The organism is Kitasatospora sp. NPDC101157, assembly GCF_044768255.1.
In the GTDB taxonomy this organism is placed as follows: domain Bacteria; phylum Actinomycetota; class Actinomycetes; order Streptomycetales; family Streptomycetaceae; genus Kitasatospora.
Map to the genome: position 1 here is coordinate 37405 of NZ_JBIWPL010000007.1, position 56439 is coordinate 93843.

The following is a 56439-nucleotide window of genomic DNA, read 5'->3' on the forward strand; positions in this document are numbered from 1 at the left end:
ACGCCGTTGGCACCGGCGGCGAACACCTCCAGACGGCCGTCCGCGGACCGGGCGGACACCACCCGGCCGGACTTCGCCGGATACACCAGCGGCGCCGGGCGGGGGCCGGATCCGGGCGTGCAGGGCATGGTGATGCCGCGGTCCGCGAGGTAGGGGATCGGGTCGGTGCGCACGGTCGCGTCGGCGTCGGCCCAGACCCGCAGGTGCAGGTGCGGGCCGCTGGACTCGCCCTCGCTGCCCATCAGGGCAATCTGCTGACCGGCCGTCACGTGGTCGCCGGCGGCCACGTCCCGCTCGCGCATGTGGCCGTACTCGGTGATGGTCCCGTCGGGGTGCAGGATGCGGATCCACTGGCCGTAGCCCTGCGCCGGTCCGGAGGCCACCACCTGGCCGTCGCCGACCGCGTAGATCGGGGTGCCGTAGTCGTTGGCGATGTCGATGCCGTTGTGCTCCGGGGTGTAGCCCTGGGAGATGTACCCGGCGGCGGGGCAGGAGGCCGCGAACCCGGTGACGGCGGCGGGGGCGGCTTCGGCGGCGGCGGTCGGTACGGTGACCGGCAGCAGCAGGGCGGCGGCGGCCAGGACCAGGCGCGGAGCGCGGCGGGTGAGGGAGCGGAACACCGGGGATCGGAACACCGGGGCGCCCCTCACGCCTTGCGCAGGCGGTCGGTGATGCCGTCGCTGTCCTGCCGCATCAGGTCGGGCCGGATGACGTGGCCGCCGGGCGCCGGCGCGGTGCCGAGCCCGCCGACGGACTTGAGGATGCCCCTGCGGGTGGGGTGGAGCGCGGTCAACCTGACCTCCTGGGAACGTGACGGCGGTCCCTCCGGACCGCCCGGTGTCGAGCGGTTGGGACGGTAGCCACGCTTCACTCGGCACAGAACCCGGAACCATACGGACTGACAGGAGCGGACCGGGCGTACTCGCGCCGCACCCACGAGCCGTGTGCGTTGATCGCGGCGCGGATCGGATGGATCCCGGACAAGGGCGGGGCCGCGCTGGGTGGGCTGGAAGCTGACCAAGGATCAGCTGGATTGAGGTCTCATCAGACACTTGGCCGGAACAGACAGTTCACTGTCGGGGTCGTGTCCGCAATGGCTCGCATCGGTGCCGAGTTCGCCCAGCAGGCCGGCGACCACGACCCGCAGGTGGTCCGGATCAAGCCCTGAACCCGCGGCTATAGTGCCTCCGCTGCCGGTGATCACCGGCAGCGGAGGCCTGCTTGCGTACCACGGGGGACGGCATGGAGTACCGGATCGAGCGGATCGGCCGGGAGGACTGGCAGCGGTTGCGCACCATCCGGCTGGCACAACTCCTCGACACCCCAATGGCGTTCGGGGAGCCCTACGAGTACGCCCGGATCCAGGGCGAGGGCAACTGGCGGGCCCGGACGGACTGGCTGAACGAGCCCGGCCGGATCGGCCTGGTCGCCGTGGACGCCACCGACCGGTGGGTCGCCACCATGCTCGCGACGCCCAGCATCAAGGCCGGGACCGTCGACCTGATCGGCGTCTGGGTCGACCCGGCGCACCGCGGCCGCGACCTCGGCGTCGCCGACGCCCTGCTGGACGCCGTCATCGCCTGGGCGCGGGAGGGCGGCGCCAGGTGGATGATGCTCGGTGTGCACGAGGCCAACCACCGCGCCGCCGCCTTCTACCGGCGGCGCGGCTTCACGTACACCGGCGGCGGGACGCCGTACGTGCTGGACGAGAGCGCCCGGATCCTGGAGATGCGCCTCCCGCTCGACTGACGAGGCCGGTCAGCCGGTCACGTACTCCGCCAGGTGCTCGCCGGTCAGTGTGGAGCGGGCCGCCACCAGCTCGGCCGGGGTGCCCTCGAACACCACCCGGCCGCCGTCGTGCCCTGCGCCCGGGCCGAGGTCGATGATCCAGTCGGCGTGCGCCATGACCGCCAGGTGGTGCTCGATCACGATCACCGACTTGCCGGAGTCCACCAGCCGGTCCAGCAGGCCGAGCAGCTGCTCGACGTCCGCGAGGTGCAGACCGGTGGTCGGTTCGTCCAGGACGTAGACCCCGCCCTTGTCGCCCATGTGGGTGGCCAGCTTAAGCCGCTGACGCTCACCACCGGACAGCGTGGTCAGCGGCTGCCCGAGGCTCAGGTAGCCGAGGCCGACGTCGGCGAGCCGCTGCAGGATCCGGTGCGCGGCGGGCAGCTTCGCCTCCCCGGCGCCGAAGAACTCCTCCGCCTCGGTCACCGACATCGCCAGCACCTCGCTGATGTCCCGGCCGCCCAGCCGGTACTCCAGCACCGAGGCCTGGTAGCGCCGGCCCTCGCAGTCCTCGCAGGTGCTGGCCACCCCGGCCATCATCGCCAGGTCGGTGTAGACCACGCCCGCGCCGTTGCAGGTCGGGCAGGCGCCCTCCGAGTTGGCGCTGAACAGGGCCGGCTTCACGTCGTTCGCCTTGGCGAAGGCCTTGCGGATCGGGTCGAGCAGCCCGGTGTACGTCGCCGGGTTGCTGCGCCGGGAGCCCTTGATCGGGCCCTGGTCCACGTACACCACGCCCTCGTCGGAGGCCCCCGACTGTCGACCCAGCGAGCCGTGGATCAGCGAACTCTTCCCGGAGCCCGCGACCCCGGTGACCACGGTGAGCACCCCGAGCGGGACGTCCACGTCCACGTCCCGCAGGTTGTGGGTGTTCGCGCCGCGGATCGCCAGCTTGCCGGTGGGTGTGCGGACCGCCTCCCGCAGCGGGGCCCGGTCCGCCAGGTGCCGTCCGGTCACCGTGCCGCTGCCGCGCAGCCCGGCCACACTGCCCTCGAAGCAGACCGTGCCGCCGGCCGCACCGGCCCCCGGGCCGAGGTCCACCACGTGGTCGGCGATCGCGATGGTCTGCGGCTTGTGCTCCACCACCAGCACCGTGTTGCCCTTGTCCCGCAGCCTCAGCAGCAGGTCGTTCATCCGGCTGATGTCGTGCGGGTGCAGTCCGGTGGTGGGCTCGTCGAAGACGTACGTGGTGTCGGTGAGCGAGGAGCCCAGGTGGCGGATCATCTTGACCCGCTGCGCCTCGCCGCCGGAGAGGGTGCCGGAGGGGCGGTCCAGCGAGAGGTAGCCGAGGCCGATCTCCACGAAGGAGTCCAGCACCTGCCGGAGCGCGGTGAGCAGCGGCGCCACCGAGGGCTCGTCCAGTGCGCGGGCCCAGTCGGCGAGGTCGCTGATCTGCATCGCGCAGGCGTCGGCGATGCTGAGTTCGCCGATCTTCGAGGAGCGGGCCGCCGCGCTCAGCCGGGTGCCCTCGCACTCCGGGCAGGCGGTGAAGGTGACGGCGCGCTCCACGAAGGCCCGGATGTGCGGCTGGAGGGCGTCCTTGTCCTTGGAAAGCATGGACTTCTGGAGCTTGGGGATCAGGCCCTCGTAGGTGAGGTTGACCCCGTTGACCTTGACCTTGGTCGGCTCCCGGTGCAGGAAGTCCTGGAGTTCCTTCTTGGTGTACCTGCGGATCGGCTTGTCCGGGTCGAGGAAGCCCGAGTTGGCGTAGACGCCGACCGTCCACCAGCTGTCCGGCTTCCAGCCCGGGATGAGGATCGCGCCCTCGGCGAGCGACTTGGTGTCGTCGTAGAGCTGGGTGAGGTCGATGTCGGAGACGCTGCCCCGGCCCTCGCAGCGCGGGCACATGCCGCCGGTGATGCTGAAGCTGCGCCGCTCCTTGACCGTCCGGCCGCCGCGCTCGACGGTCACCGCGCCGGCGCCGCTGATCGAGGGGACGTTGAAGGAGAAGGCCTTGGGGGAGCCGATGTGCGGCTTGCCGAGCCGGCTGAACAGGATGCGCAGCATCGCGTTGGCGTCGGTGGCGGTGCCGACGGTGGAGCGCGGGTCGGCGCCCATCCGCTGCTGGTCGACGATGATCGCGGTGGTCAGCCCCTCCAGGACGTCCACCTCGGGCCGGGCCAGGGTGGGCATGAAGCCCTGGACGAAGGCGCTGTAGGTCTCGTTGATCAGCCGCTGCGACTCGGCGGCCACGGTGTCGAAGACCAGCGAGCTCTTGCCGGAGCCGGACACTCCGGTGAACACCGTCAGCCGGCGCTTGGGGATGTCGACGCTGACGTCCTTGAGGTTGTTCTCGCGGGCGCCGTGCACCCTGATCAGGTCGTGGCTGTCGGCGACGTGCGGCTCGGCCATCGTTCTCTTCGCTCCCTGGCGGTCGGGCGGGCTCTGCGGGCTCTGCGGAGGCTGCGGGCTCTCCGGCGGGCTCCGGGGTCTCCCGGGATCTCCGGGGGCTCCGGGCGGACGGGTCGGGGCCCGCCCCCGGCCTTCGGCGGCCGGGGCGGGCCCGGGCGACTCAGCGCACTTCGTTGAAGCGGACCATGTTGCCCGCCGGGTCGCGGAAGGCGCAGTCGCGGATGCCGTACGGCTGCAGGGTCGGCTCCTGGACGAGCTCGGCGCCGCCGGACTTCAACCGGTCGAACACCCCGTCCAGGTCGGCGGTGGCGAGCACCAGCCGGGCGTACGTTCCCTTGGCCATCATCTCGGTGATGGTACGCCGCTCGTCCTCGGTGATGCCCGGGTCCGCGAACGGCGGCTCCAGCACCAGCGACACGCCGGGCTGGCCCTTGGGGCCGACGGTGATCCACCGCATCGGGCCGCCGCCGACGTCCTGGCGGACCTCGAAGCCGAGCAGGTCCCGGTAGAAGGCCAGGGAGGCCTCGGGGTCGGTGTGGGGGAGGAAGGTCCAGTGAATGGTGATGTCGTCCATGACTGCAACGCTAGGGGCGGCCAGCGGGAGGGCGCTTCTCGAATCCTGATCGGTTCGTTCCCGGCTCCGCGGGGCACCCGCCGGGGGCGCTCGCCCGACCCCCCGATCGGGCGAGCGCCTGCTCCTGCTCAGCCGCTCAGCCGCTCAGCTGCTGAGGCGCTCAGGCGCGGCAGCGCAGCAGCTCCAGCGGCGGGTGGGCGAGCGCATCCGCCCAGAAGTCCTCGCCGTACTCGCGCAGGCCCTCCTCGGAGATCCGCAGCGGCACCCACTCCAGGTCGGAGAACCCGGCCCCGCTCAGCGACTCCTCGTAGACCTCACGGCGCGGGACCGTGCCGAGGATGCTGATCGGCTGCGGGTCGAGCAGCGCGGTGACCTTCACCCGCGGGCCGGTCTCGACGTGGTCACCGGTCGGCTCGCAGCGGAACCCGTACTGCTCCAGGGACGCGCAGTCGAAGGCGTAGTCCGGCTTCTGGGCGAAGACGTAGAACTCCCGCCCGGCACCAGGCTGCGGTGGATGTTGCGACACATCCGGTCCAGTGACGCCCGGTCCTCCGCGTAGTTGAGGCACTGCACCGCCAGGGCCACGTCGAACTTCCGCTCCAGAGGCCGAAGTTCGGCCACATCGCCGACCTCGTAGCGCACCCCCAGCGGCTCGCGCCGCTCGAACGACTCCGCGGCGGCGATCATCTCGGTGGAGATGTCGACCCCGAGCACCTCGGCGGCACCGCGCCGGCGGAACTCCCGGCTGTAGAAACCGGTGCCGCAGGCCAGGTCGAGGACGGACTTGCCGCGCACGTCCCCGACCAGGGCCAGGACGCTCGGCACCTCCCCGTAGCGCACCAACGGCAGGGACTTGAAACCCTCGAACGCCTCGCCGATCCGGTCGTACTGCTGCACGCTCATCGCGCCGTCCTCCCCTGTGGTCGGCCGTGTTCGGCCGTCTGACGCGGCCACGGCCCGGAACGTGCCGTGGCCTCCGGCGGGAAGTCTTCCGCAGCCCGGCGGGGCCGGCGTACTGGCAGAAGCCACGAATCAGCGGCGGCGGGCGAGGTGCACGGTGATGTCGGCGTCCAGTTCGACGTGCTCCGGCAGCACGGCCAGGATCCGGCGGAGCACCTCCTCCCGGGCGTCCTCCGGCAGCACGAGGTAGGCCGAGACGGTCGACAGCAGGCCGGCGTACTCCCGCGCACTCCTGGTCGGGCGCGACGCGATGACGGTCTGTCGGACGTCGGTGAACTGCCCGGAGCGCTCCAGTTCGGTGCCCGGCCACCGCAGCGGCGCCTCCGGCGGCGTCCCGTCCGGGGCGGGGAGCTCGTCGCTGCCCAGGAACGGTGCGCGGGCCGTCCGGACTGCCTCCTCGACGGCCGGGTCGGCCGGCCGGACCGGGCCGCCGAAACAGGCGAACACACCGCCCGGCTCCAGCAGTCCGGCGATCCGCTCCCACCGGCCCTGCGGCCGCGTCCAGTGCAGCGAGGCCGCCGCGTAGACCAGGTCGTACCGCTCGCCGGGCGCCAGCGCCTCGAACGCCGAGCGCACCGTCCGGACGCCCGCCGGGCCGCCCGCCGGGACGTTGCGGCGCAGCTCGGCGAGCATGGCGGCGTCGGGCTCGGTCGCGGTCACGGCGACGCCGCGACCGGCGAACAGCCTGGTCGCCTTGCCCGTTCCGGCACCGATCTCCAGGGCCGTCCGCACCGGCCGGCCCGCGTACTCCGCGACCAGCTCGAAGAGCTCGGCGGGATACCCGGGCCGGTAGCGCTCGTAGGCCTGCGCGACCGTCCCGAAACTCAGGGCCCGCTCAGTCATCCCGGACACCCGGCAGCGCCAGCCACTCCTGCCAGGTGAGGTCGCGCCCGAGCAGGCGCGGCCGCCGGAACGGCCAGTCCGCGGCGATCCACCGGGGCACCAGGGCGTCCAGCGCCTGTTCGACCTCGCTGCCGACCAGCTCGTCCACCACCCACCAGGAGATCTCCCCGTCGGCACCGGCCCGCTCCGGCGGATCGATGTACACGCACCCGCGCACCGCCGTCTCGGCCCGGTCCAGCAGCACGTAGTTGAACGACTCGTGCGCGGCGATCTCCCGCTCGTGCCGCGCCAGGTCCACCCGGTTCGCCTCCGCCGTCATCGTCTCCGACGGCCACCCCCAGGCGGGTCCGAAGATGCCGAACAGCCGCTCCCGGGACCCCATCACGGCCGGATAGTCCATCGGCGCGTCCGCCTCCCGGATCGGCCGCAGGTGGTACGCCCCGTCGAGCAGCGGGACGCGGACGGGATGGACGAAGTCAGCGGGAAGCCAGGTCATGCGGCCGAGGGTATCCAGGCCCCGGCCGCGGGCGCACGGAATTCCGCCCCCGCACCACGGGCGCCCCGTCCGGGCCGCAGACACGAACACCCGCCGGCGCTATGTTGAGTCGGGCTCACAGCGACCGGCGACGGGAGAGGCACGTGCCAGAGCACCGACCTGACGGCAAGCCACCGACCGGCGACCGGGCCGTCCTCCTGATCCTGGTACTCCTGGCAGTGCCCTTCGCCCTGTTCCTGCTGTGGATCTGGCTCTCCTCCGGCACCGGCCCCTGGGGAAGCGGCGACACCCCTCCCGGCCCCGGCCACATCTGAGGCCACGGCTTCCGAGGTCACGACCCCGCCAACTGCCGCTGACGTCCGCCGAGCGGTGGCCGGGGTCGGCCAGGACGTCCCCCGATCGCGCACACGTCCTGGCCTCCCTCGGCCCCCCGTTCCCCCCGACCCGTCGGCACCGCCCCCGTCAAGGCGGACCGCCGCGGGCGATCAGCCGCAGTAGGCCGCGACCGGATGGGAAGAGCGTGGCAGCCCGGTCCCTGGCCTGACGTCAACTCCAGGGTCGAACGGCCGGGTAAACCCCTGCGGTAGCCGTTGCCGCTCCCGGGCCCGGAGCGATCAACCCCAGGGTTGACGACACCGGCCGCGGCCGTCCGTACCCTGCCGGGATGCGGGTGATCGGGCGGAGGCCGCGGGTGGATCCGGTGCAGGCGGACACCGCGCTCGCCGTCGTGCTCACGGTGGTGGCCGTCGTGTACGGGCTGCAGTCCTACCAGGCCCGGTACCGGGCGGAGGGCTGGCGGCCGTTCGATGTGGCCGCGGTCGGGCTGTGCGTCCTGGTGGCACTGCCGCTGGCGGTGCGCCGGCGGTACCCGTGGCCGGTGCTGATCGTGACCGTCACCGGTCTGCTGGTGTACACCGCCGCCGGGTACCAGCCCTCGGTGAACCTGTGGCCGCCGCTGCTCGCGGGCTACACCGTCATCGCCCGGCGGCCGCCGCGCGAGGCGGTCGTCGCCGGATCGCTGACCGGCGGGGCCTGGATCGCCAGCGGGCTGGAGGCGCGGCTGTCGGTGGAGCTCGCGATCGCGCAGTCCGTCCTCGCGCTCGGCATCGTGGGGATCTTCGCGACCGGCACCCGGCGCCTGGCCGAGCGGAACGCCCAGCTGGCAGAGGCGACCGAGCGGCTGCGGCGCGAGCAGGAACTGCGGGCGCGGCACGCCGTGGTGGAGGAGCGGGTGCGGATCGCCCGCGAGCTGCACGACGTGATCGCCCACCACCTGTCGGCCCTGGCGGTGCAGGCGGGCGTCGCCGAGTACGTCTTCGCCTCGGACCCGCCGGCCGCCCGGGCCGCCCTGGCCGCGATCGGCGCGACCAGCCGCGAGGCGCTGGAGGAGATGCGCGGGCTGCTCCAGGTCCTGCGGCTGTCCGGCGAGGTGCCGTGCGACCAGGAGCCGCTCTACCGTGCGGCGCCCGGTCTGGCCCAGCTCGGCGAACTCGTCGAGCGCACCCGGGCGGCCGGCGTGCCGGTCCGGGTCGTCGTGGCGGGCCCCGCGCGGACGCTCGCCCCCGGCGTGGACCTGTGCGCGTTCCGGGTCGTCCAGGAGGCCCTGACCAACGTGATCAAGCACGCCGGCCGACCCGCCACCGCGACCGTCGACCTGTGCCACCGGCCGGACCGCCTCGACGGCCGGATCACCGACGACGGGCCCGGCGACGGCCGGGCGGTGCCCGGCAGCGGACTCGGTTTGATCGGGATCCGTGAACGCGTCAGACTCTACGGGGGCTCCGTGCGCACCGGCCCGCGCCCGGAGGGTGGGTTCGAGGTCGCGTTCACGCTGCCGGTCGCCCCGACCGACCGGTGACGTCGCGCACCGGTCGAGGCACGGGGACGAGGGGGTGGCGACGGTGACGTCGGTGCTGATCGTGGACGACCAGGTACTCATCCGAGCGGGCATCGCCGCCCTGGTCCGGGCCACAGACGGCCTGGAGGTGGCCGGTGAGGCCGCCGGCGGCGAGGAGGCCGTCGACCTGGCCGCCGGCTGCGCCCCCGACGTCATCCTGATGGACATCCGGCTGCCCGGCATGAGCGGCATCGCCGCCCTGGAACGGATCCTCGCCGCGGCGTCACCACCGAAGCCCAAGGTCGTGATGCTGACCGTCTACGACCTGGACCAGTACGTCTACGCGGCGCTGCGCGCGGGTGCCAGCGGGTTCCTGCTCAAGGACACGCCGCCCGAGCGGCTGCTCGCCGCGATCAGGCAGATCGCGGACGGCGAGCTGCTGTTCGCCCCGACCGTCACCCGGCGCCTGGTGGAGGCGTTCGCCCGGCAGGGCGAGCCGCTCGCCGGCCGGCCGGACACGCTGGAGGGGCTGACCGCGCGCGAACGGGACGTCCTGCACCTCGTCGGCCGCGGCCTGACCAACGACCAGATCGCCGAACGCCTGGTGGTGAGCATCGCCACGGTCAAGACGCACGTGAACCGGGTGATGTCCAAGCTCGCGCTCAACAGCCGCGCCCAGGCCGTGGTCGTCGCCTACGAGAGCGGCCTGGTCTCGGTCGGCGGCGACCGGCGGCCCGCCACCGACTGACGCCGCGGCCCGCCGTTCCGGTCCCGCGGGACCGGGCGGGCGGTACCGGGCGCCGCGGGTCGGCGGCGCAGAACAAGCAGGCATGATTGCTTTTTTCTTCGGCCGGTGCCACGCTGCTGCGCGGTGGCATGCGTGCGGGGTGCCGTCAACCCACCGGCAGGGGAGGCGCTTTGGCGCGCACGAGCTCGGTACTGCGGATCGGCAACGCCTCGGGGTTCTACGGGGACCGCTTCGCGGCGGTGCGGGAGATGCTCACGGGTGGGCCGCTGGACGTGCTCACCGGTGACTACCTCGCCGAGCTGACCATGCTGATCCTGGCGCGGGACCGGCTGAGGGATTCCTCGCTCGGGTACGCGCGGACGTTCCTGCACCAGATGGAGGAGTGCCTCGGGCTGGCCCGGGAGCGGGGTGTGCGGATCGTGGTGAACGCGGGCGGCCTCAATCCGGCCAGGCTCGCCGATCAGCTGCGGGAGTTGGCGCAGCGCCTGGGGGTGCCGACCGCCGTCGCCCATGTCGAGGGCGACGACCTGCTGCCGCGCCGGGAGGAACTCGGCCTGCCGGAGCGGGCATTGGCCGCCAACGCCTACCTCGGCGGGTTCGGGATCGCCGAATGCCTGGCCGGGGGCGCGGACGTGGTGGTGACCGGACGGGTGACCGACGCCGCGCTGGTCACCGGGCCGGCGATCGCCCACTTCGGCTGGACGCCCGCCGACCTCGACGCCCTCGCCGGGGCGGTGGTGGCCGGGCACGTCCTGGAGTGCGGTGCCCAGGCCACCGGCGGCAACTACGCCTTCTTCGGCGAGCACGACGTGGACCACCCCGGCTTCCCGCTGGCCGAGCTGCACCCGGACGGCTCCAGTGTGATCACCAAGCACCCGGGCACCGGCGGAGCCGTCACGATCGGCACCGTCACGGCCCAACTCCTGTACGAGACCGGCGGACCGCACTACCTCGGCCCCGACGTCACGGCCCGGCTGGACACCGTCCGGCTCACCGGGGACGGCCCGGACCGGGTGCGGATCGACGGCGTGCGCGGCGAGGCCCCGCCGCCCACCCTGAAGGTCGGCTGCAACAGCCTGGGCGGCCACCGCAACGAGGTGGTGTTCGTGCTCACCGGCCTGGACATCGAGGCCAAGGCGGCCCTGGTGCAACGGCAGTTCGCCGCCGCGCTGCCGCCCGGGTCCCGTCCGGCCGAGCTGCGCTGGACGCTCGCCCGCACCGACCGCCCGGACGCCGCCACCGAGGAGTCCGCCTCCGCCCTGCTCCGGCTCACCGCCCGCGACCGTGACCCGGCCAAGGTGGGGCGCGAACTCGGCAGGGCCGCCGTCGAGCTGGGCCTCTCCGGGTACCCGGGCTTCCATCTCACCGCCCCGCCCGGCCCGGGCGCGCCGTACGGGGTCTTCAGTGTCGCGTACGTGGACGCCGAGCTGGTCGAGCACACCGCCGTACTGCCGGACGGCCGCCGGATCGCCGTCCCGCCCGCCCCGGTCACCGGGCAACCGGCCGACGCCGAGCAGGAATTGCCCGAGCCGCTGCCGCCGGGCCCGACCCGCCGCGCCCCGCTCGGGGTGCTGCTCGGCGCCCGCAGCGGCGACAAGGGCGGCGACGCCAACCTCGGCGTGTGGGCCCGCACCGAGGACGCCTGGCGCTGGCTCGCGCACACCCTCACCGTCGAGAAGCTGCGCGAACTCCTGCCCGAGACGGCGGAGTTGCCCGTCGCCCGGCACCTGCTGCCGAACCTCAGGGCGGTCAACTTCACCCTCACCGGCCTGCTCGGCGAGGGGGCCGCCGCCCAGCACCGCTTCGACCCCCAGGCCAAGGCCCTGGGCGAGTGGCTGCGCTCGCGCCACCTCGACGTTCCGGAGGTTCTGCTTTGACCGCCCTGCCCACCCGCGTCGACCCGGCCGGGCCCGAGTACGCCGAGCGCCGCGCCGCGATGATCGAGAAACTGGCCGCGCTGGACGGCGAGCACGCCAAGGCGCTGGCCGGCGGCGGCCCCAAGTACGTGGAGCGCCACCGCAAGCGGGGCAAGCTGCTGGCCCGGGAGCGGATCGAACTGCTGGTGGACGAGGACTCGCCCTTCCTGGAGCTGTCCCCGCTGGCGGCCTGGGGGAGCGACCACCCGGTGGGCGCGGCGCTGGTCACCGGCATCGGCGTGATCGAGGGCGTCGAGTGCGTGATCACCGCCAACGACCCGACGGTGCGCGGCGGAGCCAGCAATCCGTGGACCCTGCGCAAGGCGCTGCGGGCCAACGAGATCGCGCTGGACAACCGCCTGCCGCTGGTCAACCTGGTCGAGTCCGGCGGCGCCGACCTGCCCAGCCAGAAGGAGATCTTCATCCCCGGCGGCGCCCTGTTCCGGGACCTCACCCGGCTGTCCGCCGCCGGGATCCCCACCGTGGCCGTGGTGTTCGGCAACTCGACGGCCGGCGGCGCCTACGTGCCGGGGATGTCCGACCACACCGTGCTGGTCAAGGACCGCGCCAAGGTCTTCCTCGGCGGCCCGCCGCTGGTGCGGATGGCCACCGGCGAGGAGGCCGACGACGAGTCGCTGGGCGGCGCCGAGATGCACGCCCGCACCTCCGGCCTGGCCGACCACTTCGCGATGGACGAGCGGGACGCGCTGCGGATCGCCCGCCGGATCGTCGCCCGGCTCGACCACCGCAAGCCGGGCCCGGATCCGGACCGGTTCGCGGAGCCGCCGAAGTACGACGAGGAGGAGCTGCTCGGGATCGTCCCCGGGGACCTCAAGGTGCCCTTCGACCCGCGCGAGGTGATCGCCCGGATCGTCGACGGCTCGGACTTCGACGAGTTCAAGCCGCTCTACGGCACCAGCCTGGCCACCGGCTGGGCCCGGCTGCACGGCTACCCGGTCGGCATCCTGGCCAACGCCCAGGGCGTGCTGTTCAGCGCGGAGTCCCAGAAGGCCGCCCAGTTCATCCAGTTGGCGAACCAGCGCAGCATTCCGCTGCTGTTCCTGCACAACACCACCGGCTACATGGTCGGCAGGGACTACGAGCAGGGCGGCATCATCAAGCACGGCGCGACGATGATCAATGCCGTCGCCAACTCGAAGGTCCCGCACCTGTCCGTGCTGATGGGCGCTTCCTACGGGGCCGGCCACTACGGGATGTGCGGCCGGGCGTTCGAGCCGCGCTTCCTGTTCTCCTGGCCGAGCGCCAAGTCCGCCGTGATGGGCCCCCAGCAGCTCGCCGGGGTGCTGTCGATCGTGGCCCGCCAGTCGGCCGCCGCCAAGGGGCAGCCGTACGACGAGGACGCGGACGCCGCGATCCGGGCGATGGTCGAGCAGCAGATCGAGGCGGAGTCGCTGCCGGTCTTCCTGTCCGGCCGGCTCTACGACGACGGCGTGATCGACCCGCGCGACACCCGGACGGTGCTCGGCCTGTGCCTGTCCGCGATCCACAACGCGCCGGTCGAGGGCGCGCGCGGCTACGGCGTCTTCCGTCTGTGAGAGGGCAACCGACCATGAGCACCCAGATGTTGATCACCAACCTGCTGGTCGCCAACCGGGGCGAGATCGCCCGCCGGGTGTTCCGCACCTGCCGGGAGCTCGGCATCGCGACCACCGCCGTGCACTCCGATCCGGACGCCGGCGCCCCGCACGTGCGGGAGGCCGACGCCGCCGTCCGGCTGCCGGGTGCGACGCCCGCCGACACCTACCTTCGCGGCGAGCTGATCGTGCGGGCCGCGCTGGCGGCCGGGGCCGACGCCGTCCACCCGGGGTACGGATTCCTCTCCGAGAGCGCCGAGTTCGCGCGGGCCGTGCTGGCCGCGGGCCTGGTGTGGGTCGGGCCGCCGCCGGCCGCGATCGCCGCGATGGGCTCCAAGACCGCCGCCAAGCGGCTGATGGCCGCGGCCGGGGTGCCCGTGCTGGGCGCGCTCGACCGGCCCACCGAGGCCGACCTGCCGGTGCTGGTCAAGGCCGCGGCGGGCGGCGGCGGCCGCGGCATGCGCGTCGTGCGGGACCTCGCGGACCTGCCCGCCGAGATCGACGCCGCCCGGGCCGAGGCGGGCAGGGCCTTCGGCTCCGACGAGGTGTTCTGCGAGCGCTACCTGCCCGGCGGCCGGCACGTGGAGGTCCAGCTGCTGGCCGACGCCCACGGCACGGTCTGGGCGGTCGGGGACCGCGACTGCTCGTTGCAGCGGCGGCACCAGAAGGTGATCGAGGAGGCCCCGGCCCCCGGCCTGCCGGCGGACGTACGGGCCGGGCTGCACGCGGCGGCGGTGAACGCCGCCCGGGCGATCGGCTACGTCGGCGCCGGAACCGCCGAGTTCCTGCTCGCCCAGGACGGCCGGTTCTTCTTCCTGGAGATGAACACCCGACTCCAGGTCGAGCACCCGGTCACCGAGGCGGTCACCGGCCTGGACCTGGTCGCGCTCCAACTCGCCGTCGCCGAGGGCGAGAAGCTTCCCGGGCCGACCCCGCCCCCGACCGCCGGCCACGCGATCGAGGCCCGGCTGTACGCGGAGGACCCGGTCCGGGACTGGCAGCCCGCCACCGGCACCCTGTACGGCTTCGAACTCGCCGTCGAGCACACCGAGTTCGCCGACGGACCGGTACGGCTGGACTCCGGGGTCGAGTCCGGCAGCGAGATCACCCCGCACTACGACGCGATGCTCGCCAAGGTGATCGTCCGGGCCCCGACCCGGGCCGCCGCCGCCCGCCGACTGGCCGACGTGCTCGCCCGGGCCCGGATCCACGGCCCGGCCACCAACCGGGAGCTGCTGGTCCGCGCGCTGCGGCACCCGGCCTTCCGCGCCGAACGACTGCACACCGGCTTCCTCACCGAGCACGCGGCCGAGCTCACCGCCCCCGACACCGGGGGCGCCGGGCGCGCCGCCCTGGCCGCCGCCCTCGCCGAGGCCGAGGCCCGTCGGACCGCCCTGCCGTCCGGCTGGCGCAATCTGCCCTCCCAGCCCCGGTCCAAGCGCTACCGCGCCTCGGACGGGGAGGAGTTGGAGGTCCGCTACCGCCGGACCAGGGCCGGGCTGGAGGCCGACGACCACCCGGACGTCGAACTCGTCGACGCCACGCCCGACCTGGTCGTGCTGCGGCAGGGGGCGGTCCAACGCCCCTACTCCGTAGCCCGGTACGGCGACCGGGTGTACGTCGACACCCCGATCGGCAGCACCGCGCTGACCGCGCTGCCGCGCTTCCCCGACCCCACGGCCCGGACCGACCCGGGCGCCCTGCTCGCCCCGATGCCCGGCACCGTCCTGCGCACGACCGCCGCCGTCGGTGACACCGTCACCGCCGGGCAGCCGCTGCTGGTGCTGGAGGCGATGAAGATGGAGCACCGCGTCACCGCCCCCGCCGACGGCGTCCTGGCCGAACTCCGGGTCGCCCCCGGCGAACAGGTCGAGCCCGGCACTCTGCTCGCCGTCGTCAAGTCCACCGAACCAGCCTGACACTCCTTGTCCCGCCTGAGGAAGGACCCCCGCATGTCCGGCATCGGCAGTCAGCTCCTCGAAACCCCCGAACGCACCGCCCTGCGCAAGGCCGTCGGCGACCTCGGCCGCCGCTACGGCTCCGCCTACTACCTCGCCAAGGCCAGGGCCGGCGAGCCCGCCGACGAGCTGTGGGCGGAGGCCGGCAAGGCCGGCTACCTGGGCGTCAACCTGCCCGCCGAGTACGGCGGCGGGGGCGGCGGCATCAGCGACCTCGCCATCGTCCTGGAGGAACTCGGCACCGCGGGCTGCCCGTTGCTGCTGCTGATCGTCTCCCCGGCGATCTGCGGCACGGTGATCGCCCGCTACGGCACCGAGGAGCAGAAACGGCGCTGGCTGCCCGGCCTGGCCGACGGCACCCGCCGGATGGCCTTCGGCATCACCGAACCGGACGCGGGCAGCAACTCGCACCGGATCTCCACGGTCGCCCGCCGCGACGGCGAGGACTGGGTGCTGACCGGCCGCAAGGTGTTCGTCTCCGGCATCGACCACTCGGACGCCGTGCTGTTCGTGGCCCGTACCGAGACTTCGGACGCCGGAGGGAAGCGCACCGGCAGGCTCAAGCCCTGCCTGTTCGTCGTGCCGCGTGACACCCCCGGCTTCGAGTACCGGGCGATCCCGATGGAACTCGTCGCCCCCGAGAAGCAGTTCCAGGTCTTCCTGGACGACGTCCGGCTGCCCGCCGACGCCCTGGTCGGCGACGAGGACGCCGGCCTGCTCCAGCTGTTCGCCGGTCTCAACCCGGAGCGCGTCCTCACCGCCGCCTTCTCGCTCGGTCTGGCCCGCCAGGCGCTCGGCAAGGCGGTGGAGTACGCGAGGACCCGCACGGTCTGGTCCACCCCGATCGGCGCCCACCAGGGCTTGGCGCACCCGCTGGCCCAGTGCGCGGTGGAGATCGAACTGGCCCGGCTGATGACCCAGAAGGCCGGGCTGCTCTACGACGCGGGCGAGGACGCCGCGGCCGGGGAGGCGGCGAACATGGCCAAGTACGCCGCAGGGGAGGCCGCCGCCAGGACGGTCGACCAGGCGGTGCAGACCCTCGGCGGCAACGGCCTCACCCAGGAGTACGGCCTGGGCGCGCTGCTGGCCGCCACCCGGGTCGGCAGGGTCGCCCCGGTCAGCCGGGAGATGGTGCTCAACTACGTCGCCCAGCACACCCTCGGCCTGCCGAGGTCGTACTGATCCGGCGAAACGGCCTAGCGGGCTTCCGACAGGTGGGCGAACACCACGGTGTTGGAGTCGTACCCGGTCCTCCGGTCGAACTTCCCGCCGCAGGTGATCAGCCGGAGCTCGGCCCGTTCGGTGGGGCCGTACACCAGGGCGTCGGGGAAGTCCCGCTTCGGGATGACCCGGACCGAGTCGACGGTGAACACCGCGGCGCGGCGGTCCTTGCGGGTCACCTCGACGGTGTCGCCCACGCGCAGCAGTCCGAGCCGGTAGAACACGGCCGGTCCGCTGCGGGTGTCGGCGTGGCCGACCACGAGGGCGTTCCCGGCGGCGCCGGGCGCGGTGCCGTCCCGGTACCAGCCGGTCAGGTTGCGCTGGTCCGTCGGCGGGGTGTCCAGCTGCTGGGAGGGCGTCAGACCGAGGCCGGTCACCGGGGCGTCGACCTTGATCGCGGGGATCCGGATCCGGGTCGGCGCCGAGGCCGCCAGCGGCGGGAAGGCGGGTGCCGGGGCCGGCTTCACCGTCCCGGACGGCGCGGCGGCCGGGGCGGTGGGCGCCGGCGGCACCGGGGCGGGCAGTGGCGGGCCGCCGAGGCCGTCGGTGCCGTCATGGAGGAGCCAGCCGCCGCCGGCCGCCAGGGCCAGCGCGACGACCCCGGCCGCCATCGGGCCGGGGCCGCCGCGCCGGGCGCGCGTGGGGCGGTCAGGACGCGGCATTGCGTCCGGAGCGGCGGCGCATCGCGCGGATCCAGAGCCCGGCGGCACCGGCCAGCAGGGCGGAGCCACCGAGCACCTCGGTGGTGTCCGGTCCTGAGGTGCCGCCACCGCCGGTGCCCACTCCGCCGTGCGGTCCGCCGCCGGGCAGGTGCGGGGGTGGCGGCGCCGAGGTGGCGCAGGCGACGTCGAAGACCTTCTGCTTCGCCGCGCCGGTCTCACCCACGAACGTCCATTCGAGCTTGTAGTGCCCGTCCGGAAGGGTCAGGGCGCTGGTCACGCCGGTGCCGTTGGCGAGGGTGATCGACCCGGACTGGACCAGTGCGGTACCGGTCGGCGGGTTCTGCTCGATCGTCCAGTTGACCAGCTGGAGGGTGTCGAAGTTGAAGGCGTCCAGGTAGAACCGGCAGACCTTGGGCTGGTCGCGCTGGTCGGTCACCGCAGTGGTGGCCTCGTGCACCTTGATGTCGCCGTTGTCGCCCGGCGCGGCCAGCGCGACCGGCGCCGTACCGAGGGTGAGTGCGGCCGCGGCGGTGGCGGCGGCGAGCAGACGGCGGGAGGAGGGCAGATGGGCGGAGGGAGGTCTCACGGGGGTTGCTCCAGGGTCCGGGGCCGCACCTAGGGGGTTGGGCGGCCGTGCTGCAAACCGTCCGGTCGAGCGCCCTCCGGAGCAAACGCGCCACGCGTGCGCCGGTTCCGGTTCCTCACAATGGCCGAGCCTGCCCCCTGGCTGTCCGTATGCTCCTGAAGGCACCCCGGAACCACTTAGTTGTCGCGTCAACTTCCTTACTGGAGGCATGCCTTGGTCTTCCGAAGCGAGTTCCCGGACGTTCCCGACGTCGACCTGCCGATCCACGAAGCGGTGCTGTCACCGGCCGCCGGGTACGGCGACCGGACGGCCCTGATCGACGGCCTCACCGGGGAACGGGTCAGCTACGCCCGGCTCGCCGCCTCGGTCGAGCGGGTCGCCGCCGGGCTGGCCGAGGCGGGGGTGCGCAAGGGCGACGTGGTCGCGCTCCACAGCCCGAACTCGATCGTCTACCCCACGGCCTACTACGGCGCCACCCGGGCCGGCGCCACCGTGACCACGGTGTCCTCGCTGAGCACCCCCGGCGAACTGGCCGGCCAACTGGGCGACAGCGACGCCCGCTGGCTGATCACCGTCTCCCCGTTCCTGCCGACCGCCCGGGCCGCCGCCGACCTGCTCGCCGCCGCCGGCCGCCCGCTGACCGGCACGGTCGTCCTGGACGGCGCCGAGGGCCACCCCTCGCTCGCCGACCTGCTGGCCGCCACCGGCCCCGCCCCCGAGCCGGCCATCGACCCGGGCGAGGACGTCGCCGTCCTGCCGTACTCCAGCGGCACGACGGGGCTGCCCAAGGGCGTGATGCTCACCCACCGCTCGATCGCCACCAACCTCGCCCAGGCCGACGCCCTCTACCGCCCCGCCGTGGGCGAACGGGTGCTCGCCGTGCTGCCCTTCTTCCACATCTACGGCCTGACGGCGCTGCTCAACCAGCCGCTGCGGTGCGGCGCCACCGTGGTCGTGCTGCCCCGCTTCGACCTGGAGACCTTCTGCCGCGCGGTCGAGCAGCACCGGGTGCAGGGCCTGGTCGTCGCCCCGCCGATCGTCCTCGCGCTCGCCAAGCACCCGATCGTGGACCGCTTCGACCTCTCCTCGGTCGAGTACCTGCTCTGCGCCGCCGCCCCGCTGGACCAGGAGCTCGCCGAGGCCTGCGCCCGCCGGCTGAACCTGCCGCACCTGCTCCAGGGCTACGGGATGACCGAGCTGTCGCCCGTCACCCACGTGGTGTCGCCGACCGAGCCCGCGCCCTCGCCCGGCTCGGTCGGACGGCTCGTCCCCTCCACCGAACTGCGGGTGAGCGCCCTGGACGGCTCCGGCGACGACCTCGGCCCGGGGGAGCGGGGCGAGCTGCTGATCCGCGGCCCCCAGGTGATGAAGGGGTACTTCGGCCGGCCCTCCGAGACCGCCGCCGTGGTCGACGCCGAGGGCTGGCTGCACACCGGCGACATCGGCTACGTGGACGAGCGCGGGTACCTGTTCGTCGTCGACCGGGTCAAGGAGCTGATCAAGTACAAGGGCTACCAGGTCGCCCCCGCCGAACTGGAGGCCGTGCTGCTGGGCCACCCCCAGATCGCCGACGCCGCCGTGATCGGCGTCCCCGACGCCGACGGCACCGAGTGCCCCAAGGCCTTCGTGGTCCGCGCGCCGGGCAGCGAGCTCACCGAGGAGGACGTCACCGGCTACGTCGCCGGGCGGGTCGCCCCGTACAAGAAGGTGCGCGCGGTGGAGTTCGTGGACGCCGTCCCCAAGTCCGCGGCCGGGAAGATCCTGCGCCGCGAACTGCGCGCCCGCGAGGCCGCCCGCGCCGGAGCCGCCTCCTGAAGGCCAGGGCCCCCGGCGGACGAAGACCGCGGCCCGTCTGTGAGGATCGACCCGCCGCGCCCCCGCCGGAACAGACCCCGTCGACACAGGAACCGCCACCCGCCATGACCAGCCACCCCGCCCTCCGCACACCCCAGCAGGAGCGCAGCCGCGCCACCCGGGCCCGGCTGCTCGCGGCCGCCGTGGACTGCCTGGCCGAGCTCGGCTGGCAGGGTTCCACCGTCACCGTCGTCGCCGAACGGGCCGGCGTCTCCCGGGGCGCCGCCCAGCACCACTTCCCGACCCGGGAGGACCTCTTCACCGCGGCCGTCGAGCACGTGACCGCCGAGCGGCTGGCGGCCGTCCGCGCCCACGCGGACGAACTGCCGGCCGCCGGCCCCGACCGCACCCGGGCCGTGGTCGACATGATCGTCCGCCTCTACACCGGACCGCTGTTCCGCGCCGCCCTGCACCTGTGGACCGCCGCCGCCACCGAGGAGGGCCTGCGCGAGCGGATCATCGCCCTGGAGGGCCACGTCGGCCGGGAGGCCCACCGGGCCGCCGTGGAGTTCCTGGACGCCGACGAGACCCGCCCCGGCGTGCGCGAATCGGTGCAGGCCACCCTCGACCTCGCCCGCGGACTCGGCCTGGCCAACCTGCTCACCGACGACGGCCTTCGGCGTTCCGGGGTGATCCGGCAGTGGGCGGGCGTTCTGGAGAGTACGCTGCGGCCGGTACGCCCATGACGCCCGTACAACCGAGCGACCGGACGCCCCTTGACCAAGGGGTCGCCGGGCGGCCGATGTCCGTGCAGTCTGGAGAAGAAACCCGGCCGGCACGGACCGCGAGGCCCATCCGGCCGGGCCCGAGCCGAACCGGGGTGCTGCCTGAATGCACGGACACGAGTGGGACGCGAACGCCGCCGTCGGCCCCGCGCCGGACGGCGGTACCGTGCGCCCGGAAGGCCACCGCCTCGTCCCGCTCGCCACGGCGCTGCTCCAGGCCGACGGACTGATCCTGCACTGGAGCGAGGATGCCGAGGCCCTGCTCGGCTACTCCGCCGAGGAGGCCGTCGGCAGCTACGCCGCCCAGCTGCTCACCGACGAGTCCGACCGGCCCGCCGTGCTCGCCCTGTTCCAGCGGATCATGGCCGGCAGCGGCGCCTCCTCCTTCGTCTTCCCGGTCCGCCACCGCGACGGCCACCGGGTCGAGCTGGAGTTCCGCACCTACCCGATCGCCGGACCGGCCGGCACCCTGCTGCTGCTCGCCACCGCCTCCGACACCCGGGCCATCCACGCGATCGAGGCCGACCTCGCCGTGCTGGGCGGCATCTTCGGCCGCTCCCCGATCGGCATGGCCGTCTACGACACCGACCTGCGCTTCGTCCGGATCAACGAGGCACTCGCCCGGATGAACGGCGTGCCGGTCGCCGCCCACCTCGGACGGCGGATATCCGCCGTCCTGCCCGGCATCAACACCGCCGAGATCGAACAGATCATGAGACAGGTGCTCAAGAGCGGCAAGCCCGTGGTCGACGCCCGCTCGCACGGCCGCGTCCCCGGCGACCCCCGAAGGGACCGCGCCTGGTCCGCCTCCTACTTCCGGCTGGAGGACTCCACCGGCAAGGTCTTCGGCGTCTGCTCCTCGATCATCGACGTCACCGAGCGCTTCCAGGCCGAGGCCCGCGCCGCCCGCGCCCAGGAGCGGCTGGCCACCATCGCCGAGGCCACCGCCCGGATCGGCACCACCCTCGACCTCCAGCGCACCGCCGAGGAGCTGATCGAGGCGGTCGTCCCCCGGTTCGCCGACTTCGCCACCGTCGACCTGCTGGAGCCGGTGCTGCGCGGCGCCGAACCCACCCCGATCCCCTCCGACCGCTCCGTGACCCTGCGCGCCGTCGCCGTCGGGGAGAACTACGAGACCGGCCTGGCGCACGCCGTGGACGTCGTCGGCGAGACCTCCGAGTACGCCCCGGACCGCAGCTACACCCAGTGCCTGCGCAGCGGACGGCCGCTGCTGCGCGCCCACGTGGACGAGGAGGTGCTGCGCGGCCTGGTGTCCAGCGAGGACCGGGTCGCCCCCGGTATAGCCGCCGGCATCCACTCGTACCTGATGGTCCCGATCACCGCCCGGGGCATGGTGCTCGGCGGCTCCGAGTTCATCCGGATGCGCAACCCCGAGCCCTTCAACGAGGCCGACGTCGCGCTCGCCGAGGAACTCGTCGCCCGCACCGCCCTCGCCCTCGACAACGCCCGGCTCTACCGCCGCGAGCGGGAGACCGCCCTCACCCTCCAGCGCAGCCTGCTGCCGCAGGAGATCCACCGCACCCTCGGCCTGGAGATCGCCTACCGCTACCTGCCCAGCAGCGTGGTCAGCGAGGTCGGCGGCGACTGGTTCGACGTGGTGCCGCTGTCCTGCGGGCGGGTCGCCCTGGTGGTCGGCGACGTGATGGGCCACGGCATCCGGGCCGCGGCCACCATGGGCCAGCTGCGCACCGTCGCCCGCACCCTCGCCACCCTGGACATGCCGCCCGAGCAGGTCCTCACCCGACTGGACGAGACCGCCTCGGGCATCGGCGAGGGCCAGTTCGCCACCTGCATCTGCGCCGTCTACGACCCGCTGGAGCGCACCGTCCAGGTCGCCTCGGCCGGGCACCTGCCGCCGGTCTGGGTCGGCACCGACGGCGTCGCCCGCCGGGTCGAGGTGCCGCCCGGCGTCCCGCTGGGCGTCGGCGGGGTCGCCTTCGAGTCGATCGGGTTCACGCTCCCCGAGGGCGGCGTGCTCGCCCTCTACACCGACGGCCTGGTCGAACGGCGCGGCCAGGACCTGGACCACGGCATCGACCTGCTGGCCCGCACCCTGGCCGGGCCCGGCCGCACGCTGGAGGAGACCTGCGACGCCGTGATCGGCGCCCTGGTCACCGACGGTACCGAGGACGACATCGCGATGATCATGGCCAGGGCGCTGCCGGTGCCCGCCGACCGGATCGCCACCCTCCCGCTCACCGGCGGCGGCAGGCTCCCCGGCCGGGCCCGCCGCTTCACCCGCGCCACCCTGGACTCCTGGGGCCTGAGCGCGCTCTCCGACTACGCCGAGCTGCTGGTCAGCGAACTGGTCACCAACGCCCTGCTGCACGCCGAGGCGCCGCGCCGCCTGCGGCTGTTCCGCGACCGGGTGCTGACCGTCGAGGTCTCCGACGCCGGCGGCGCGGCCCCGCAGCTGCGCACCTTCGCCGAGCAGGACGAGGGCGGGCGCGGGATGTTCCTGGTCAGCGAGCTCGCCCAGCGCTGGGGAAGCCGGCTGACCAGGGACGGCAAGGTGGTCTGGGCCGAGCTGGAACTGCCCTTCGGGGCGTAGCACCAGGCCCCTGGTAGCCGACGCCGCACGTGCGAGAACGGCCGTTCCCGAATCCGGAACGGCCGTTCCCGGTCCTTCCTAGGCGGGCACCCGCTGGGGCCGCTCGGGCCGGGCGGCCTCGACCGGCCCGGCCGGGCCGGCCGGCTCGACCGGCGTCGGGGCGGACCGGTCGCGCAGCAGCCACCAGGCCAGCGCCGCCGCGGCGGTCAGCAGCACCCCGGCCAGCAGCCCGGCGCCGTTCATGCCGTGGACGAAGGACTCCTTCGCGCTCGCCAGCAGCGGCTGCCCCAGCTCCGGCGACAGCCCCTGCGCCGTCTCCACGGCCGTGCCCAGCGACTCCCCGGCCCGGGCGGCGGCCTCGGGGGAGACCCCGGCCGGGGCGGACAGCCCGTTCGCGTAGATCGAGCCGACCACCGAGCCGACCAGCGCGATGCCGAGCGCGGTGCCCAGCTCGTACGCCGTCTCCGAAACCGCCGAGGCGGCCCCGGCCTTGTCGGCCGGTGCGGCGGACAGCACCAGGTCGGCGCCGAGGGTGTAGACCACGCCCTCGGCCGTGCCGGTCATCAGGAAGGCGGCGCCCAGCAGCAGGTAGGTGGTGTCCTGCTCCATCCAGCCCAGCGCGCCCGTGGCCAGGCCCATCGCCAGCAGGCTGACGGCCAGCGCCCGGCGGGCGCCGAAGCGCCGGGCGATCCGGGCGGTCAGCAGGCCGCCGACCACCGAGCCGGCGAAGGCCGGCAGTTCCGCCAGGCCGGCCCGGAGCGGCTCGTAGCCGCGCACCAGCTGGAGGTACTGGGAGAGCACGAAGATCACGCCGGACAGGCCGACCAGGGAGATCAGCGAGGCCGTGACGGCGGCGGTGAACCGACGGTCGCGGAACAGCCGGACGTCCAGCAGCGGGGTCTCCAGCCGCAGCTGGCGGCGGACGAAGACGGCCAGCGCGGCGGCACCCAGCAGGAAGGTGACCGGCACCTCCCAGCGGGCCGGGCCGTGCGCGGCGCCCTCCTTGATCGCGTACACCACGCCGATCACCCCCGCCATCGACAGCACGACGCTCAGCACGTCCCAGCGCCCCGGCTTCGGGTCCCGGGACTCCGGCAGCAGCCAGACACCGGACACCAGCAGCAGGACCAGCACCGGGATGTTCAGCAGGAACACCGAACCCCACCAGAAGTGCTCCAGCAGCAGCCCGCCGACCACCGGCCCGAGCGCGGCCCCGGCGGTGGCGGCCGCGCCCCAGACGCCGATCGCGGTGGCCCGCTCCCGGTCGTCCGGGAAGAGGCTGCGGATCAGCGAGAGGGTGGAGGGCATGATCGTCGCGCCGGCGACGCCGAGCAGCGCCCGGGCCAGGATCAGCCAGCCGGGGCTCGGGGCGTACGCGGCCAGCAGCGAGGCGGCGCCGAAGGCGGTGGCGCCGGTCAGCAGCAGCTTCTTGCGGCCGATCCGGTCGCTCAGGGCACCCATGCTGACCAGCAGGCCGGCCAGCACGAAGGAGTAGGAGTCGCCGATCCAGAGCAGCTGGGTGCCGCTGGGGCGCAGGGTCTCGCTGATGGAGGGGAGGGCGAGGGAGAGCACGGTCGCGTCCAGCGCGACCACGGTGACGGCCAGCACCAGGACGGCGAGGCCGGTCCAGCGCTGGCGGGCGGTCAGGGCGGGGGTACTGCTCATGGGGTATCGGTTTCCGGTTTCCGGTCCGAGGTGCTGTGGGTGGGGGCGCTGTGGGTGGGGGGAGCGGGGTCCCGGCGCAGGGCGCCGCCGAGGAAGAGCTCGGCGAGGGAGAAGGCGGCGTCGCGCGGGGCGAGCCGGCCGTCCTGGATGGCCCAGCCGATCCCGGCCACCAGGTCGAAGAAGGCCTCGCTCAGCCAGGCGGCGCTCAGCTCGATCCGGAAGACGCCCTGGCGCTGCCCGCGCAGGAAGAGCGCGTGCAGCCGGTCGATCTGGACCTCCCAGAGGTCGTTGATCTCGCCGTCCTCGTAGAGCTGGTTCTCGCCCGCCAGGAAGGCGCAGAGCATGGCGTCCGGGACGGCGGCGTCCACCAGGCGGCGCAGGGCCGTCCGGGCGTCGCCCTCCTCGACGGCCGCGGTGTCCAGGGCGGCGGCGAAGCGCTGCAGTCCGAGCCGGCCGACGTCGCGGATCAGGGCGTCGCGGCCCGGGAAGAGCCGGTGCAGGGTGGCCCGGCTGATGCCCGCGGCGCGGGCGATCTCGTCCAGGTGGGCGGTGGGACGGCGGGACAGCACGCCGACGGCGGCTTCCAGAACGGTGTCACGGTCGGTGGCCATGAATCGAGTGTAGAGCAGATGAGACATTCATGACTCATTTTTGCTTTGGGAGTCTCACCTGTCTCATGTATGAATCAATTCCGGACAGCAAAAACCGGGGACGGCTGGTGTGCCGCCCCCGGTGGGGTGCTGTGGGCCCCGGCGCCCGTGCCCGTCCGGTCAGCTCTGGTTGTAGAACCCGGTCTCGTCGAGCGGGCGGTCGATCACCATCACCTCGACGTCCGCCGGGGTGAGCAGGAAGACCCGGCGGGCGATCCGCTCGATGCCGCCCCGGGTCCCGAAGATCAGCCCGGAGGCGAAGTCGACCATGCGCTTGGCCTCGGCCTCGTCCATCTCGGTGAGGTCCATGACCACCGGGGTGCTCGCCCGGATGTGCTCACCGACCGTGCGGGCCGCCTCGAAGCCCGTCGGCCGCAGGGAGACGATCTTCGCGGGCGCGGGGACGGCGGACACCGTCTCCTGATCCACCCACTCGTCGTCGTACACCGCGGCCGGGTAGTTCCCGGAGGGCATCAGCCACCCGTTGTGGTGCTCGTCGCGAAGTGCTCCCATGCCGCGCCTCCCTGCCTCGTCCCGTCTGGTCCCCCCGGGGGTTGCGTGTCCTTTTTGACACGTCATCCACTCGTCGGAACTGTCCGAGTATCGCACTGTTCACCGGTCCCGTGCCCGCTCGTGGCCTCCGTACGAGTCGCGCCGCGCCGGAAACCCGGTCGGACCCGGGCAAGGACAGCGACGCCGCGCAGCTCCGTACGGTTGCGCGCGTAGACCATATCGGTAGCGGTCACTGCGTAATTGACCTTCTGTCAACAACGCGGAAACGATTTCACTCGCCGGTCGAACCGTCCACCAGTTCACGCAACAGATCCGCGTGCCCGTTGTGTCGCGCGTACTCCTCGATCATGTGGACCAGGATCCAGCGGAGCGTCACCTCCTCGTCCTGCCGCAGCCGCTTGCCGACGGTGTCCAGCGGCAGTCCGGCCGAAGCGCGGCGGGCGGCCTCGATCTCGGCGTGCCAGGTGGCGAAGTCGGCGGCGACGTCCGCGGTGTCGACGTGGTCGAAGTCGCCGTCCGGATCCGCCTCGGTCCAGTAGTGGCCGGTGGCGACCTCCTGGCCGAGCAGGATGCCCTGGAACCAGTGCCGCTCGACCTCGGCCATGTGCCGGACCAGGCCGAGCAGGGAGAGCGTGGACGGCGGGACCGAGCGCAGCCGCAGCTGGTCGTCGGTCAGGCCCTCGCACTTCAGGGCGAGGGTGCTGCGGTGGTAGTCGAGCCAGGAGGTGAGCATGGCGGCCTCGTCGGCGGCCATCGGCGGGTCCACCCGCGGGGTGAGATCGGTCATGCCGGCCATCGTGGCCCCGACGGCGCGGGGACGCGAACGAATTGTCAGCCGGCCTGCGCCCGGCGGCGGGCCGCGGCCGCCCGCCAGAGCCCGACCAGGCTGCCCAGCACCAGCAGGCCGATCACTCCGGCGGAGACCAGGAACGCGGCCGAGCCCGGCTGGTCCGCACTGGCCGCCGCGACGACGTACACGGCGGTGGTCGGTACCACGCCGATCGCGGTGGCGAACAGGAAGGGGAGGAAGCGGACCCCGGAGAAGGCCGCGCCGTAGTTGCCCGCCTGGAACGGCAGGCCGGGCAGCAGCCGCAGCACCAGGACGCTGCGGAAGCCCTGGTCGGTGAAGCGCCGGTCGAGGGCGCCGAGCACCTTGCCGCGCAGGTACGGCCGCAGCGCCTCCCGGCCCAGCCCCCGGCCGAGCGCGAAGGCCATGACCGCGCCCAGGGTGGTGCCGAGCACCGCGAGCAGCACGCCCTGCTGGATGCCCAGCAGCAGTCCGGCCACGGCGTTCAGCGCGGGGCGCGGCACGAAGGCGAGCGTCCCGACCGCGTAGACGAGCGTGAACAGCGGGGCGAACCAGTAGCCGGGCATCCGGTCCGCCAGCCCGCCCGAGAGCAGGTCGGTGGGGCTCCACAGCAGCAGCGAGCCGGCGCAGGCCCCCAGCAGCAGCACCAGCAGGCCGAACCGCCACCGGGCCGCGCGGGCCGGGTGCCGCCCGTCGTGGGCGGCGGGCTCGGCGGGGTCTTCGGCGGGGTCTTCGGCGGTCGGTGCGGCGGAGGTCGTCAGGGCTGCGGACACGGCGAGAGCCTAACCGGTCCCCGGCCGGGGACGGCCGGGGGTGAGGGTCGACGCCGGTGATCACGGTCGGCATGATGGCGGACGGGGCCCCGCCGCGGGCGTCGGGGGGCTGGGCGCACACCTGGGTGGGCCTGGCCACACTCCTGGCCCGGAACGGCGCGGACGGGGGTTCCGTGCGGTGCACAGTGGGTGCACCGCACGGAAGGCGAGGGAAGGTCATGGAGAAGCCGGGTGAGTGGGCGGCGGGGGCCGCGACGGGGTTCCTGCGGGCGTGCGCGGTCGCGGCCGTGACCCTGCCGGTCCCGGCGGTGTGGGCGGGCGCGGTGCTGCTGGGCCGGTCCTGGGGGCCGGCCAACCCGTGGTCGTGGCTGCTGCCGCTGGTGCTGGTGTGCGTCGGCACCCTCGGGCTGAGCCGCCCGGTGTGCCGGGCCGTTCGCGCCCTGGTGGCGCGCTGGGGCGGCCCGTCCCTGCCCGCCGGGTACCGGCAGGCTCCGCCGGTGAGCCGGATGTCCACCGGGTTCTGGTGGAACGGTTTCACGTACGAGAAGACCCGCCGCGACGCCCTGATGGACCAGCACTGGCGGGTCCGGTGGCGCGACCCGGCCAACCTGCGGGACCTGCGGTTCGTCGCGGTCGCGGCGGTCACCGCGGGCCCGGTCGCCGCGCTGCCGCCGGCGGCTCTGGCCGCGGCCGTGCTCGGGATCGTCCGGCCGGAGACGCCCGCCCGGCTGCTCGGGGTGCTCGGGGTGCTGCTGGCCGTCGGCGGCGCCCCGTACGCCTGGCGGGTGCTGACGCCGGTGGCCGAGCGCTTCCTGCGGCCCTCGCGGGCGATGGCGCTGGCCCAGCGGGTGGCGGAGCTGACCGCCCAGCGGGCGGACGCCACCGTCGCCCAGGCCGCCGAGATCCGCCGGATCGAACGGGACCTGCACGACGGGGCGCAGGCCCGGCTGGTCTCGCTCGGGCTCTCGTTGGCCACCGCCCAACTGCTGGTGGAGCGCGATCCGGAGCGGGCCAAGGCGCTGATGCGGGACGCCCAGGACGGCGCGAAGGCCTCGCTGGCCGAACTGCGCGACCTGATCCAGGGCATCAGCCCGCCGGTGCTGACCGAGCGCGGACTGGTGGACGCCGTCCGCGCCCTCGCCCTGGACCTGCGGCTCAAGGTGACCGTCGAGGCTGCGGACCCGGTGCGGGTGGACGCGCCGATCGAGGCCGCGGTGTACTTCGGCGTCGCCGAGCTGCTCACCAACGCCGTCAGGCACGGCGGGGCGACCCGGGCCGGTGTCACCTTCCGCCAGGACGGGCACGGGCTCGTCGTCGAGGTCGAGGACGACGGCTCGGGCGGCGTCCGGGAACGGCCCGGTGGCGGGATCGCGGGCCTGCGCCGCCGCCTCGACGCCTTCGACGGCTCCCTCGACATCACCAGTCCGCCCGGCGGACCGACCCACGTCAGGATGACGGTGCCATGCGAATCCTCGTAGCCGAAGACCTCTACCTCCTGCGCGACGGGATGGTCCACCTGATCGAGGCCTGCGGGCACGAGGTGGTGGCCACCGCCTCCACCGGACCGGAGACGCTCGACGCGCTGCTGGCGCACCGCCCGGACGTGTCCGTGATCGACGTCCGGATGCCGCCGACGCAGTCGGACGAGGGCCTGCGGGCGGCGCTCGCGGCCCGCCGCGAGCTGCCCGGGCTGCCGGTCCTGATCCTGTCCCAGCACGTCGAGCAGCTCTACGCACGGGAGCTGCTGGCGGACGGCTCCGGCGGGGTCGGCTACCTGTTGAAGGAGAGCGTCTTCGACGCCGAGCAGTTCCTCGGCTCGCTGGAGCGGGTCGCGGCCGGCGGCACGGCGATGGACCCGGCGGTGATCGCCAGGCTGCTGTCCGCGAGCGCGCCGGAGCGGGGGCTCAGCCGGCTCACCGCGCGCGAGTACGAGGTGCTGGGGCTGATGGCCGAGGGGCTGTCCAACCAGGCCATCGGGCGGCGGCTGTTCCTCAGTGACAGCGCGATCAGCAAGTACACCACCTCGATGTTCGGCAAGCTCCGCATCGCCGATGACGACGACACCAACCGCCGCGTCCGCGCCGTGCTCACCTACCTCAACCAGCCCTGAGGCTCTGTCCGGCGCGGGGGGCGGTCCGCCGGTGGATGGGCCCGCCGGGGGCGTACCAGCCGGCCTTCTTGCGGACGGCCGGGCTCGGGTCGTCGGCCTGGCAGGCCCGCAGGGCGGCGACGGCGCGGGCGTCGGTGTGGGCGAACTTGCCGACGAGTTCGGCGGCCCTGGCCCGGACCCGGGGGTCCGGGTCGTCGGAGAGGTGGCGCAGCGCGGGTTCGAGGACCAGGCCCGCGCCGGGGGCGCAGGCGTCGTCCTTGCACCGGTCGCAGGCCAGGGCGTGGAAGGCGGCGATCCTGACCCCGGCGTCGGGGTCGTCGGCCATGGCGACGAGCAGGTCCATGGAGTCGGTGTCGACCAGGTGGTCCAGGAGGCGGCAGCAGCCCTCACGGACGGCCGGGTGGTCGTGGGAGAGCCCGGCGCGGATGGCGCCCAGGGCGTCCGCCCCGCGCCGGAGCAGTTCGTGGTGGGCCGCCACGGTGCGCTGAGGGTCGCCCAGGCAGGAGACCAGGGCTTCGTCGTCGGTCTTGAGGAATCCGAGCACGGCCCCAGTGTCGGACCGCAACCCGCGGCGGGGCAAAGGGTTTTGGGGACCTCGGCTGGCCGCGGTGCGGGCCGCGTCGACGGGGGCGACGGCGGCGGGCGCGGATCGCGGAAACCGCCGGGCGCTGGAGGGCGCCCGGCGGTCGACGACATGAGAGGGAATTCCCGGAAAATCGTCGATCATATTGCCGAGAGGTCTTTTCCGGAGGTGGTGTTTCCCGGCGACAGTGCGGTCACATCGTCGTCGGTGGAGTTCGGTTCGGCCCGGCGCAGTGCCCCGGCGCCCAGCAGCAGGGCGGAGGCGAGCAGGGTGACCAGTCCGAAGGAGACGGTGAGCGAGGTGGCCTGGGCGAGGGTGCCGATCACGGCGGGGGCGATCAGGCCGGAGGTGTAGGTGACGGTGGCGACGCCCGCGATGGCCTGGCTGGCGTTGCTGCCGATCCGTCCGGCGGCCGCGAAGGCGAGCGGCACGATCACCGCGATGCCCACGCCGATCAGCGCGAAGCCCGGGATGGCCAGCGCCGGGTGGTCGGCGGCCACCACCAGGACGCCGCCGAGGGTGGCGACCGCCCCGCCCAGCCGGGTGGCGCGGACGGCGCCGAGGCGGCGGATCACCGTGTCCCCGGCCAGGCGGCTGACCGCCATGGTGAGCGAGAAGGCGGTGTACGAGGCGGCCGCGAGGGTGGCGGAGGCGCCGGTGACGTCCTTGAGGTAGACGCCGCTCCAGTCCATCGAGGCGCCCTCGGCGAACACCGCGCAGAAGCCGACCAGCCCGATCACCAGCGAACTGCGCGGCGGCAGGGCGAAGCGCGGCGGCTCCTCCGCCGCCTCGGGCGCCCGAAGGTCCGGCAGGCCCCGGCAGACCGGCTGGGCGAGGGCGAGCAGTACGACCGCCGTGACGGCCAGTTGGAGCCGGGCGTCGAGGTCCAGGTGGGCGGCCAGGATGCCGAAGCCGGAGGCCAGCAGGCCGCCCGCGCTCCACATCCCGTGCAGCCCGGACATGATCGAGCGGCCGAGGCGCTCCTCGATCTCCACGCCCTGGGCGTTCATGGCGACGTCGGCCATGCCCGCCGTGGCGCCGTAGACCAGCAGCACCGCGCACAGCGCCGGGAGCGAGGGGGCGAGGGCGGGCAGGGTGAGGGCCAGGCACCAGAGCGAGATCAGTCCGCGCACCGCGGCCCGGCCGCCGTAGCGGTGGACGAAGCGGCCGGCGAGCGGCATCGCGAGGGAGGAGCCGATGGCCGGCATCACCAGGGCCAGGCCGAGCTGGCCGGGGGAGAGGCCCAGCCGGTCCTGGATCCACGGGATGCGGGTGACGAAGGTGCCGCCGACGGCGCCGTGCACGCCGAAGACCAGCGCGATGCTCAGCCGGGAGCGGCGTGGCTCGGCGAGCGGTTCGTGGGTCGTGACTGTCATGCGGCGTTCCCTCCCGGTCGCGCGGGTCGCGGCGCGACGGTGCCCTGTGGGTGGTCTGCGTGCAGGCCGACGGGTCCGCGCGGCGGGGTCGTCCGTCCGGCGGCGGTGCGGTCGGTTCGATAAACTATCAGGAAGGGACCCTGATAGAAACACTCTGGAAGGATGACCGGCCATGACCACCGCGCGTACGGCCACGCCGAGCACCGCCCGGGCGATCAACGACCGGCTGGCGCTCAACCTCCTGCTCGAACAGGGTCCGCTCACCGCGACCGAGCTGCGCGACCTCACCGGCCTGTCCCGGCCGACCGTCGCCGACCTGCTCGACCGCCTCCAGCGCACCGGCCTGGTCGCCGTCGTCGGCGAACGCGGCGAACAACGGCGCGGCCCCAACGCCCGGCTCTACGCGCTGGTCGCCTCCCGCGCCCACATCGCCGCCTTCGACGTCCGCGAGGAGGGCGTCAGCCTGGTCGTCGCCGACCTCGCCGGGCGCAGTCTCGCCACCGCCGAGGTGCCGGTCGAGACCTCCGCCTCAGGGGCTGCCGGTGCCGTCCCAGGGGCTGACGGTGCCGCCGAGACGATCGTGCGCACCCTGCTGGAGACCGCGCGGGGCGCCGGCGTCGAGCGGCTGCACACCGTCGCGGTCGGCGCCCCCGGCCTGGTCGACCCCGCCACCGGCCGACTGCACAGCACCGGCAAGCTCCCCGGCTGGCACGCCGAGCTCCTCACCGCCCTGCGGGAGCTGCCCGGCACCGACGTCATCCTGGAGAACGAGGTCAACCTGGCGGGCCGGGCCGAGTACCGGGTCGGCGCCGCGCGCGACCGCGACACCTTCGTGCTGATGTGGCTCGGCCACAGCGTCGGCGCCGCCGTCATCCTGGACGGGCAGCTGCGCCGGGGCTTCTCCGGCGGCACCGGCGAGATCTGCTTCCTGCCCGTCCCCGGCACCGTCGGGCTGCCCAGCGCCGACAGCTGCGAGGGCGGCTTCCACGGCCTGGTCGGCAGCGCCGCCATCTGCGCACTCGCCCGTACCCACGGGCTGCCCGCCGACCGGGCCGGGGACGCGTCCGCCGCCGAGGCCGCCGTGCGCGCCGCGCTGGCCGCCGGTGCGGCGGGCGAGGCGTTCCTGGACGAGCTGGCCGAGCGGATCGCGCTCGGCGCGGCCGCGCTCTGCGTGGTGCTCGACCCCGGCTGCGTGGTGCTCGGCGGCGAGATCGGCCGGGCCGGCGGCGCCGAGCTGGCCGGCCGGGTCGAACGGCGGCTGGCCGGGTTCTCCCCGCTGCGCACCGAGGTGCGGGCCGGTACGGCGGGCGGCGGGGCGGTGCTCGCCGGGGCGGTGCTCACGGCCGGGGACGCCGTGCGGCGGGATCTGTTCGGCGAGCCGTAGCCGTGCCGCCGGACCCCGCCCACCGGCTGCTCCGGGGCCGTTTCCCGTCGGCGTCCCCGGTACGGCAGGATGGCGGACGGGGGGCGTGCACCCCGTACCTCGAACCACCGTCAGGAGTCGCACATGGGCCAGCCCGAGGTGCCGGTCAACCCGTACCGCATCGGTGAGGCGGCGGCGCTGCTCGGCGTCAGCGCGGACACCATGCGGCGCTGGGTGGACGCCGGGCGGCTCGCCGCCGTGCGGGACGAGCACGGGCACCGGATCATCCCCGGCGCCGAGCTCGCCGCCTTCGCCCGCGAGCTGGCCCGGCCGGAGAACGCCGAGGCCGAGGGCCGGCCGTCCTCGGCGCGCAACCGCTTCCCCGGGATCATCACCCAGGTGGTGCTCGGCGACGTGGCCGCGCAGGTGGAGGTGCAGGCCGGGCCGTTCCGGGTGGTGTCGCTGATCAGCCGGGAGTCGGCGGAGGAGCTGAACCTCGTGCCGGGTGCACCCGCCACGGCGGTCATCAAGTCGACCAATGTGATGATCGAGCGGCGTTAGCCGCCTCCCTTCCGATTCCCTTCCGACTCCCTTCCGATTTCCCGCCGAGCCACACCGAAGAACCGAAGACAAGTCCCGACCGAGAGGCCCGGATGCCGCCCCCGCACCTGCCGACCACCCAGAGCGCCGTGCTGGCGATCGAGGCCGTCGCCGCCCGGCACGGCCGCGCCGTGCGGGCCCGGCACGACATCGGGAGCGACCGGACCTTCGCCGGGCTGGTCGGCCACGACTACGGACCGGACGCCATCCCGCACGAGGCCCTGCTGGAGTTCGACCGCAGCCCGCGGACCGCCGTCCGGCTGTTCACCCACGACGAGGTGACCGTGACCGTCGAGGGCATCCCCTTCGACGTCCCGCGCGACAGCGTCCCGGCCTTCCTGAACTCCGTCTGGTCCGGCCTGGTGCACGTGAGGGCGCGGACCTTCCCGCCGTCCACCACCCTGATCGTCACCGTCCCGGGGGAGGCCGGCTACCGCGAGTCCCTCGGCCTCCACGACCTCACCCCCTGGCTGTCCGGAAGGATCCGATGAGCCCCGCCGCCCCCGCCGCCCCCGCCGACCGTCGACCGGTGCTCGCCGTCGCCCACCGCGGCGACCCGTACCGCCACCGCGAGAACACCCTGCCCTCGATCGAGTCCGCGCTCGCCGCCGGGGCCGACGCCGTCGAGGTGGACGTCCAGCTCACCCGCGACAAGGTGCCGGTGCTGCTGCACGACCCCACCCTGGAACGGCTCTGGGGCGACCCGCGCTCGATCGGCCGGGTCACCACCGAGCAGCTGGACGAGCTGCGCCACGGCGCACTGGCCGTGCCCACCCTCGCCGAGGCGATCAAGGCCGTGGCGGACGCGAACGGCCCGCGGCTGCTGATCGACCTGGACGACCCCGGTCCGGCCGCCGCCACCTGGTCCGTCGTCACCGGGCTCGGTGCCGAGGGGCTGGTCGCCTTCTGCGGCCACACCACCGCCATGCTGGCGGTGCGCGAGCTCAGCCCGGACGCCGAGATCGCGCTCACCTGGAAGCAGCCCCGGATGCCCGCCCCCGCCCTGCTGCGCGACCTGCGCCCGCGCTACCTCAACCCGCCGTTCGGCCTGGTCACCCCCGGGTTCGTGGAGGCCGCGGCGGACGAGGGACTCGCCGTCTCCACCTGGACCGCCGACCTGCGCCGCACCATGCGCCGACTGCGCGACACCGGTGCCGCCTCCATCACCACCAACCGGATCTCCGTGCTGCGCTCCGTCGTGGACGGCCGCCGGTGACGGTGCTCGGCACCCGCGCCCTGGGCCGAGCCCTGCTGGCCCGTCAGCACCTGCTCGCCCGCACCGACCGGACGCCGCTGGAGGTCGTCCACCACCTCGGCGGGCTGCAGGCCCAGGCCGTCCCCCAGCCGCCGTACCTCGGGCTGCTCTCCCGGCTGGACGGCTTCGCCCCGGAGCAGCTCACCGGGCTGATCGAACGGCGGGAGGCGGTCCGGATCGCGCTCCAGCGCGGCACCATCCACCTGGTCACCGCCGAGGACTGCCTGACCCTGCGTCCGCTGCTCCAGCCCGTCCTGGACCAGGCGCTGCGGACCACCTACGGCAAGCGGCTGGCCGGACTAGACCTGACCGCGCTGGCCGCCGAGGCCCGCGCCCTCGTCGAGGAGGAGCCGCGCACCTTCCAGCGGCTCGGCGCACTGCTGGCGGCGACCCGGCCGGACCGCGACCCGGCGGCACTGGCCCAGGCCGCGCGCTGCCTGCTGCCGCTGGTCCAGGTGCCGCCGCGCGGGCTGTGGGGGCGCGGCGGCCCGGCCGCCCACACCACCGCCGAGGCCTGGCTCGGCCGCCCGCTCGACCCCGCGCCCCCGCCGGACGCCCTGGTGCTGCGCTATCTCGCCGCCTTCGGCCCGGCCGGTGCGGCGGACCTGCGGAAGTGGTCCGGCCTCAGCGGGCTCGGCCCCGTGCTGCGGCGACTCGCCCCGCAGCTGCTGACCTTCCGGGACGAGCAGGGCCGGCCGCTGTACGACCTGCCGGACGCGCCCCGGCCGGAGCCGGACACCCCCGCGCCGGTGCGGCTGCTCGCGCCGTTCGACAACCTGCTGCTCTCGCACGCCGACCGGAGCCGGGTGCTGCCGGAGGAGTACAAGGGGCGGGTGATGACCCAGAACGGGCTGGTGCACGGCACCCTGCTGGTGGACGGGCTGGTCGCCGGGACGTGGCGGCTGACCGGCGAGCAGGAGGTGGCCGTCCGGCCGTTCGTCCGCCTGGCGCGGGCGGACCGCGAGGCGGCGGAGGCGGAGGCGCACCGGGTGCTGGCCTTCGCAGGCGGGGGCGGGGGCGGGGGCGGTGCGGTGCGGATCGAGGCGGCTGCCGCGTCCTGAACGGGCAGTCCGTCAGGTTCTCTGTTGAGATGGGTCGGTTCGGACTCAACGACGACCCCCGCCGGAGGCTGCCGTGTCCGTGGAGCGCCCGCCCGGTGGGCGGCCCGACCACCGCAGGCCGTACCTGATGCTGCCGCCCGCCGTGCGGTGGGCGGCAGCCTGGTCGGTGGCGGTGATCCTGCTGATCACCGTCGGTTCGCTGGTCGTGTTCGCGCTGGTCGAACTGAGGGCCGCCACCGTGCCGTTCATCCTGGCGCTGCTGGGGGCCTCGCTGCTCCAACCGGTGGTGCCCTGGCTGGTCCGGCGGGGGGTGAGCCGGAGCCTGGCGGCCGGACTGACCTGCCTGGTGCTGGTGGTCGCGGTGGTCGGGGTGATCGTCCTGCTGGTCAACTCCCTGGTGCACAGCGCCCCGCAGATCGCCGCCTCGCTCCCGTCCGCCGGGCGGCGGCTGGCCGAGTGGCTGGGGCCGTTCGGGGCGAAGGTCAAGCACGCGCTGGAGAACGCCAAGGGCGAGACCAACTCGCTGGTCTCGACGCTGACCAACGGCGTGCTCTCGGGGCTCGGCCTGCTCATCCAGCTGATCACCGGTGGGGTGCTGGCGCTGGCCCTGGTCTTCTTCTTCCTGCGCGACGGCCACCGCACCGGCGACGCCATCCGCGCCGCCCTGCCCGGACGCGGCGCGGACACCGTGGTCGCCTGCGCCGAACGCGCCTTCGAGGCGATGGCCGGCTTCATGCGCGGAACCACGCTGATCGCCCTGATCGACGCGGCCTTCATCACCGTCGGCCTGCTCGCCCTCGGCGTCCCCGGTGCCCCGGGCCTGGGCGCGCTGGTCTTCATGGGGGCGTACATCCCGTTCGTCGGCGCGTTCCTGTCCGGCGCGGTGGCGGTGCTGGTCGCGCTGGCGGACGGCGGGCTCGGCACGGCGCTGTGGGCGCTCGGCGTGGTGCTGGCGGTCCAGATGGTCGAGGGCAACGTCCTCCAGCCGGTCATCCAGAGCCGCACGGTGGAGCTGCACCCGGCGACCATCATGGTCGCCGTCGTGGCCGGCTCCGGCATCGCGGGCATCATCGGCGCGCTCCTGGCGGTACCGGTGTGCGCGGCGGGCATGGGCGTGATCTCGGTTCTCCGGGGGATGCCGAGCGGGCGCGGGTAAGGCGGTTGCCCCGGACGGACGGGTGTGCGAGCATCACTAATGCGACTGCAGTCGCGATAGGGATGGAGGGGAACGAGTGGAACTGTTCGAGGTGGCCGGGGCGGGGGACGGGCCGTACGGGGTGGCCGTCGGTCCGGACGGGGGCGTGTGGTTCACCCTGGTGCACGCCGGGGAGATCGGGCGGCTGGCGCCGGACGGTTCGGTGCGGCGGTTCGGGCTCGGCGCGCCGCGCTGCGGGCCCTCGGTGATCACCACCGGGCCGGACGGGGCACTCTGGTTCGCGCAGATGAACGCCGGGCGGATCGGGCGGATCACGGTGGACGGCGAGGCGTCCTCGTTCGCGCTGTCGGCGGTGGACGCCGGACCGGGCGGGATCGTCGCCGGGCCGGACGGCGCGCTGTGGTTCACCGAGGTGAACGCCGACCGGGTCGGGCGGATCACCGTGGACGGCGAGCTGACGGAGTACCCGCTGCCGGTGCCGGGCGCCTTCCCCGCGCACATCACCGCCGGGCCGGACGGCGCGCTGTGGTGCGCGCTCAACCAGGCCGACGCGATCGCCCGGGTGAGCACCGACGGCGAGATCACCGTCCACCGGCTGCCCACCGGGGGCACCGCGCCGGTCGGAATCACCGCCGGGCCCGACGGGGCGCTCTGGTACGTCGGGATCGGCGGCGGACTGGTCGGGCGGATCACCGTCGACGGGCAGGTCACCGAGTACCCGCTGGGCGACCGGGCCGCCAGGCCGCACGCGATCACCGCCGGGCCGGACGGGCGGCTCTGGTTCACCGAGTGGGGCGCCGGCCGGATCGGCGTGCTCACCCCGGACGGGCGGCTGGACGGCCACCCGATCCCCGGCCCCGGAGCCGAACCGCACGGGATCGCCGTCGGCCCGGACGGGGCGGTGTACGCGGCCCTGGAGCGCGGCCAGATCGCCCGGCTGGCGGGCTGAGCGCCGGGGCTCCAGCAGCCCACCTGGTACCGGGTGCGGATGCGCCGCCTGCGCAGTGGCGCCGGTAGCTGACGCTCCGTCAAGGTCTTGGGCAGAAGGAGTGTTGTGCGGTCCGGCCCGACCGGTCCCGGTCGGGAGGTCCCGGGTGCGGTCCGGGAACTCGGGCCCAGCGGCCCCGGCCGGGCGGGCCCAAGGGCCCTGGGGCGCGCGGGGAGTGGGTTCGGATCATGGATCGCCACCCATTCGCACGACGTTCCGAAGGAGCGCGTCCTTGAGCGCCACCCAGGCACAGGGCGACCCCACCCCGCCGTCAACGTCCCTGCCGCCGCGCCCGGTTCGGGCCAGGCGGCCGGGTTCGGCCCTGGTCGGACTGCTGACCACCACCGACCACAAGACGATCGGCACCATGTACCTGGTGTCCTCGTTCGCGTTCTTCCTGATCGGCGGCGTCCTCGCGCTGGTCATGCGCGCCGAACTCGCCCGGCCCGGAACGCAGATCCTCTCCAACGAGCAGTTCAACCAGGCGTTCACCATGCACGGCTCGGTGATGCTGCTGCTCTTCGCGATGCCGCTGTTCACCGGCTTCGCCAACTGGATCATGCCGCTGCAGATCGGCGCGCCCGACGTGGCGTTCCCGCGGCTGAACATGCTGTCCTACTGGCTGTTCGTGTTCGGCTCGCTGATCGCCGCCGCCGGCTTCGCCACCCCGCAGGGCGCCGCCGACTTCGGCTGGTTCCTCTACGCGCCGCTGTCCGACGCCGTCCACTCGCCGGGCGTCGGCTCCGACATGTGGATCATGGGCGTCACGCTGTCCGGCTTCGGCAGCATCTTCGGCGCGGTCAACTTCATCACCACCATCATCTGCATGCGCGCCCCCGGACTGACCATGTTCCGGATGTCCATCTTCTGCTGGAACGTGCTGCTCACCTCGGTGCTGGTGCTGCTGGTCTTCCCGGTGCTGGCCGCCGCGCTGCTCGCGCTCGAATGCGACCGCAAGTTCGGCTCGCACGTCTTCGACCCGGCCAACGGCGGGGCGATGCTCTGGCAGCACCTGTTCTGGTTCTTCGGGCATCCCGAGGTGTACATCCTGGCGCTGCCGTTCTTCGGCATCGTCTCCGAGGTCATCCCGGTGTTCAGCCGCAAGCCGATGTTCGGCTACGCGGGCCTGATCGCCGCCACGGTGGCCATCGCCGGGCTGTCGGTGACGGTGTGGGCGCACCACATGTACGTCACCGGGCAGGTGCTGCTGCCGTTCTTCTCCTTCATGACCTTCCTGATCGCCGTGCCGACCGGGGTCAAGTTCTTCAACTGGGTCGGCACCATGTGGCGGGGCTCGCTGAGCTTCGAGACCCCGATGCTGTGGACGGTCGGCTTCCTGGTCACCTTCCTGTTCGGCGGTCTGACGGGCGTGCTGCTCGCCGCCCCGCCGATCGACTTCCACGTCTCCGACTCGTACTTCGTCGTCGCCCACTTCCACTACACGCTCTTCGGCACGGTGGTGTACGCGATGTTCGCCGGCTTCCACTTCTGGTGGCCCAAGATAACCGGCAAGCAGCTCGACGAGCGGCTCGGCCGGATCACCTTCTGGACGCTCACCGTCGGCTTCCACGCGACCTTCCTGGTGCAGCACTGGCTGGGTGCCGAGGGCATGCCCCGCCGGTACGCCGACTACCTGGCCTCGGACGGCTTCACCACGCTCAACACCGTGTCCACCATCGGCTCCTTCCTGCTCGGACTGTCGATCCTGCCGTTCCTCTACAACGTCTGGAAGACCGCCAAGTACGGCGAGCGCGTCACCTCGGACGACCCCTGGGGCTGGGGCCGCTCCCTGGAGTGGGCCACCTCCTGCCCGCCGCCCCGGCACAACTTCGTCGAGCTGCCCCGGATCCGCTCCGAGTCCCCGGCCTTCGACCTCCACCACCCGGACGTCGCGGCCCGGGACGTGCTGGAGAACACCGGGAAGCCCGCCCGGCACCTGGGCGGGGTGGAACCGGTGAAGTACGACCGGCCGCTGACCCGGGCGCAGCGGGCCCGGGCGTCGTCCTCCTCGCCCGCGTCCTCCTCGTCCGCATCCTCCGACGGCTGAGGCCGTCTCCCCCCGAACGGCCGTCCCCGCCCGTGCCGCTGCCCCCGGGCGGGCGGGGACGGCCCCGCCACCCGCCGTGATCCGTGCACTCTAGGAAGGCCGGCCCATGACCCACACCGTGCTCGCCATCGGCACCGCCGCGCTCACCGCGAGCGGCTGCGTCTGGTACCTGCCCGCCATCGCCGACCTCCAGGCCGGCGCCGACCGGCCCCGCTCCACCCGTACCGCCGCGGCAGCCTGCGTGCTCTGGTGGGCGGCGCTCGCGCTGGCCGGCGGACTGCTGCTCGCCGTGCCCGACTGGCACCCGGCCGCCCAGGTGGCCCTCGCCGGGCTGGTCGGCGGTACGGCCCTGCGGCTGCGGGCGGCGTGGGACCGGCGCGGGGAGCAGCGGGAGGGCGCGGCGCGCTGGGCCGCACTGGAGGCCGGACCGGTGCCGGCGAGCGGCCGCCCGGCGGCCCTCGCCCTGGCCGGGTGGCTGGTGGTCGGCGCCGCCGTGGCCTCGCTGGGGGCGGTGGCGATCCTGCTGTCCGACGGCGGCGGCCTGGCCTCGAAGGTGACGCTGGCGGCGGTCCTCGGGGCCGGCGTCGCGCTCGCCTTCCTGCTGGTGGGGCTGGGCAACGCCCGCCGGCAGGGGCGCTGAACGGCGTCCGGCCCGCGCCGACGGGGGTGACGGTGCGGGCCGGGGACCGGGGTTCCGGGGGATCAGAGGCAGGTCGGGATGCAGCTGTAGCAGGGCTCGGCGAGTCGGGCGCCAGCCCGACAGCGTGGGGGCCGTCCCCACAGGACGGGGCGTCCCGGGACGGCGGAGGGAAGATGACGGGGCCGGGCGAATGGGGTCGTTCGGCCCTGGGCGCCTGCCCTGACGCGGGGGATGATGCGCTGGGCCCCGCTGATCGTGTGCGGGGGTGACGAGGGCGGAGCCGCGTGATGGCGACCATGGCGGAGGGGGCCGAGGCTTCGGCGCCGGTCCGGGTGTTCCTGCTGGACGACCACGAGGTGGTGCGCCGCGGGGTGCACGACCTGCTGGACGGCGAGCCGGACCTCGTGGTGGTCGGCGAGGCCGCGACGGCCGAGCAGGCGCTGGTCCGGGTGCCGGCGCTGCGGCCCGACGTGGCGGTGCTGGACGTGCGGCTGGGCGACGGGGACGGAGTGTCGGTCTGCCGTGAACTGCGCTCGCGGATGCCCGACCTGGCCTGCCTGATGCTGACCTCCTTCGACGACGAGGAGGCGCTGCTGGATGCCGTGATGGCGGGCGCCGCCGGGTACGTGCTGAAGCAGATCAGCGGCACCGACCTGGTCGCCGCCGTCCGGACCGTCGCCTCCGGCCGTTCGATGCTCGACCCGGGCGCGGCCACCCGGCTGCTGAACCGGCTGCGCAGCGACGCCGAGCCGGCCCGGCCGGTGACCGCGGGTCCGGCCCTGACGGCGCGCGAGCAGGAGGTGCTGGCGCTGATCGGGGAGGGGCTGACCAACCGGCAGATCGGCGAGCGGCTCTACCTCGCCGAGAAGACGGTGAAGAACCACGTCTCCCGGCTGCTCGCCAAGCTCGGTGTGGAGCGCCGGGTGCAGGCGGCGCTGATCGCCACCGAACTGCGGCAGTCCGCGGCCGCCCGGTCGTCCCCGCTGCGCCGCGGCTGACCGGCACCGCTGCCCCGCTCCGCACCGGACGCGGGGTTCGACGCCGTCGGCGCGCTCGCCGCGGGCGTGAGGGGGTGCGGCCCGGGCCCGGGCCCGGGCAGGTCGGGTCAGCCGCGGCCGAGGACCTCGGCGACCACCCGTTGGCCGGAGCGGACCGCAGGTTTCGCGCCGGGCGGGCGGGCATCGCAGCGCGCGTGCCGGCGTCATGAATCGGTGAACGGCCCGGTGGTGACGAAGCGGTGGAGCTGGCGGGCGAAGCTCCGCGCCTCCTCGGGTGACCAGGAGGCGAGGGATTCTTCGATGGCCGCGGCGAGGCGCTGTCGGGTGGTCTCCACCGCCTGCTGTCCGGCTTCGCTCAGGACGAGCAGGGTGGCGCGGCGGTCGTCGGGGTCGGGTTCACGACACAGCAGGCCGGCTTCCTCCAGGCGGGTGGCGCGGCGGGTGACGCCGGAGCGGTCGAGGCCGATCTCGCCCGCGAGGTCGGCGGCGCTGCACGGGCCGGTCCGGGCGAGCCCGCTGAGGACGGGGTAGGTGGTTTCGTCCACCGCCTCGCCCAGGCCGCCCGTCAGTCGGGCGTACAACTGTGCCCGGGTGCCCCGCCGGAGCAGGGTTCCAAGGGCGTCGGCGATCTCGTGTCCCACGTCGTCAGGCATGGCCCAAGGGTAGCGTGCGCGCCGCACGCAATCTGTAGTACGGTGCAGATGCGTGCTCGACGCACGCACTTTCCGTCGCACCATGGACTCCAAGGGGACCGTCATGACCACCGTCAGCAACCACACCGACGCCCGCGCCGCCCTCACCGACCTGCTCCTCACCCCGGGCCTCGACCTCGACGAGGCCGCCGACCGGCACTTCGCCCCCGACTACCGCCAGCGCACCGACGGGAGCTGGGCGGACCGCACCGAGTTCCTCGCCCACATCGCCCACCTGCGCACGGTCGTCGCCGGCGGCTCGGTCGAGGTGCACGACGAACTCGTCTCCGGCGACCGCTACGCCGACCGCCACACGATGGAGGTCCTCAAGACCGACGGCTCCACCGTCCTCATGGAGGTCTACCTCTTCGCCGAGTTCGCCCCGGACGGCCGCTTCCGCCGCATCGAGGAGACCACGCTCATGCTCAAGGGCGCCGACGCCGACCGGAACCTCGGCAGCGCCCGCTGACCCGCAGGGCCGCCTGACGTCCCGGGGTCGCCCCCGCCCCCGGGTGTCACGACCCGAGCGGAGCCTCCCACACCAGCCGGGTGCCGCCGCCCTCGCCGTCCGCCGGGCCGAGGGTGAAGGACCCGCCGACCCGTTCGGCGCGCTCGGCGAGGTTGCGCAGCCCGCTGCGCCGCCCGCCCTCGGGAATGCCGACCCCGTCGTCCGCGACGCTGAGCACCACCCGTCCGGCCAGGGCGCGCAGGTTCACCTCGACCCGGGTGGCGCGGGCGTGCCGGGCGGCGTTGCTGAGGGCCTCCGCCAGGACGGCGACCACGTGTTCGGCGAGTTCCTGGGGGACGTCGGTGTCGAGCAGGCCCTCCATGCTCAGCCGGGGCGCGAGGCCGAGCGGGCCCTGCGCCTCGGTGACGACCCGGGTGGCGCGGGCGCGCAGCCCGCGGTCGGGTTCGCTGTGGGCGCGCAGGCCGAAGATGGTCGAGCGGATGATCTTGATGGTCTCGTCCAGGTCCGCCACCGCCCGGGCGACCCGGTCGGCGGCGGCCGGGCTCTCGATCAGCCGGCCCGCGCTCTGCAGGGTCATCCCGGTGGCGAACAGTCGCTGGATGGCCAGGTCGTGGAGGTCCCGGGCGATCCGGTCGCGGTCCTCCAGCAGGTTCAACTGCTCGGCGTCGCGGCGCCGTTCGGCCAGCTCCAGGGCGAGCGCAGCCTGGTCGGCGAAGCCCAGCAGCGGCCCGGTCTCCTCCGGTCCGAACGCGGCCTCGCCCCGCGCCCGGGCGAGCAGCAGCACGCCGCGCCCGTACCCGGGGCCGGTGCCCAGCGGTACCGCGACGGCCGGCCCCAGCCCGTCGAAGCGGCCCGCCGGACCGGCCGCGAAGCGCGCGTCGCAGGCCAGTTCGTCGCTGGTCACCGGCGAGCCCGAGGCGTACGCGGCACCGGAGAGCGTGCCGTCCACCGGTACCGTCACCCCGAGCCGGGCCGAGGGCTCGGCGCCGAGCGCCACCTCCACGGCCAGTTCCTCGGCCCGCTCCTCCGGGCCGGCCAGCGCCACCGAGACGTCCGCCAGTTCGGCGCCGGCGATCTCCCGGGCCCGGCGGGCGATCAGCTCGACCACGTCCAGGCGCGGCGCGCCCGACAGCAGGCTGCGGGTGATCTCGGTGCTCGCCCGCAGCCAGCGCTGGCGCAGCTGCGCCTCCTCGTACAGCCGGGCGTTGTCGATCGCGACCCCGGCGGCGACGGCCAGGGTGGCGATCACCGCCTCGTCGTCCTCGTCGAAGTCCAGTCCGCCGCGCTTGTCGGTCAGGTAGAGGTTGCCGAACACCTCGCCGTGCACCCGCACCGGCACCCCGAGGAAGGTGTGCATCGGCGGGTGGTTGGGCGGGAAGCCGACCGAGGACGGGTGGTCGGAGAGCACCGGGCAGCGCAGCGGCCGGGGGTGGCGGATCAGCTCGCCCAGGATGCCCCGGCCGGCGGGCGGCGCGCCGATCCCCGCCATCTCCTCGTCGGACAGACCGACCGTCAGGAACTGCGACAGGCTGTGCCCGTCCGGACCGATCACGCCGAGCGCGCCGTAGCGGGCGTCCACCAGGTCGACGGCGGCCTCGACGATCCGGTGCAGCGCCTGGGCGAGGTCCAGCTCACGGCCGACCGCGAGCACCGCCTCCAGGAGGTTGTGCACCCGGTTCTGGGCGCCGCGCGCCGCGTCGATCCGCCACTGGAGCTCCTCCAGCAGTTCGTCCAGGCGCAGCCGGGGCATCCGCGCGACGCCGCCCGCCGCGCTGCCGTCCGCTTCGCCCACCGCTGTCCTCCTCGTTGTCGCCCGCACGCGTTCCCGCCCGGACCGGCTTCCCGCCCGGACCGGTTTCCCGCCCGGACCGTCCTCGTCCCGACCGTCTGCGCAGGCCGGGCGGCCCGCCGGTCGGCCGGAGCGGCTCGGGCGCCGTCCGACCAGCGGGAACGTCGTGTCCACACGGTAGTGCCCGGGTGTCGCCGGGGTGGAGGCCGGGGTCGCCCGTAGTGTTCCGGCCGTCGGGTCCTTCGTCCCGCGGGCCGGGGGCTTGCGGCCTCTGGTGGCGGGCCGTCGGCGGACGACAGGGTGGGAGCAGAGCGGACGGGGCGTCAGCGCGACGTTCCCGGGCACCGAGGCAGTAGGAGGAACTCTGATGACGTCAACCGTGGTGGCCGGGATCGACGGCTCGCCGGCGAGCACCGCCGCCGCCCAGTGGGCCGCGGAGGAGGCGCGACGCCGCGGGGCGGCGCTGCGGCTGGTGCACGCCTGGCCCTGGCTGACCGACGGGGTGTCCTCCTTCACCGAACCGGACGACCTGCCGACCGCCGCCCAGCGCATCCTGGCCGAGGCTGCCGACGCGGTCCGCGGACCCCACCCGGAGCTGACCGTCCGCGCCGACGCGGTGCTGGACGCCCCGGTGGACGGGCTGGTGGCGGCCGCCGCCGAGGCGGACCTGCTGGTGCTCGGTTCGCGCGGGCGCGGCGGCTTCACCGGGCTGCTGCTCGGCTCGGTCAGCATGGCGGTGGCCGGACGCAGCGACACACCCGTGGTCGTGGTGCGGGACACCGGACAGGGGCACGAGCCCTCAGGCGAGGTGGTGGTCGGGGTGGACGCCCACAACCCGGAGGAGGCGGTGCTCTCCTTCGCCTTCCGCGCGGCGGCCCTGCGCGGCGCCCGGGTCCGGGCGGTGCACGGCTGGGACCTGCCGCCGCTGTTCGGCTACGCGGGCGGGGCCGTACCGCCGGCGGAGGTCGAGCAGCTGGAGGCGCTGGAGGCGAAGCTGCTGACGCTCGCCCTGGCCGGGCAGCGCGAGCGGCATCCGGCGGTCGAGGTGGTCGAGGACGTCCGGCTGGGCGCCGCCCGGGGGCTGGTGGAGACCTCCGCCGGGGCCGCCCTGGTGGTGGTCGGCCGGCGCCACCGCTCGGTCGAGCTCGGCCCGCGCCTGGGCCGGGTCGCGCACGCGGCGCTGCACCACGCCGAGGCACCGGTCGCGGTGGTTCCGCACGACTGACGCGCACGGCCCGGCGGGGCGGGGGAACGTGTCCCCGCCCGCCGGGCCGGCGGTCTCAGCGCGGGCGCTCGCCCGGTGGCAGGACCGTGGCGGTCAGCCGCAGCGGCGGGCTGTGCCGGAAGGAGAGGGTGAAGCCCACCCGCCGACCGGGCTCCAGCGGGGGCGGGGCGGCAATCATCAGATCGGCGTCCTCGGGGGACATCGCCAGTTCGCCCCGGCCGGGGACGGGCAGGGCGGGGACCGGCTCCCAGCGGCCCGCGGCGCCCTGGTGAAGATGTCGCTTCAGGGTGATCGGGCCGCCGAACTCCCACTCGGCGCCGGTCAGTTCGTCGGGTACGTCGCCCGGGTTGCGGATCGTGAAGAAGGCCGCGGTGGCCGAGGCGGCACCCGCCGTCGGCAGCAGCATCCAGCCGTCGTCGGCCTCCACCGGGCGCGGAGCCCCGGCGCCGCCGACGGCCGTCCAGCCGGTGAGCAGCGCCAGCGCCAGGGCCGCCGCCGCGACCGGCGGGCCCGCCACCTTGATGCGCTCGGCCGCCTTGAACGGACCCGCGACCTTGAACCGACCCGCCACCTTGAGTCGCTGCGCCGCCGTGATGCGCTCTCCCGCCCTCACCGCCGGCCCCCCTTCCGCTGCTGCCCGCGCCCCGGTTCCCAGGTGCGCAGCCGCAGGCTGTTGCCCACCACCAGCAGCGAGCTGAGCGACATCGCGACCGCCGCCAGCATCGGGTTCAGCAGCCCGACGGCCGCCAGCGGGATCAGCACCAGGTTGTAGCCGAAGGCCCAGAGCAGGTTGGCCCGGATGGTGGCCAGGGTCTGCCGGGCGAGGCGCACCGCGTCCACCACCGCCTCGATCTCGCCGCGCACCAGGGTCAGTCCGGCCGCGCCGATCGCGGCATCGCTGCCGGAGGCCAGGGCCACCCCGAGGTCGGCCGAGGCCAGCGCGACCGCGTCGTTGACGCCGTCGCCGACCACCGCGACCGTCCGTCCGGCGGCCCGCAGTTCGGCCACCACCTCGGCCTTGCGCTCGGGCGAGGCCGAGTCGTGCACCCGCTCGATGCCCAGTTCGGCGGCGACGGCCCGCGCGGCGCCCGGGCCGTCGCCGGTCAGCAGGACGGTCTCCAGCCCCATTCCGCGCAGCCGGTGGAGCGCTCGCCAGCTGCCCGAGCGCAGGGTGTCGCCGACCGCCAGCACGGCCGCCGCCCGTCCGTCCAGCTCCACCAGTACGGCGGTGCGGCCCGCGTCCCCGGCCGCCGTGACGGCCCGGGCGAGCTCGGGCGGCAAGGCGGAGGCTGCGCCGGTGGTGGCGGCGCCGTCGGGCCGGACGGCCCGGACCGACCGCCCCTCGACCGTGCCGGACACCCCCAGCCCGGTCGTCGCCGCGAAGCCGTCCACCGGCGGCAGGGCCGTGCAGCGCTCCCGGGCGGCCGCCGCGACGGCCCGTCCGATCGGGTGCTCCGAGCGGTGCTCGACCGCGCCCGCCAGCCGCAGGACCTCCTGCTCGGAGAGCCCGGTGAAGTCGTCGGCGACCGTCACCGCCGCCAGCTCCATCCGGCCGGTGGTCAGCGTGCCGGTCTTGTCCACCACCACGGTGTCCACCCGGCGCAGGCTCTCCAGCACCTCCGGGCCGCGCACCAGCACGCCCAGCTCGGCGCCCCGGCCGGTCGCGGCGAGCAGCGCCGTCGGGGTGGCCAGGCCCAGCGCGCACGGGCAGGCCACCACCAGCACGGCGACCGCCGCCGTCACCGCCGCCTGCGGGGCCGCGCCCGCCCCCAGCCAGAAGCCCAGCACGCACACCGCCATCGTCAGCACACAGGGCACGAAGACCCCGGCGACGGCGTCCGCCAGCCGCTGCGCCCGGGCCTTGCCGGCCTGGGCGTCGCTCACCAGCGCGGTGATCCGGGCCAGTTGGGTGTCCGCGCCGACGGCCGTGGCCCGGACCACCAGCGCCCCGCCGACGTTCACCGTCGCCCCGGCCACCCCGTCCCCGGGGCCGACCTCGACCGGTACGCTCTCCCCGGTCAGCAGGCTCAGGTCGAGCGCCGAACCCCCTTCGACCACCACCCCGTCGGTGGCCACCCGTTCCCCCGGCCGTACCACGAACTCCTGCCCGGGCAGCAGGAGTTCGATCGGTATCAGGCGCTCCTCACCGTCCTCCGCCCGGACGCACACCTGCTTGGCGCCCAGCTCGGCGAGCGCTCGGAGCGCGGACCCGCTGCGGCGCCGTACCCGGCCCTCCAGCAGCCGCCCGGCCAGTACGAACAGCGGGACGCCGACCGCCGCCTCCAGGTACACGTGCGCCGCGCCGCCCCCGTCGGCGGTCAGCGAGAACGGCATCCGCATGCCCAACTGTCCGGCCCCGCCCAGGAACAGCGCGTACGCCGACCAGCCGAAGGAGGCGACGACACCCAGGCTGACCAGGGTGTCCATGGTCGCGGCAGCGTGCCGCAGCCCCCGCAGCGCCCGGTGGTGGAAGCCCGCCGAGCCCCAGGTCACCACCGGGACGGCGAGCGCGAAGCACACCCACTGCCAGGCGGTGAACTGGAGCGCGGGCACCATCGACAGCGCCAGTACCGGGACGGCCAGCAGGGCGGTGACCAGCAGTCGCCGGCGCTCGTCCGGCTCCTCCTCCGACGACCCGCCGGGCATCTCGGACGAGGCCAACTCGGCTGTGCAGCCCGCGCGTTCGACGGCCGCGACCAGCTCCTCGACGGACACCCCGGCCGGATGCAGCACCCGGGCCCGTCCGGTCGCCAGGTTCACCCCGGCCGTCACCCCGTCGATCCGGCTCAGCCGCTTCTCGACCCGGCCCACGCACGCGGCGCAGGTCATCCCGCCGACCGCCAGATCGGTGGACACCAGCGCTCCGGAGTCAGCCCCCGCGACCGGGCTCACCGCATCCCGCCCATGTCGTGCCCACCCGCGCCGGGCGACGCCCCGCCGCCCCGGCCCGGCGTCAGCCCCGGAGCCACCGGCCCGGCCTGCCGCCCCACCTCGTACGCCACCACGAACACCACCACCAGCAGCAGGGCGAACCCCGCCAGCACACTCAACGGCCGGACACCCGGCGATTTCGCACTCACCCCCCACCAGTCGGACGACCGGAGCGGCTGGTTCCCGCACCGTGCGAAGTCGCTCCGGCACCGGGCACTACGCGCTGTCCGGGTGGGACGGGTTCCACAGCCGGTCGGCCTCGCCACGGGCGAGGTGTTCCTCGTAGATCCGCACCTTCTCCCGCATCACGTCCAACGTCCCCTGCAGCTCCCGGATCTGCGCCTCCACGTGCTCCTGGTGCCGGCGCAGCAGCTCAAGCCGCTCCCGCTCGTTGCCCGTGCCCTGGCGGGCCAGCTCGACGTACTGCCGGATCACCGCCACGGGCATCCCGGAGGACCGCAGCTTCGTGCAGATCGCCAGCCACTCCAGGTCCTCCTCGTGGTAGACCCGACGGCCGTTGGACCGGCGGCGAACCGGGTTGGCGAACAGCCCCTCACGCTCGTAGAACCGCAGGGCGTCCACGCTCAGCCCGCTGCGCTGCGCCACCTCACCGATGCTCAGGTCCATGACCGTCCCTCCGTCACCCAGTTGTTGATCTGGACCCGACTCTAGGACCTGGCGTCCAGCCGTCGACCCGTCGGAAGCGGCGGGAACGGGCGTCCGAGTTCGCCGTCGAAGGCATCTCCGAGGCGCTGCACGGCGCACTGGCCCTCGGGGTCCGCGTCACGATCGTCGGACCGGGCGGCCTGCGTACGGACTTCCCGAGCAGTTCCGGCCTCCGGACCACGCCGGCCACCCGGTGGCGCCACGTGGCGCTCTCCCTCGCCATCCGACGTGTCGGGGGCGCGTCGTCACGATCACTGATCCCGGACGCTCCGCGGGCCGGTGACGTCCGCGCCCAACTCCGTCACCCGGCCGCGCAGTTCGCGATCGGCAGTGACCACCAGGCAGGCCCGTGCCGGTTCTCCGGCGCGGGCCTCGCGGACGAGTTCCACGATCCGGTCGTCCCCGCTGCCCTCCGCCGGCACCACCCGGACCTCGGGCACACCGGTGACCCCGCGGGCCAAGCCCTCGACCACCAGCACCACCTCCAGCGGGCCCGGATGCCCCGGCAGTCCCCGCCCGGCGACCCCGACCAGGGAGTCCCGCAGGCGCTCGGCTGCGCCGCGCCGGTCGCGCCACCAGCCGTCGGGCACCGAGCCGACCACGTTCGCGCCGTCCACCACCAGCAGGAGTGGCGGCGTGGCCTCGTACTGTTCCATGGCGGCCAAGCCTGCCACGGGCGCGTCACCACCCGCCGCCACCACGTCTACGAGACCTCTCCTCACCCGCACCTGCGGGCCGGTCAGTCTTCCAGGGTGATCCGGATGCCGACGGTGCCGCGCTCGCCGCGGCGCAGCCGGCTGCCGAGCAGGGTGAGCACGCCGAGCAGGCCGTACTTCTGCCGCAGCAGGGTGCGGTAGGCGGCGGTGCGCTCGGGGCCGAGGATCTCGGCGGTGGCGGGGTACTGCTCGCCCGTCGGTCGGCCCTTGACGTCGCAGGGGCCGACCAGGACGTCGGCGCGGTTGCGGATCCGCTTGACCTTCCAGGAGTCCGTGACGGTCCAGATGCCGAGGGCCTCCCCGTCGCGGACCACCCACACCGGGGTCGGCACCGGGGTGCCGTCCTTCTTGTAGGTGGTGACGAGCAGGTAGCTGCCGCTGGAGAGGCCGACGATCCGGGCGAGCCGGTCCGAGGCGGCGGGGTCGGGCGTGGTCATGGCCGGAAGTCTAGGGCCTGTCGTCGAGCTCCGCGGGCGCCGCCGCAGGTCAGCCCCGGCGGGGGCGGCGGCGGAGCAGTGCGCGGGCGCGGCGGGAGAGCCGCCGGTGGCTGCGGCGGCCGACACCGCTGGAGCCGATGCCCATCGTTCCCACACCGGTGGGACCGCCGACGAGCCACGGCGCCGTCGTGACGGCGGACGCGGAAGAAGCGGAGGAGGCGGAAGAACCGGCCGGGTTACGGCGGCGGCGGACGGTGCGGGCGGCGCCCCAGACGGCGAGTCCGGTGGCGAGGACGGCCCCCGACCACAGCGCGGGCGCCAGGACGGGGTTGCCGTGGAGGACGGGCGTGCGGGACCACGGCGGCAGCTCGGCCCCGCCGTCCCCGGCGGCCCCCGGAGCACCGCCGGACGGGCTGCCGGCCGCCCCGCCCGTGGCACCGGCGGTGGCCTGCGGGGCGAGGTCCTCGGCCAGCTGCCCGACCGGCTGCACCTTGCCCGCGGCCGCGAAGCCCCAGTCGAGCAGGCTGGCGGCCTCGTCGTACACCTTGCCCTGGGCCTCGGGGTGCATCACCGTCACCAGCAGGGTGCGGCCGTCGCGCTCTGCGGCGCCGGTGAAGGTGGCGCCCGCGTTGGTGGTGTAGCCGTTCTTGACGCCGATCAGGCCCGGGTACTTGCCGAGCAGCCGGTCGGTGTTGGCGATGTCGAAGGTGGTGCGCTGGCCGGTGGCCTTGTCCAGGCCGCCGGGGAAACGCGCGGTGCGGGTGGAGCAGTAGGAGCGGAAGTCGGCGTTGCGCAGCCCGGCGCGGGCGAACAGGGTGAGGTCGTACGCGGAGGAGACCTGGCCGTCCATGTCGTAGCCGTCGGGGGAGGCGACCTTGGTGTCCATGGCCTGGAGCGACCGGGCGCGGGCCTGCATCTCGGTGACGGTCTGCGGGACGCCGCCGTTCATGTGCGCGAGCACGTGCACGGCATCGTTGCCGGAGCTCAGGAAGACGCCCCGCCAGAGGTCCTCGACCCGGTACGGCAGGTTCTCCTTGACGCCGACCAGGCTGCTGCCGACGCCGAGGTCGGCGAGCTCGGCCGGGGTGACCTGGTGTTGCAGCGAGCGGTCGAACTTGGCCATCACGGTGTCCGCGAACAGCATCTTGAGGGTGCTGGCCGGGGGCATCGGCAGGTGGGCGTTGCGGGCGGCGAGCACCTCGCCGGTGCCGGCGTCGGCGACCAGCCAGGAGCGGCCGGTCAGTCCGCCGGGCAGGGCGGGGGCACCGGCCAGCGGCGCGACCTGGACGTCCGAGCGGCCCAGCCGCTCCCCGCCCACGGTGGAGGAGCGGCTGTCCTGGCCGGTGGCCGCCGGGGCGCCGGCGGCGAGCACCAGGGCGGAGGCGGCGGAGGCGGCCGCGATCCTGGCGGCGGACGGTGACTTCTGCTGACGCTTCTGCTGCACACGGCGAACGTACCGGCGCCGCCGCCGGGCCGCCGTGCCTGCTGCTCCGTCCGGAGCCACCGGCCGTTCCGGCGCCCGCCTGCGCGCCCGGTCGCCTGCCCGTCTGCGCGCAGGCCCGACGCCCGCGACTTTGGTGATCGCCGGTCGCGCTGAAAGTCGGTTGGGCGGGCGGTGACGGATTCCTAGGCTCGGGGGCATGAAGAACCTGCTCGGCTACCTCGGTTTCGTGCTGATCCTGGGCGGCGGCACCGGCCTGGTGTCCGACCGGCTCGGGGGCTTCCGGCTGTTCGGCTTCGTCCGCTTCCTGGTACCGGACGGCCACGAGACCGCCGGGTACGCCGTGCTGCTGGTGCTCGGCGTCCTGCTGGCGATCCCGGCCGCCCGCCAGGGCTGACCCGGCGGGCCCGTCAGGGGAGTCCGGCCGCGACTGCCGGGTCAGCTCCCGCCCTCCGAGGCCACCCCGTCGAGCAGCACCGCGAGTCCGGCCCGGAAGGCCTCTCGGTTACCGTCCTCGGGCGTCCCGCCCCCGGTGCTCTGCAGGGCGGTCAACAGCGGGAAGCGCTGCGGGAAGTCCGGTGCCAGTTCGGCGAGTCGGGTCGAGCGGGCGTGCCACCAGTCCTCGTCGGCGACGCCGGTGGCGGCCGCGGCGCCGCGCGCCTCCGCGGTGGCGGCGGCCGTGCCGCGGACGAACTGCCAGAGTGCGGCGACCGCCCCGCGCAGTCGGTCCGGGCCCGGCGCGGCCGACTGGAGAGCGCCCAACAGGCTTTCCATCGCCGCGAGTTCGGCCGGTCCGAGGACGGGCCGGGCCTGCGAGACCTGGAGCACCCAGGGGTGGCGCAGGTAGCAGGCGTACAACTGCTCGGCCCAGGCGGTGACAGCGACGCGCCAGTCGTCCGACGGCGGGTAATCGCCGGGGAGTTCGGCGAGTACCCGGTCGTGCATCAGGTCGAGCAGTTCGGCCTTGCCGGGCACGTAGGTGTAGAGCGCCATCGCGGTGCGGCCGAGCCGTTCGCCCACGGCGCGCATCGACAGGGCGGCCATCCCCCCGGCGTCGGCCACCGCGATTCCGGCGGACACGATCGCGTCCACACTCAGGCCCGGTTTCGGGCCGCTGCGCCCGGCGCGCGGCTCCTCGGCCCGGCCCCAGAGGAGGGCGAGTGAGCGATCGGGATCTCCCTGCCCGGCGTAGACGGTCATCCAGGCATCTCCTTATGGCGTAAAGTAACTCCGCGACGGCAACTCTTTATGCCGTAAGGTTATCAGTTCCGCATCGAAGGGGTTTCGCGATGACACTGCCGGTCACCTTCGTCGAGGTCGTGGCGGTCGACCGGATCACGCCGCGCACCGCCCGGGTCACCTTCGAGGCCGCGGCCCTGGCCGACACCGTGGGCACCGCGCCCGACCAGCAGCTCAAGCTCTGCTTCCCTCGCCCCGGCCAGTCCCGGCCGGTGCTGCCGGCCCAGCAGGACGACCCGATGGGCTGGTACCAGGCCTACCTGGCCGTCCCCGAGGCCGAGCGCCCGCTGCTGCGCAGCTTCACCCTGCGCCGCAGGTACCCCGGCACCCGCCGGATCGAGGTCGACTTCGTGCTGCACGGCGACGCCGGCCCGGCCGCCGCCTGGGCGCTGCGGGCCGCGCCGGGGGACGTGCTCGGCCTGGTCGGACCGTCCGCGCTGTACGCCCCGCCGGTCCCGTTCGCCGAGGCCGCGGCCGAGGCCGACTGGGTGCTCCTGGCCGGGGACGAGACGGCGCTGCCGGCCATGGCGACGCTGCTGGAGGCGCTGCCCGAGGGGGTTCGGGCGCACGCCTGGATCGAGGTCGAGGACCGGGCGGAACGCCGGCAGCTGCGCAGCCGCGCCGAGTTGGAGGTGCGCTGGCTGTACCGGGACGGCGCCGCCCCGGGCAGCGCGCTGACCGGGGCGTTCCGGGACGGCGTGCTGCCGGGTGGGCGGCCCTTCGTCTGGCTGGCCGGGGAGGCGGGGGCGGTACGGGCGGTGCGCCGGCACCTGGTCGGGGAGCGGGGGGTGCCGAAGGAGCGCATCGACTTCACCGGGTACTGGCGCCACCGGCTGACCCAGGACGACGCGCCGACGGCCGAGGACCTGGCGGACGCCCAGGAGCGGCTGGCCGCCGCCTCCTGACGGTGCCCGGCGGGGCGGGTGGCGGAACCAGCCGGACGCGGCCGGTGGCGGAACCTGACGCGGCCTGACCGGAACCGCCGGGCGGCCGGGGAGTGTGGACGAACTCCCCGGCCGCCCGCGCGGCTTCCGCCCGGAGTCGCCGAAGTGCGTTGTTTCGACCTCGGCCGACGGGGAAGGAAGGGTCGCAGTGTCGACAAGTAGGCAGCCGGTGGCGATGTTCCGCCGATGGCCAGATTCCGCCACTGGCAATTTTTGCCGGTCGATCGGTCAGTTCTCACCGTTCTCCGACCGGCTCTGATCGGTGAAAAAGGGGCGGACACCGCCGGATTTATACTGTGTATTTTACTTTCTGATGGTCATTTTTACTTTCTGATGGGGATTTCGCCCCTTGTCGTGGTCGTGTCGGATGCGCTGGAATGCGTCCGCTGTCGGGACGCGCGGTCCGGAGCACACGCGTCCGACCAGGATCCGGGTACGCTCAGCCGTGCAACCTGACGTCTCATCAGACGAAAGGATGTCCATTGATCGGCTGGCGCAAGACCCAGCTAGCAGCCGCCGTCACCGTCACCGCCGCGTCCATGGTCCTGAGCCTCGGGACCATCGCGAGCGCAGCTCCGGCCCAGGATCCGCAGAACGCCCAGGCGGCGTCCTCGGACGGGGCGCCGGCGCCGGTGATCGTGATCCTGAAGGACCAGATAGCGGACGCCCCGGCCGACCACGGCCACCTGGGCGCCCGCCAGCAGAAGACCGCCAGCTCGCAGGCGCCGCTGCTGAACAAGGTCAAGGCCAACGGCGGCACCAACGTCAAGAGCTTCGTGGTCGGCAACGCCTTCTCGGCCACGGTCAGCCCGGCCCTGCGCGCCTCGCTGCAGGCCGACCCGGCGGTCGCCGCCGTCGTTGCGGACACCCAGGTCCAGGTCGCCCCGGTCGCCGGGGCCAAGGCGAAGAAGGACGCGGACACCGCGGCCGCGTCCTCGGGCAAGTCCGGCGACGCTTCGCAGGCCGTTACGGGCAGCAACGGCCAGGCCTCCCAGGAGAACGCGACCAACACGGTCTGCCCCTCGGACCCGTCCAAGCCGCTGATGGAGCCCGAGGGCCTCTACTCGGTGCACGCCTACACCGGCAACGGCAACCCCGGCGTGGAGAACCTGGCCACCGGCAAGGGCGTCAAGGTCGCCTACATCGCCGACGCGCTCGACCCGAACAACCCGGACTTCATCCGGGCCGACGGTTCGCACGCCGTGGTCGACTACCAGGACTTCTCGGGTGAGGGCTGGAACACGCCGAGCGGTGGCGCCGAGGCCTTCGGCGACGCCTCGGCGGTCATCGCCCAGGGCCGTCAGACCTACGACGTCTCGCAGTGGGTCAACGCCTCGCACCCGCTGCCGGCCGGCTGCAACATCCACGTCCGCGGCCTCGCCCCGGACGCCGACCTGGTCGCCCTGAAGGCCGGCGGCGAGATGATGTCCAACTCGTCGATCCTGCAGTCCATCGACTACGCGGTGCGGGTCGCCCACGTGGACGTCCTGAACGAGTCCTTCGGCGGCAACGTCACCCCGGACAGCGGCGCCCACGACACCATCGCGCTCTTCAACGAGCAGGCCGTCAAGGCCGGTGTCACCGTCGCCGTGTCCACCGGTGACGCGGGACTGAGCGGCACCATCGGCACCCCGGCCACCGACCCGTACGTGATCTCGGTCGGCGCCTCGACGGACAACCAGAACTACCAGCAGACCGGTTACGCGGCCTCCAAGTTCTCCAACGGGACCTGGAGCAACAGCCGGATCTCGGCGCTGTCCTCGGGCGGCTTCACCATGGCCGGCCGGACCCTCGACCTGGTCGCCCCGGGCGAGTCGGACTGGGCGCTGTGCACCGCCGACACCTCCAAGTTCGCGGACTGCACCAACTTCAACGGCAAGCCCACGAACATCCAGTCGTTCGGTGGCACCAGCCAGGCCGCCCCGTTCGTCACCGGCGCCGCGGCCCTGGTCATCCAGGCCTACCGCGACACCCACGGCGGCGACTCGCCGTCCCCGGCGCTGGTGAAGAAGCTCATCACCGGCACCGCCACCGACCTCGGCGTCCCGGCCGAGGAGCAGGGCGCCGGTCTGCTGAACGTCCGGGCCGCCGTCGAGGCCGCCCGCGGCTACGACGACGGCGACGGCACCGACGGTGCCCGCACCGTCGTGGTGAACACCGGCCAGGTGAACATCTCCGGCGCCCCGGGCTCGACCCACACCGCCGACGTCTCCGTCACCAACACCAGTGACGAGACCCAGTCGGTGAGCGCCACCACCCGCAGCTTCGCGCCGCAGGCGAACAACCAGCAGACCGTCAAGCTGGACTCGTCCGCGACCGACACCTTCAAGTACGCCACCAACGGTGCCACCTGGGTGCAGAAGCAGGTCAAGTTCACCGTTCCGGCCGGTGCCGACCGCCTCGCGGCGTCGATCGCCTGGCACGGCGGCCCGAACCCGGTCACCAACGGCCCCGTGGTCCGCATGACGCTGCTCGACCCGTCGGGCCGCTTCGAGACCAACACCCGTCCGCAGGGCGGCGCCACCCCGGCCAACTTCGGCCTGGTCGACGTCCCGCACCCGGTGGCCGGCGAGTGGACCGCGGTCCTGTACACCCCGGCAGGCAAGGCCGGTTACACCGG

Annotated in this window: 53 protein-coding genes and 1 pseudogene (1 of these 54 only partly in view); 28 read left to right on the forward strand and 26 right to left on the reverse strand. The window is 74.2% G+C overall.

Annotation, left to right across the window (positions count from 1 at the left end; all coding sequences use genetic code 11):
- On the reverse strand, positions 1 to 635 hold a 635-nt coding region (locus ACIRVF_RS17115), incomplete at its 3' end, for a M23 family metallopeptidase (RefSeq protein WP_402817620.1).
- 11 nt (positions 636 to 646) lie between these two features.
- The gene (locus ACIRVF_RS17120; RefSeq protein WP_402817623.1) at positions 647 to 793 is read right to left on the reverse strand and encodes a hypothetical protein; all 147 of its coding nucleotides are present in this window, start codon (positions 791 to 793) and stop codon (positions 647 to 649) included.
- A 428-nt stretch (positions 794 to 1221) separates the two neighbouring features.
- On the opposite strand from ACIRVF_RS17120, the gene ACIRVF_RS17125 reads away from it, so the two are divergent.
- Entirely contained in the window at positions 1222 to 1749 is a 528-nt protein-coding gene (locus ACIRVF_RS17125) for a GNAT family N-acetyltransferase (protein WP_402817626.1), read from the forward strand.
- A gap of 9 nt (positions 1750 to 1758) precedes the next feature.
- On the opposite strand, the gene ACIRVF_RS17130 is transcribed toward ACIRVF_RS17125, so the two are convergent.
- The 5 genes and pseudogenes from ACIRVF_RS17130 to ACIRVF_RS17150 form a co-directional block, all read right to left on the reverse strand.
- Positions 1759 to 4137: an ATP-binding cassette domain-containing protein gene (locus tag ACIRVF_RS17130; protein WP_402817629.1), complete on the reverse strand. Its 2379-nt coding sequence runs from the start codon at positions 4135 to 4137 to the stop codon at positions 1759 to 1761.
- A gap of 160 nt (positions 4138 to 4297) precedes the next feature.
- Positions 4298 to 4711 carry a VOC family protein gene (locus ACIRVF_RS17135; protein WP_402817632.1) on the reverse strand — a complete coding sequence of 138 codons (414 nt, stop codon included), beginning with the start codon at positions 4709 to 4711 and terminating at the stop codon, positions 4298 to 4300.
- Positions 4712 to 4871: 160 nt separating this feature from the next.
- Positions 4872 to 5614 (reverse strand): annotated as a pseudogene (locus ACIRVF_RS17140) (class I SAM-dependent methyltransferase).
- Between the two features lie 129 nt (positions 5615 to 5743).
- The gene (locus ACIRVF_RS17145; protein WP_402817634.1) at positions 5744 to 6514 is read right to left on the reverse strand and encodes a class I SAM-dependent methyltransferase; all 771 of its coding nucleotides are present in this window, start codon (positions 6512 to 6514) and stop codon (positions 5744 to 5746) included.
- Positions 6507 to 7010, reverse strand: coding sequence for an N-acetyltransferase (locus ACIRVF_RS17150; protein ID WP_402817636.1), 504 nt, complete (start codon positions 7008 to 7010; stop codon positions 6507 to 6509). The genes ACIRVF_RS17145 and ACIRVF_RS17150 overlap by 8 nt, the downstream gene beginning before the upstream one ends.
- 143 nt (positions 7011 to 7153) lie before the next feature.
- On the opposite strand from ACIRVF_RS17150, the gene ACIRVF_RS17155 reads away from it, so the two are divergent.
- From ACIRVF_RS17155 to ACIRVF_RS17185, 7 genes are all read left to right on the forward strand, one after another.
- Entirely contained in the window at positions 7154 to 7324 is a 171-nt protein-coding gene (locus ACIRVF_RS17155) for a hypothetical protein (RefSeq protein WP_402817639.1), read from the forward strand.
- Between the two features lie 377 nt (positions 7325 to 7701).
- Positions 7702 to 8868: a sensor histidine kinase gene (locus ACIRVF_RS17160; protein ID WP_402817642.1), complete on the forward strand. Its 1167-nt coding sequence runs from the start codon at positions 7702 to 7704 to the stop codon at positions 8866 to 8868.
- A gap of 43 nt (positions 8869 to 8911) precedes the next feature.
- Positions 8912 to 9595, forward strand: a complete 684-nt coding sequence (locus ACIRVF_RS17165; RefSeq protein WP_402818499.1) for a response regulator — start codon at positions 8912 to 8914, stop codon at positions 9593 to 9595.
- A gap of 170 nt (positions 9596 to 9765) precedes the next feature.
- The gene (locus ACIRVF_RS17170; RefSeq protein WP_402817645.1) at positions 9766 to 11472 is read left to right on the forward strand and encodes an acyclic terpene utilization AtuA family protein; all 1707 of its coding nucleotides are present in this window, start codon (positions 9766 to 9768) and stop codon (positions 11470 to 11472) included.
- Positions 11469 to 13067, forward strand: a complete 1599-nt coding sequence (locus tag ACIRVF_RS17175) for an acyl-CoA carboxylase subunit beta (RefSeq protein ID WP_402817648.1) — start codon at positions 11469 to 11471, stop codon at positions 13065 to 13067. Before ACIRVF_RS17170 ends, ACIRVF_RS17175 begins: the two co-directional genes overlap by 4 nt.
- Positions 13068 to 13081: 14 nt before the next feature.
- Complete coding sequence (locus tag ACIRVF_RS17180) at positions 13082 to 15025, forward strand: acetyl/propionyl/methylcrotonyl-CoA carboxylase subunit alpha (protein WP_402817651.1); 1944 nt, start codon at positions 13082 to 13084, stop codon at positions 15023 to 15025.
- Positions 15026 to 15058: 33 nt separating this feature from the next.
- The gene (locus ACIRVF_RS17185) at positions 15059 to 16246 is read left to right on the forward strand and encodes an acyl-CoA dehydrogenase family protein (RefSeq protein WP_402817654.1); all 1188 of its coding nucleotides are present in this window, start codon (positions 15059 to 15061) and stop codon (positions 16244 to 16246) included.
- A gap of 14 nt (positions 16247 to 16260) precedes the next feature.
- Here the strand turns inward: ACIRVF_RS17185 and ACIRVF_RS17190 are convergent, their stop codons facing one another.
- Positions 16261 to 16947: a class F sortase gene (locus ACIRVF_RS17190; RefSeq protein WP_402817657.1), complete on the reverse strand. Its 687-nt coding sequence runs from the start codon at positions 16945 to 16947 to the stop codon at positions 16261 to 16263.
- Positions 16934 to 17533 (reverse strand): hypothetical protein, encoded by a 600-nt coding sequence (locus ACIRVF_RS17195; protein WP_402817660.1) that lies wholly within the window; start codon positions 17531 to 17533, stop codon positions 16934 to 16936. The genes ACIRVF_RS17190 and ACIRVF_RS17195 overlap by 14 nt, the downstream gene beginning before the upstream one ends.
- Positions 17534 to 17746: 213 nt before the next feature.
- Between ACIRVF_RS17195 and ACIRVF_RS17200 the strand changes: the two genes are divergently transcribed.
- The 3 genes from ACIRVF_RS17200 (at position 17747) to ACIRVF_RS17210 (ending at position 22684) form a co-directional block, all read left to right on the forward strand.
- On the forward strand, positions 17747 to 19348 hold the full coding sequence (locus ACIRVF_RS17200; protein ID WP_402817663.1) for a 4-coumarate--CoA ligase family protein: 1602 nt from the start codon (positions 17747 to 17749) through the stop codon (positions 19346 to 19348).
- A 104-nt stretch (positions 19349 to 19452) separates the two neighbouring features.
- Positions 19453 to 20073, forward strand: coding sequence for a TetR/AcrR family transcriptional regulator (locus ACIRVF_RS17205; RefSeq protein WP_402817666.1), 621 nt, complete (start codon positions 19453 to 19455; stop codon positions 20071 to 20073).
- Positions 20074 to 20218: 145 nt separating this feature from the next.
- Positions 20219 to 22684, forward strand: coding sequence for a SpoIIE family protein phosphatase (locus ACIRVF_RS17210; RefSeq protein WP_402817669.1), 2466 nt, complete (start codon positions 20219 to 20221; stop codon positions 22682 to 22684).
- Positions 22685 to 22762: 78 nt separating this feature from the next.
- Here ACIRVF_RS17210 and ACIRVF_RS17215 read toward each other — a convergent pair whose 3' ends face one another.
- From ACIRVF_RS17215 to ACIRVF_RS17235, 5 genes are all read right to left on the reverse strand, one after another.
- A complete protein-coding gene (locus ACIRVF_RS17215; protein WP_402817672.1) occupies positions 22763 to 24349 on the reverse strand; it encodes an MFS transporter in 1587 nt (528 codons plus the stop codon).
- Complete coding sequence (locus ACIRVF_RS17220; protein ID WP_402817675.1) at positions 24346 to 24960, reverse strand: TetR/AcrR family transcriptional regulator; 615 nt, start codon at positions 24958 to 24960, stop codon at positions 24346 to 24348. Before ACIRVF_RS17220 ends, ACIRVF_RS17215 begins: the two co-directional genes overlap by 4 nt.
- Before the next feature lie 159 nt (positions 24961 to 25119).
- Positions 25120 to 25512 (reverse strand): cell division protein SepF, encoded by a 393-nt coding sequence (locus ACIRVF_RS17225; RefSeq protein ID WP_402817678.1) that lies wholly within the window; start codon positions 25510 to 25512, stop codon positions 25120 to 25122.
- A 271-nt stretch (positions 25513 to 25783) separates the two neighbouring features.
- Positions 25784 to 26299 (reverse strand): DinB family protein, encoded by a 516-nt coding sequence (locus tag ACIRVF_RS17230; RefSeq protein ID WP_402817681.1) that lies wholly within the window; start codon positions 26297 to 26299, stop codon positions 25784 to 25786.
- A 44-nt stretch (positions 26300 to 26343) separates the two neighbouring features.
- Entirely contained in the window at positions 26344 to 27093 is a 750-nt protein-coding gene (locus tag ACIRVF_RS17235) for a TVP38/TMEM64 family protein (RefSeq protein ID WP_402817684.1), read from the reverse strand.
- Between the two features lie 218 nt (positions 27094 to 27311).
- On the opposite strand from ACIRVF_RS17235, the gene ACIRVF_RS17240 reads away from it, so the two are divergent.
- Both ACIRVF_RS17240 and ACIRVF_RS17245 read left to right on the forward strand, forming a co-directional pair.
- On the forward strand, positions 27312 to 28571 hold the full coding sequence (locus ACIRVF_RS17240) for a sensor histidine kinase (RefSeq protein WP_402817687.1): 1260 nt from the start codon (positions 27312 to 27314) through the stop codon (positions 28569 to 28571).
- The gene (locus ACIRVF_RS17245; RefSeq protein WP_402817690.1) at positions 28556 to 29203 is read left to right on the forward strand and encodes a response regulator; all 648 of its coding nucleotides are present in this window, start codon (positions 28556 to 28558) and stop codon (positions 29201 to 29203) included. Before ACIRVF_RS17240 ends, ACIRVF_RS17245 begins: the two co-directional genes overlap by 16 nt.
- Here the strand turns inward: ACIRVF_RS17245 and ACIRVF_RS17250 are convergent.
- Positions 29190 to 29747, reverse strand: a complete 558-nt coding sequence (locus tag ACIRVF_RS17250) for a HEAT repeat domain-containing protein (protein WP_402817693.1) — start codon at positions 29745 to 29747, stop codon at positions 29190 to 29192. The genes ACIRVF_RS17245 and ACIRVF_RS17250 overlap by 14 nt on opposite strands.
- A gap of 179 nt (positions 29748 to 29926) precedes the next feature.
- Positions 29927 to 31162: an MFS transporter gene (locus tag ACIRVF_RS17255; protein WP_402817696.1), complete on the reverse strand. Its 1236-nt coding sequence runs from the start codon at positions 31160 to 31162 to the stop codon at positions 29927 to 29929.
- Positions 31163 to 31334: 172 nt separating this feature from the next.
- Here ACIRVF_RS17255 and ACIRVF_RS17260 point away from each other — a divergent pair, with 172 nt between their 5' ends.
- From ACIRVF_RS17260 to ACIRVF_RS17305, 10 genes are all read left to right on the forward strand, one after another.
- Positions 31335 to 32546: an ROK family transcriptional regulator gene (locus ACIRVF_RS17260; RefSeq protein ID WP_402817698.1), complete on the forward strand. Its 1212-nt coding sequence runs from the start codon at positions 31335 to 31337 to the stop codon at positions 32544 to 32546.
- 123 nt (positions 32547 to 32669) lie between these two features.
- Positions 32670 to 33086, forward strand: a complete 417-nt coding sequence (locus tag ACIRVF_RS17265; protein ID WP_402817701.1) for a molybdopterin-binding protein — start codon at positions 32670 to 32672, stop codon at positions 33084 to 33086.
- Between the two features lie 92 nt (positions 33087 to 33178).
- On the forward strand, positions 33179 to 33616 hold the full coding sequence (locus ACIRVF_RS17270) for a hypothetical protein (RefSeq protein WP_402817704.1): 438 nt from the start codon (positions 33179 to 33181) through the stop codon (positions 33614 to 33616).
- Positions 33613 to 34341 carry a glycerophosphodiester phosphodiesterase gene (locus tag ACIRVF_RS17275; protein WP_402817706.1) on the forward strand — a complete coding sequence of 243 codons (729 nt, stop codon included), beginning with the start codon at positions 33613 to 33615 and terminating at the stop codon, positions 34339 to 34341. The genes ACIRVF_RS17270 and ACIRVF_RS17275 overlap by 4 nt, the downstream gene beginning before the upstream one ends.
- On the forward strand, positions 34338 to 35441 hold the full coding sequence (locus ACIRVF_RS17280) for a winged helix DNA-binding domain-containing protein (protein WP_402817708.1): 1104 nt from the start codon (positions 34338 to 34340) through the stop codon (positions 35439 to 35441). Before ACIRVF_RS17275 ends, ACIRVF_RS17280 begins: the two co-directional genes overlap by 4 nt.
- A 73-nt stretch (positions 35442 to 35514) precedes the next feature.
- The gene (locus tag ACIRVF_RS17285) at positions 35515 to 36597 is read left to right on the forward strand and encodes an AI-2E family transporter (protein ID WP_402817711.1); all 1083 of its coding nucleotides are present in this window, start codon (positions 35515 to 35517) and stop codon (positions 36595 to 36597) included.
- A gap of 76 nt (positions 36598 to 36673) precedes the next feature.
- A complete protein-coding gene (locus ACIRVF_RS17290; RefSeq protein WP_402817714.1) occupies positions 36674 to 37546 on the forward strand; it encodes a virginiamycin B lyase in 873 nt (290 codons plus the stop codon).
- A gap of 319 nt (positions 37547 to 37865) precedes the next feature.
- Positions 37866 to 39632, forward strand: coding sequence for a cytochrome c oxidase subunit I (gene ctaD / locus ACIRVF_RS17295; protein ID WP_402818502.1), 1767 nt, complete (start codon positions 37866 to 37868; stop codon positions 39630 to 39632).
- 106 nt (positions 39633 to 39738) lie between these two features.
- Entirely contained in the window at positions 39739 to 40272 is a 534-nt protein-coding gene (locus ACIRVF_RS17300; protein WP_402817717.1) for a hypothetical protein, read from the forward strand.
- Between the two features lie 287 nt (positions 40273 to 40559).
- Complete coding sequence (locus ACIRVF_RS17305; RefSeq protein ID WP_402817719.1) at positions 40560 to 41270, forward strand: response regulator; 711 nt, start codon at positions 40560 to 40562, stop codon at positions 41268 to 41270.
- Between the two features lie 203 nt (positions 41271 to 41473).
- Here the strand turns inward: ACIRVF_RS17305 and ACIRVF_RS17310 are convergent, their stop codons facing one another.
- Complete coding sequence (locus ACIRVF_RS17310) at positions 41474 to 41923, reverse strand: MarR family winged helix-turn-helix transcriptional regulator (protein WP_402817722.1); 450 nt, start codon at positions 41921 to 41923, stop codon at positions 41474 to 41476.
- 103 nt (positions 41924 to 42026) lie between these two features.
- Here ACIRVF_RS17310 and ACIRVF_RS17315 point away from each other — a divergent pair, with 103 nt between their 5' ends.
- On the forward strand, positions 42027 to 42431 hold the full coding sequence (locus tag ACIRVF_RS17315; protein ID WP_402817725.1) for a nuclear transport factor 2 family protein: 405 nt from the start codon (positions 42027 to 42029) through the stop codon (positions 42429 to 42431).
- A gap of 46 nt (positions 42432 to 42477) precedes the next feature.
- On the opposite strand, the gene ACIRVF_RS17320 is transcribed toward ACIRVF_RS17315, so the two are convergent.
- Positions 42478 to 44181: a GAF domain-containing protein gene (locus tag ACIRVF_RS17320; protein ID WP_402818505.1), complete on the reverse strand. Its 1704-nt coding sequence runs from the start codon at positions 44179 to 44181 to the stop codon at positions 42478 to 42480.
- A gap of 406 nt (positions 44182 to 44587) precedes the next feature.
- Here ACIRVF_RS17320 and ACIRVF_RS17325 point away from each other — a divergent pair, with 406 nt between their 5' ends.
- Positions 44588 to 45445, forward strand: a complete 858-nt coding sequence (locus tag ACIRVF_RS17325) for a universal stress protein (protein WP_402817727.1) — start codon at positions 44588 to 44590, stop codon at positions 45443 to 45445.
- Between the two features lie 55 nt (positions 45446 to 45500).
- On the opposite strand, the gene ACIRVF_RS17330 is transcribed toward ACIRVF_RS17325, so the two are convergent.
- The 7 genes from ACIRVF_RS17330 to ACIRVF_RS17360 all read right to left on the reverse strand — a co-directional run bounded on the left by ACIRVF_RS17330 (position 45501) and on the right by ACIRVF_RS17360 (position 51639).
- Positions 45501 to 46058 carry a copper chaperone PCu(A)C gene (locus ACIRVF_RS17330; RefSeq protein ID WP_402817730.1) on the reverse strand — a complete coding sequence of 186 codons (558 nt, stop codon included), beginning with the start codon at positions 46056 to 46058 and terminating at the stop codon, positions 45501 to 45503.
- Positions 46055 to 48301: a heavy metal translocating P-type ATPase gene (locus ACIRVF_RS17335; protein WP_402817732.1), complete on the reverse strand. Its 2247-nt coding sequence runs from the start codon at positions 48299 to 48301 to the stop codon at positions 46055 to 46057. The genes ACIRVF_RS17330 and ACIRVF_RS17335 overlap by 4 nt, the downstream gene beginning before the upstream one ends.
- 32 nt (positions 48302 to 48333) lie before the next feature.
- Entirely contained in the window at positions 48334 to 48495 is a 162-nt protein-coding gene (locus tag ACIRVF_RS17340) for a hypothetical protein (protein WP_402817735.1), read from the reverse strand.
- A gap of 97 nt (positions 48496 to 48592) precedes the next feature.
- Positions 48593 to 49003 carry a MerR family transcriptional regulator gene (locus tag ACIRVF_RS17345; RefSeq protein WP_402817738.1) on the reverse strand — a complete coding sequence of 137 codons (411 nt, stop codon included), beginning with the start codon at positions 49001 to 49003 and terminating at the stop codon, positions 48593 to 48595.
- A gap of 290 nt (positions 49004 to 49293) precedes the next feature.
- Positions 49294 to 49698 carry an NTP pyrophosphohydrolase gene (locus ACIRVF_RS17350; protein WP_402817741.1) on the reverse strand — a complete coding sequence of 135 codons (405 nt, stop codon included), beginning with the start codon at positions 49696 to 49698 and terminating at the stop codon, positions 49294 to 49296.
- Positions 49699 to 49781: 83 nt separating this feature from the next.
- On the reverse strand, positions 49782 to 50195 hold the full coding sequence (locus ACIRVF_RS17355; RefSeq protein WP_402817744.1) for a PPOX class F420-dependent oxidoreductase: 414 nt from the start codon (positions 50193 to 50195) through the stop codon (positions 49782 to 49784).
- A 49-nt stretch (positions 50196 to 50244) separates the two neighbouring features.
- Positions 50245 to 51639 carry a D-alanyl-D-alanine carboxypeptidase family protein gene (locus tag ACIRVF_RS17360; protein WP_402817747.1) on the reverse strand — a complete coding sequence of 465 codons (1395 nt, stop codon included), beginning with the start codon at positions 51637 to 51639 and terminating at the stop codon, positions 50245 to 50247.
- Positions 51640 to 51835: 196 nt separating this feature from the next.
- Here ACIRVF_RS17360 and ACIRVF_RS17365 point away from each other — a divergent pair, with 196 nt between their 5' ends.
- On the forward strand, positions 51836 to 52033 hold the full coding sequence (locus ACIRVF_RS17365) for a hypothetical protein (protein WP_402817750.1): 198 nt from the start codon (positions 51836 to 51838) through the stop codon (positions 52031 to 52033).
- Positions 52034 to 52074: 41 nt separating this feature from the next.
- Here ACIRVF_RS17365 and ACIRVF_RS17370 read toward each other — a convergent pair whose 3' ends face one another.
- The gene (locus ACIRVF_RS17370; protein ID WP_402817753.1) at positions 52075 to 52836 is read right to left on the reverse strand and encodes a TetR/AcrR family transcriptional regulator; all 762 of its coding nucleotides are present in this window, start codon (positions 52834 to 52836) and stop codon (positions 52075 to 52077) included.
- A gap of 89 nt (positions 52837 to 52925) precedes the next feature.
- Here ACIRVF_RS17370 and ACIRVF_RS17375 point away from each other — a divergent pair, with 89 nt between their 5' ends.
- Together ACIRVF_RS17375 and ACIRVF_RS17380 are read left to right on the forward strand one after the other, a co-directional pair.
- Positions 52926 to 53780, forward strand: a complete 855-nt coding sequence (locus ACIRVF_RS17375; protein ID WP_402817756.1) for a siderophore-interacting protein — start codon at positions 52926 to 52928, stop codon at positions 53778 to 53780.
- 521 nt (positions 53781 to 54301) lie between these two features.
- A protein-coding gene (locus tag ACIRVF_RS17380; protein WP_402817759.1) for a S8 family serine peptidase crosses the window boundary here: on the forward strand, positions 54302 to 56439 show its 5' portion. The gene runs 1354 nt beyond the window's last position; the window shows 2138 of its 3492 coding nt (coding positions 1-2138); its start codon is at positions 54302 to 54304; the stop codon falls past the right edge of the window.

Bases quoted from the DNA above. Each gene is read 5' to 3' on its own strand.
- ACIRVF_RS17220 (WP_402817675.1), bottom strand. From the start codon at position 24,960: ATGGCCACCGACCGTGACACCGTTCTGGAAGCCGCCGTCGGCGTGCTG.
- ACIRVF_RS17350 (WP_402817741.1), bottom strand. From the start codon at position 49,698: ATGGAACAGTACGAGGCCACGCCGCCACTCCTGCTGGTGGTGGACGGC.
- ACIRVF_RS17135 (WP_402817632.1), bottom strand. From the start codon at position 4,711: ATGGACGACATCACCATTCACTGGACCTTCCTCCCCCACACCGACCCC.
- ACIRVF_RS17345 (WP_402817738.1), bottom strand. From the start codon at position 49,003: ATGGACCTGAGCATCGGTGAGGTGGCGCAGCGCAGCGGGCTGAGCGTG.
- ACIRVF_RS17275 (WP_402817706.1), top strand. From the start codon at position 33,613: ATGAGCCCCGCCGCCCCCGCCGCCCCCGCCGACCGTCGACCGGTGCTC.
- ACIRVF_RS17255 (WP_402817696.1), bottom strand. From the start codon at position 31,162: ATGACAGTCACGACCCACGAACCGCTCGCCGAGCCACGCCGCTCCCGG.
- ACIRVF_RS17260 (WP_402817698.1), top strand. From the start codon at position 31,335: ATGACCACCGCGCGTACGGCCACGCCGAGCACCGCCCGGGCGATCAAC.
- ACIRVF_RS17365 (WP_402817750.1), top strand. From the start codon at position 51,836: ATGAAGAACCTGCTCGGCTACCTCGGTTTCGTGCTGATCCTGGGCGGC.
- ACIRVF_RS17190 (WP_402817657.1), bottom strand. From the start codon at position 16,947: ATGCCGCGTCCTGACCGCCCCACGCGCGCCCGGCGCGGCGGCCCCGGC.
- ACIRVF_RS17370 (WP_402817753.1), bottom strand. From the start codon at position 52,836: ATGACCGTCTACGCCGGGCAGGGAGATCCCGATCGCTCACTCGCCCTC.
- ACIRVF_RS17180 (WP_402817651.1), top strand. From the start codon at position 13,082: ATGAGCACCCAGATGTTGATCACCAACCTGCTGGTCGCCAACCGGGGC.
- ACIRVF_RS17185 (WP_402817654.1), top strand. From the start codon at position 15,059: ATGTCCGGCATCGGCAGTCAGCTCCTCGAAACCCCCGAACGCACCGCC.
- ACIRVF_RS17205 (WP_402817666.1), top strand. From the start codon at position 19,453: ATGACCAGCCACCCCGCCCTCCGCACACCCCAGCAGGAGCGCAGCCGC.
- ACIRVF_RS17315 (WP_402817725.1), top strand. From the start codon at position 42,027: ATGACCACCGTCAGCAACCACACCGACGCCCGCGCCGCCCTCACCGAC.
- ACIRVF_RS17130 (WP_402817629.1), bottom strand. From the start codon at position 4,137: ATGGCCGAGCCGCACGTCGCCGACAGCCACGACCTGATCAGGGTGCAC.
- ACIRVF_RS17225 (WP_402817678.1), bottom strand. From the start codon at position 25,512: ATGGGAGCACTTCGCGACGAGCACCACAACGGGTGGCTGATGCCCTCC.
- ACIRVF_RS17210 (WP_402817669.1), top strand. From the start codon at position 20,219: ATGCACGGACACGAGTGGGACGCGAACGCCGCCGTCGGCCCCGCGCCG.
- ACIRVF_RS17375 (WP_402817756.1), top strand. From the start codon at position 52,926: ATGACACTGCCGGTCACCTTCGTCGAGGTCGTGGCGGTCGACCGGATC.
- ACIRVF_RS17270 (WP_402817704.1), top strand. From the start codon at position 33,179: ATGCCGCCCCCGCACCTGCCGACCACCCAGAGCGCCGTGCTGGCGATC.
- ACIRVF_RS17150 (WP_402817636.1), bottom strand. From the start codon at position 7,010: ATGACCTGGCTTCCCGCTGACTTCGTCCATCCCGTCCGCGTCCCGCTG.
- ACIRVF_RS17265 (WP_402817701.1), top strand. From the start codon at position 32,670: ATGGGCCAGCCCGAGGTGCCGGTCAACCCGTACCGCATCGGTGAGGCG.
- ACIRVF_RS17145 (WP_402817634.1), bottom strand. From the start codon at position 6,514: ATGACTGAGCGGGCCCTGAGTTTCGGGACGGTCGCGCAGGCCTACGAG.
- ACIRVF_RS17245 (WP_402817690.1), top strand. From the start codon at position 28,556: ATGCGAATCCTCGTAGCCGAAGACCTCTACCTCCTGCGCGACGGGATG.
- ACIRVF_RS17310 (WP_402817722.1), bottom strand. From the start codon at position 41,923: ATGCCTGACGACGTGGGACACGAGATCGCCGACGCCCTTGGAACCCTG.
- ACIRVF_RS17300 (WP_402817717.1), top strand. From the start codon at position 39,739: ATGACCCACACCGTGCTCGCCATCGGCACCGCCGCGCTCACCGCGAGC.
- ACIRVF_RS17355 (WP_402817744.1), bottom strand. From the start codon at position 50,195: ATGACCACGCCCGACCCCGCCGCCTCGGACCGGCTCGCCCGGATCGTC.
- ACIRVF_RS17230 (WP_402817681.1), bottom strand. From the start codon at position 26,299: ATGACCGATCTCACCCCGCGGGTGGACCCGCCGATGGCCGCCGACGAG.
- ACIRVF_RS17325 (WP_402817727.1), top strand. From the start codon at position 44,588: ATGACGTCAACCGTGGTGGCCGGGATCGACGGCTCGCCGGCGAGCACC.
- ACIRVF_RS17240 (WP_402817687.1), top strand. From the start codon at position 27,312: ATGGAGAAGCCGGGTGAGTGGGCGGCGGGGGCCGCGACGGGGTTCCTG.
- ACIRVF_RS17215 (WP_402817672.1), bottom strand. From the start codon at position 24,349: ATGAGCAGTACCCCCGCCCTGACCGCCCGCCAGCGCTGGACCGGCCTC.
- ACIRVF_RS17320 (WP_402818505.1), bottom strand. From the start codon at position 44,181: ATGCCCCGGCTGCGCCTGGACGAACTGCTGGAGGAGCTCCAGTGGCGG.
- ACIRVF_RS17305 (WP_402817719.1), top strand. From the start codon at position 40,560: ATGGCGACCATGGCGGAGGGGGCCGAGGCTTCGGCGCCGGTCCGGGTG.